This window comes from Oceanicaulis sp. MMSF_3324 (assembly GCF_030733545.1).
Classification (GTDB): domain Bacteria; phylum Pseudomonadota; class Alphaproteobacteria; order Caulobacterales; family Maricaulaceae; genus Oceanicaulis.
Window position 1 is genome coordinate 55,524 of the sequence record NZ_JASHIU010000010.1, and the last position, 54,494, is coordinate 110,017.

60 protein-coding genes (2 of these 60 cut by a window edge) are annotated in these 54,494 nt (G+C 63.5%); 23 read left to right on the top strand and 37 right to left on the bottom strand.

Annotated elements, in window-relative coordinates:
• The 3 genes in view from RBA95_RS10770 to RBA95_RS10780 are tightly spaced (at most 2 nt apart) and all read left to right on the top strand, a layout consistent with a single transcriptional unit that may run on beyond the window.
• Positions 1-897: the 3' portion of a DNA cytosine methyltransferase gene (locus RBA95_RS10770; protein WP_306016859.1), read on the top strand. Its footprint begins 276 nt before the window's first position; 897 of the gene's 1,173 nt are visible here — the last part of the coding sequence; its start codon lies beyond the left edge, outside the window; its stop codon occupies positions 895-897.
• Between the two features lie 2 nt (positions 898-899).
• The gene (locus tag RBA95_RS10775; protein WP_306016860.1) at positions 900-2,081 is read left to right on the top strand and encodes an NAD(P)/FAD-dependent oxidoreductase; all 1,182 of its coding nucleotides are present in this window, start codon (positions 900-902) and stop codon (positions 2,079-2,081) included.
• Positions 2,075-2,497 carry a very short patch repair endonuclease gene (locus tag RBA95_RS10780; RefSeq protein ID WP_306016861.1) on the top strand — a complete coding sequence of 141 codons (423 nt, stop codon included), beginning with the start codon at positions 2,075-2,077 and terminating at the stop codon, positions 2,495-2,497. Before RBA95_RS10775 ends, RBA95_RS10780 begins: the two co-directional genes overlap by 7 nt.
• On the opposite strand, the gene RBA95_RS10785 is transcribed toward RBA95_RS10780, so the two are convergent.
• Positions 2,494-2,979, bottom strand: a complete 486-nt coding sequence (locus RBA95_RS10785; protein WP_306016862.1) for a GNAT family N-acetyltransferase — start codon at positions 2,977-2,979, stop codon at positions 2,494-2,496. The two genes, RBA95_RS10780 and RBA95_RS10785, sit on opposite strands and share 4 nt — an antisense overlap.
• Before the next feature lie 2 nt (positions 2,980-2,981).
• Positions 2,982-3,872, bottom strand: coding sequence for a LysR family transcriptional regulator (locus RBA95_RS10790; protein ID WP_306016863.1), 891 nt, complete (start codon positions 3,870-3,872; stop codon positions 2,982-2,984).
• 100 nt (positions 3,873-3,972) lie between these two features.
• Here RBA95_RS10790 and RBA95_RS10795 point away from each other — a divergent pair, with 100 nt between their 5' ends.
• Positions 3,973-4,749: a class III extradiol ring-cleavage dioxygenase gene (locus RBA95_RS10795; protein ID WP_306016864.1), complete on the top strand. Its 777-nt coding sequence runs from the start codon at positions 3,973-3,975 to the stop codon at positions 4,747-4,749.
• A 504-nt stretch (positions 4,750-5,253) separates the two neighbouring features.
• Here the strand turns inward: RBA95_RS10795 and RBA95_RS10800 are convergent.
• The 3 genes from RBA95_RS10800 to RBA95_RS10810 all read right to left on the bottom strand — a co-directional run bounded on the left by RBA95_RS10800 (position 5,254) and on the right by RBA95_RS10810 (position 6,956).
• A complete protein-coding gene (locus RBA95_RS10800) occupies positions 5,254-5,412 on the bottom strand; it encodes a hypothetical protein (RefSeq protein WP_306016865.1) in 159 nt (52 codons plus the stop codon).
• A gap of 27 nt (positions 5,413-5,439) precedes the next feature.
• On the bottom strand, positions 5,440-5,823 hold the full coding sequence (locus RBA95_RS10805) for a hypothetical protein (RefSeq protein WP_306016866.1): 384 nt from the start codon (positions 5,821-5,823) through the stop codon (positions 5,440-5,442).
• A gap of 68 nt (positions 5,824-5,891) precedes the next feature.
• The gene (locus RBA95_RS10810; protein ID WP_306016867.1) at positions 5,892-6,956 is read right to left on the bottom strand and encodes a DUF5694 domain-containing protein; all 1,065 of its coding nucleotides are present in this window, start codon (positions 6,954-6,956) and stop codon (positions 5,892-5,894) included.
• A 168-nt stretch (positions 6,957-7,124) separates the two neighbouring features.
• On the opposite strand from RBA95_RS10810, the gene RBA95_RS10815 reads away from it, so the two are divergent.
• Positions 7,125-7,697: a DUF6438 domain-containing protein gene (locus RBA95_RS10815; protein WP_306016868.1), complete on the top strand. Its 573-nt coding sequence runs from the start codon at positions 7,125-7,127 to the stop codon at positions 7,695-7,697.
• A 54-nt stretch (positions 7,698-7,751) separates the two neighbouring features.
• Here RBA95_RS10815 and RBA95_RS10820 read toward each other — a convergent pair whose 3' ends face one another.
• From RBA95_RS10820 to RBA95_RS10850, 7 genes are all read right to left on the bottom strand, one after another.
• The gene (locus RBA95_RS10820) at positions 7,752-9,944 is read right to left on the bottom strand and encodes a 3-hydroxyacyl-CoA dehydrogenase NAD-binding domain-containing protein (protein WP_306016869.1); all 2,193 of its coding nucleotides are present in this window, start codon (positions 9,942-9,944) and stop codon (positions 7,752-7,754) included.
• A 15-nt stretch (positions 9,945-9,959) separates the two neighbouring features.
• Positions 9,960-10,259, bottom strand: coding sequence for a hypothetical protein (locus RBA95_RS10825; RefSeq protein ID WP_306016870.1), 300 nt, complete (start codon positions 10,257-10,259; stop codon positions 9,960-9,962).
• Between the two features lie 35 nt (positions 10,260-10,294).
• Complete coding sequence (locus RBA95_RS10830; protein WP_306016871.1) at positions 10,295-11,503, bottom strand: acetyl-CoA C-acetyltransferase; 1,209 nt, start codon at positions 11,501-11,503, stop codon at positions 10,295-10,297.
• Positions 11,504-11,884: a hypothetical protein gene (locus tag RBA95_RS10835; protein ID WP_306016872.1), complete on the bottom strand. Its 381-nt coding sequence runs from the start codon at positions 11,882-11,884 to the stop codon at positions 11,504-11,506. It lies immediately after the preceding gene.
• A 35-nt stretch (positions 11,885-11,919) separates the two neighbouring features.
• Positions 11,920-13,086, bottom strand: coding sequence for an acyl-CoA dehydrogenase family protein (locus RBA95_RS10840; RefSeq protein ID WP_306016873.1), 1,167 nt, complete (start codon positions 13,084-13,086; stop codon positions 11,920-11,922).
• A gap of 72 nt (positions 13,087-13,158) precedes the next feature.
• Complete coding sequence (locus RBA95_RS10845) at positions 13,159-14,940, bottom strand: acyl-CoA dehydrogenase C-terminal domain-containing protein (RefSeq protein WP_306016874.1); 1,782 nt, start codon at positions 14,938-14,940, stop codon at positions 13,159-13,161.
• 94 nt (positions 14,941-15,034) lie between these two features.
• Positions 15,035-15,526, bottom strand: a complete 492-nt coding sequence (locus RBA95_RS10850; RefSeq protein WP_306016875.1) for a MerR family DNA-binding transcriptional regulator — start codon at positions 15,524-15,526, stop codon at positions 15,035-15,037.
• A 165-nt stretch (positions 15,527-15,691) separates the two neighbouring features.
• Here RBA95_RS10850 and RBA95_RS10855 point away from each other — a divergent pair, with 165 nt between their 5' ends.
• The 5 genes from RBA95_RS10855 to RBA95_RS10875 all read left to right on the top strand — a co-directional run bounded on the left by RBA95_RS10855 (position 15,692) and on the right by RBA95_RS10875 (position 22,838).
• The gene (locus tag RBA95_RS10855; protein WP_306016876.1) at positions 15,692-17,146 is read left to right on the top strand and encodes a hypothetical protein; all 1,455 of its coding nucleotides are present in this window, start codon (positions 15,692-15,694) and stop codon (positions 17,144-17,146) included.
• A gap of 198 nt (positions 17,147-17,344) precedes the next feature.
• Complete coding sequence (locus RBA95_RS10860) at positions 17,345-20,551, top strand: peptidoglycan-binding protein (RefSeq protein ID WP_306016877.1); 3,207 nt, start codon at positions 17,345-17,347, stop codon at positions 20,549-20,551.
• A gap of 11 nt (positions 20,552-20,562) precedes the next feature.
• Positions 20,563-21,489, top strand: coding sequence for a sulfite exporter TauE/SafE family protein (locus RBA95_RS10865; protein WP_306016878.1), 927 nt, complete (start codon positions 20,563-20,565; stop codon positions 21,487-21,489).
• Positions 21,489-22,313: a TIGR02186 family protein gene (locus RBA95_RS10870; protein ID WP_306016879.1), complete on the top strand. Its 825-nt coding sequence runs from the start codon at positions 21,489-21,491 to the stop codon at positions 22,311-22,313. Before RBA95_RS10865 ends, RBA95_RS10870 begins: the two co-directional genes overlap by 1 nt.
• A 30-nt stretch (positions 22,314-22,343) precedes the next feature.
• Positions 22,344-22,838 carry a DUF3429 domain-containing protein gene (locus tag RBA95_RS10875; RefSeq protein WP_306016880.1) on the top strand — a complete coding sequence of 165 codons (495 nt, stop codon included), beginning with the start codon at positions 22,344-22,346 and terminating at the stop codon, positions 22,836-22,838.
• Here RBA95_RS10875 and pdeM read toward each other — a convergent pair.
• The 5 genes from pdeM to RBA95_RS10900 form a co-directional block, all read right to left on the bottom strand.
• A complete protein-coding gene (gene pdeM / locus RBA95_RS10880; protein WP_306016881.1) occupies positions 22,835-23,545 on the bottom strand; it encodes a ligase-associated DNA damage response endonuclease PdeM in 711 nt (236 codons plus the stop codon). The genes RBA95_RS10875 and pdeM overlap by 4 nt on opposite strands.
• A gap of 39 nt (positions 23,546-23,584) precedes the next feature.
• Positions 23,585-24,604 (bottom strand): ligase-associated DNA damage response exonuclease, encoded by a 1,020-nt coding sequence (locus tag RBA95_RS10885; RefSeq protein ID WP_306016882.1) that lies wholly within the window; start codon positions 24,602-24,604, stop codon positions 23,585-23,587.
• A gap of 111 nt (positions 24,605-24,715) precedes the next feature.
• A complete protein-coding gene (locus RBA95_RS10890; RefSeq protein WP_306016883.1) occupies positions 24,716-25,477 on the bottom strand; it encodes a carbonic anhydrase in 762 nt (253 codons plus the stop codon).
• 120 nt (positions 25,478-25,597) lie between these two features.
• Complete coding sequence (locus RBA95_RS10895) at positions 25,598-26,563, bottom strand: hypothetical protein (RefSeq protein WP_306016884.1); 966 nt, start codon at positions 26,561-26,563, stop codon at positions 25,598-25,600.
• Positions 26,564-26,669: 106 nt separating this feature from the next.
• The gene (locus RBA95_RS10900; RefSeq protein WP_306016885.1) at positions 26,670-28,877 is read right to left on the bottom strand and encodes a prolyl oligopeptidase family protein; all 2,208 of its coding nucleotides are present in this window, start codon (positions 28,875-28,877) and stop codon (positions 26,670-26,672) included.
• A 103-nt stretch (positions 28,878-28,980) separates the two neighbouring features.
• Here RBA95_RS10900 and RBA95_RS10905 point away from each other — a divergent pair, with 103 nt between their 5' ends.
• A complete protein-coding gene (locus RBA95_RS10905; RefSeq protein WP_306016886.1) occupies positions 28,981-31,545 on the top strand; it encodes a ligase-associated DNA damage response DEXH box helicase in 2,565 nt (854 codons plus the stop codon).
• Here RBA95_RS10905 and RBA95_RS10910 read toward each other — a convergent pair.
• On the bottom strand, positions 31,542-32,165 hold the full coding sequence (locus tag RBA95_RS10910; RefSeq protein WP_306016887.1) for a glutathione S-transferase family protein: 624 nt from the start codon (positions 32,163-32,165) through the stop codon (positions 31,542-31,544). The two genes, RBA95_RS10905 and RBA95_RS10910, sit on opposite strands and share 4 nt — an antisense overlap.
• A gap of 55 nt (positions 32,166-32,220) precedes the next feature.
• Positions 32,221-33,870 (bottom strand): AbgT family transporter, encoded by a 1,650-nt coding sequence (locus tag RBA95_RS10915; RefSeq protein ID WP_306016888.1) that lies wholly within the window; start codon positions 33,868-33,870, stop codon positions 32,221-32,223.
• 169 nt (positions 33,871-34,039) lie between these two features.
• Between RBA95_RS10915 and RBA95_RS10920 the strand changes: the two genes are divergently transcribed.
• The 6 genes from RBA95_RS10920 to RBA95_RS10945 all read left to right on the top strand — a co-directional run bounded on the left by RBA95_RS10920 (position 34,040) and on the right by RBA95_RS10945 (position 38,749).
• On the top strand, positions 34,040-35,656 hold the full coding sequence (locus RBA95_RS10920) for a cisplatin damage response ATP-dependent DNA ligase (RefSeq protein ID WP_306016889.1): 1,617 nt from the start codon (positions 34,040-34,042) through the stop codon (positions 35,654-35,656).
• A 49-nt stretch (positions 35,657-35,705) separates the two neighbouring features.
• Complete coding sequence (locus RBA95_RS10925; protein WP_306016890.1) at positions 35,706-36,542, top strand: mechanosensitive ion channel family protein; 837 nt, start codon at positions 35,706-35,708, stop codon at positions 36,540-36,542.
• A 41-nt stretch (positions 36,543-36,583) separates the two neighbouring features.
• Complete coding sequence (locus tag RBA95_RS10930; RefSeq protein ID WP_306016891.1) at positions 36,584-36,895, top strand: DUF6460 domain-containing protein; 312 nt, start codon at positions 36,584-36,586, stop codon at positions 36,893-36,895.
• 77 nt (positions 36,896-36,972) lie between these two features.
• Entirely contained in the window at positions 36,973-37,785 is an 813-nt protein-coding gene (locus RBA95_RS10935; RefSeq protein WP_306016892.1) for a response regulator, read from the top strand.
• Between the two features lie 41 nt (positions 37,786-37,826).
• Complete coding sequence (locus RBA95_RS10940; RefSeq protein ID WP_306016893.1) at positions 37,827-38,339, top strand: PaaI family thioesterase; 513 nt, start codon at positions 37,827-37,829, stop codon at positions 38,337-38,339.
• Positions 38,336-38,749, top strand: a complete 414-nt coding sequence (locus RBA95_RS10945; RefSeq protein WP_306016894.1) for a PaaI family thioesterase — start codon at positions 38,336-38,338, stop codon at positions 38,747-38,749. The genes RBA95_RS10940 and RBA95_RS10945 overlap by 4 nt, the downstream gene beginning before the upstream one ends.
• Before the next feature lie 90 nt (positions 38,750-38,839).
• Here the strand turns inward: RBA95_RS10945 and RBA95_RS10950 are convergent, their stop codons facing one another.
• From RBA95_RS10950 to RBA95_RS10965, 4 genes are all read right to left on the bottom strand, one after another.
• Positions 38,840-39,148, bottom strand: coding sequence for a UrcA family protein (locus RBA95_RS10950; protein WP_306016895.1), 309 nt, complete (start codon positions 39,146-39,148; stop codon positions 38,840-38,842).
• 284 nt (positions 39,149-39,432) lie between these two features.
• Positions 39,433-39,783, bottom strand: coding sequence for a UrcA family protein (locus tag RBA95_RS10955; protein WP_306016896.1), 351 nt, complete (start codon positions 39,781-39,783; stop codon positions 39,433-39,435).
• 138 nt (positions 39,784-39,921) lie between these two features.
• Positions 39,922-40,080 (bottom strand): DUF2256 domain-containing protein, encoded by a 159-nt coding sequence (locus tag RBA95_RS10960; protein ID WP_306016898.1) that lies wholly within the window; start codon positions 40,078-40,080, stop codon positions 39,922-39,924.
• Positions 40,077-40,499 (bottom strand): thiol-disulfide oxidoreductase DCC family protein, encoded by a 423-nt coding sequence (locus RBA95_RS10965; RefSeq protein ID WP_306016899.1) that lies wholly within the window; start codon positions 40,497-40,499, stop codon positions 40,077-40,079. The genes RBA95_RS10960 and RBA95_RS10965 overlap by 4 nt, the downstream gene beginning before the upstream one ends.
• Before the next feature lie 40 nt (positions 40,500-40,539).
• Here RBA95_RS10965 and RBA95_RS10970 point away from each other — a divergent pair, with 40 nt between their 5' ends.
• Both RBA95_RS10970 and RBA95_RS10975 read left to right on the top strand, forming a co-directional pair.
• Positions 40,540-41,535: an NAD(P)/FAD-dependent oxidoreductase gene (locus RBA95_RS10970; protein WP_306016900.1), complete on the top strand. Its 996-nt coding sequence runs from the start codon at positions 40,540-40,542 to the stop codon at positions 41,533-41,535.
• 43 nt (positions 41,536-41,578) lie between these two features.
• Entirely contained in the window at positions 41,579-42,892 is a 1,314-nt protein-coding gene (locus RBA95_RS10975) for an MATE family efflux transporter (protein WP_306016901.1), read from the top strand.
• Here RBA95_RS10975 and RBA95_RS10980 read toward each other — a convergent pair.
• Positions 42,889-43,932: a quinone-dependent dihydroorotate dehydrogenase gene (locus RBA95_RS10980; protein ID WP_306016902.1), complete on the bottom strand. Its 1,044-nt coding sequence runs from the start codon at positions 43,930-43,932 to the stop codon at positions 42,889-42,891. The genes RBA95_RS10975 and RBA95_RS10980 overlap by 4 nt on opposite strands.
• Positions 43,929-44,345 (bottom strand): DUF952 domain-containing protein, encoded by a 417-nt coding sequence (locus RBA95_RS10985; protein WP_306016904.1) that lies wholly within the window; start codon positions 44,343-44,345, stop codon positions 43,929-43,931. Before RBA95_RS10985 ends, RBA95_RS10980 begins: the two co-directional genes overlap by 4 nt.
• Positions 44,346-44,411: 66 nt before the next feature.
• Between RBA95_RS10985 and RBA95_RS10990 the strand changes: the two genes are divergently transcribed.
• Positions 44,412-45,044, top strand: a complete 633-nt coding sequence (locus tag RBA95_RS10990) for a helix-turn-helix transcriptional regulator (RefSeq protein WP_306016905.1) — start codon at positions 44,412-44,414, stop codon at positions 45,042-45,044.
• Positions 45,045-45,093: 49 nt separating this feature from the next.
• On the opposite strand, the gene RBA95_RS10995 is transcribed toward RBA95_RS10990, so the two are convergent.
• The 3 genes from RBA95_RS10995 to RBA95_RS11005 are packed head-to-tail and all read right to left on the bottom strand — an operon-like array spanning position 45,094 to position 46,186.
• Positions 45,094-45,321, bottom strand: a complete 228-nt coding sequence (locus RBA95_RS10995; RefSeq protein WP_306016906.1) for a helix-turn-helix transcriptional regulator — start codon at positions 45,319-45,321, stop codon at positions 45,094-45,096.
• Positions 45,322-45,756, bottom strand: coding sequence for a hypothetical protein (locus RBA95_RS11000; RefSeq protein ID WP_306016907.1), 435 nt, complete (start codon positions 45,754-45,756; stop codon positions 45,322-45,324).
• A gap of 10 nt (positions 45,757-45,766) precedes the next feature.
• Positions 45,767-46,186: a hypothetical protein gene (locus RBA95_RS11005; protein WP_306016908.1), complete on the bottom strand. Its 420-nt coding sequence runs from the start codon at positions 46,184-46,186 to the stop codon at positions 45,767-45,769.
• 159 nt (positions 46,187-46,345) lie between these two features.
• Here RBA95_RS11005 and RBA95_RS11010 point away from each other — a divergent pair, with 159 nt between their 5' ends.
• Positions 46,346-47,254: a hypothetical protein gene (locus RBA95_RS11010; protein ID WP_306016909.1), complete on the top strand. Its 909-nt coding sequence runs from the start codon at positions 46,346-46,348 to the stop codon at positions 47,252-47,254.
• 2 nt (positions 47,255-47,256) lie between these two features.
• Positions 47,257-47,742 (top strand): hypothetical protein, encoded by a 486-nt coding sequence (locus RBA95_RS11015; protein ID WP_306016910.1) that lies wholly within the window; start codon positions 47,257-47,259, stop codon positions 47,740-47,742.
• A 75-nt stretch (positions 47,743-47,817) separates the two neighbouring features.
• On the opposite strand, the gene RBA95_RS11020 is transcribed toward RBA95_RS11015, so the two are convergent.
• Together RBA95_RS11020 and RBA95_RS14530 are read right to left on the bottom strand one after the other, a co-directional pair.
• Complete coding sequence (locus RBA95_RS11020) at positions 47,818-48,285, bottom strand: IS1595 family transposase (RefSeq protein ID WP_306016946.1); 468 nt, start codon at positions 48,283-48,285, stop codon at positions 47,818-47,820.
• Positions 48,286-48,406: 121 nt separating this feature from the next.
• On the bottom strand, positions 48,407-48,625 hold the full coding sequence (locus RBA95_RS14530) for a hypothetical protein (RefSeq protein ID WP_371933606.1): 219 nt from the start codon (positions 48,623-48,625) through the stop codon (positions 48,407-48,409).
• Here RBA95_RS14530 and RBA95_RS11025 point away from each other — a divergent pair.
• On the top strand, positions 48,524-48,811 hold the full coding sequence (locus RBA95_RS11025; RefSeq protein ID WP_306016911.1) for a hypothetical protein: 288 nt from the start codon (positions 48,524-48,526) through the stop codon (positions 48,809-48,811). The two genes, RBA95_RS14530 and RBA95_RS11025, sit on opposite strands and share 102 nt — an antisense overlap.
• 2 nt (positions 48,812-48,813) lie before the next feature.
• Here the strand turns inward: RBA95_RS11025 and RBA95_RS11030 are convergent, their stop codons facing one another.
• From RBA95_RS11030 to RBA95_RS11060, 7 genes are all read right to left on the bottom strand, one after another.
• Entirely contained in the window at positions 48,814-49,599 is a 786-nt protein-coding gene (locus RBA95_RS11030; protein ID WP_306016912.1) for a hypothetical protein, read from the bottom strand.
• 34 nt (positions 49,600-49,633) lie between these two features.
• Entirely contained in the window at positions 49,634-50,512 is an 879-nt protein-coding gene (locus tag RBA95_RS11035) for an S-methyl-5'-thioadenosine phosphorylase (protein ID WP_306016913.1), read from the bottom strand.
• Positions 50,509-51,117 carry a GrpB family protein gene (locus RBA95_RS11040; protein ID WP_306016914.1) on the bottom strand — a complete coding sequence of 203 codons (609 nt, stop codon included), beginning with the start codon at positions 51,115-51,117 and terminating at the stop codon, positions 50,509-50,511. Before RBA95_RS11040 ends, RBA95_RS11035 begins: the two co-directional genes overlap by 4 nt.
• A 90-nt stretch (positions 51,118-51,207) precedes the next feature.
• The gene (locus RBA95_RS11045) at positions 51,208-52,014 is read right to left on the bottom strand and encodes a cytochrome c1 (protein WP_306016915.1); all 807 of its coding nucleotides are present in this window, start codon (positions 52,012-52,014) and stop codon (positions 51,208-51,210) included.
• A 12-nt stretch (positions 52,015-52,026) separates the two neighbouring features.
• The gene (locus RBA95_RS11050) at positions 52,027-53,316 is read right to left on the bottom strand and encodes a cytochrome b N-terminal domain-containing protein (protein ID WP_306016916.1); all 1,290 of its coding nucleotides are present in this window, start codon (positions 53,314-53,316) and stop codon (positions 52,027-52,029) included.
• Positions 53,317-53,328: 12 nt separating this feature from the next.
• Positions 53,329-53,946, bottom strand: coding sequence for a ubiquinol-cytochrome c reductase iron-sulfur subunit (gene petA, locus RBA95_RS11055; RefSeq protein ID WP_306016917.1), 618 nt, complete (start codon positions 53,944-53,946; stop codon positions 53,329-53,331).
• Positions 53,947-54,228: 282 nt separating this feature from the next.
• On the bottom strand, positions 54,229-54,494 hold the 3' portion of the coding sequence (locus RBA95_RS11060; protein ID WP_306016918.1) for a PaaI family thioesterase. Its footprint extends 178 nt past the window's final position; only the last 266 of its 444 coding nucleotides appear in the window; its start codon lies off the right edge, out of view; the stop codon is at positions 54,229-54,231.

A 54,494-nucleotide genomic window follows, 5' to 3' on the forward strand; every position in this document is an offset into this window, starting at 1 on the left:
GAACGTTCAGGCGTGTTCTACGGCTTCTGGCGTCTCATCGAGGGGCTCAGGGCCGAGGGGCGCGCCCCCAAGCTCATCGCTCTTGAGAACGTCACCGGACTACTGACCTGCTCGAACGGCGCCGATTTCGCCGCCCTGTGCCAGACCCTGGACGAAGGCGGTTACCGGGTGGGCGCGCTGGAGATCGATGCGCGCTGGTTCGTGCCGCAATCGCGCCCGCGCCTGTTCGTCGTGGCGCTGCGCAAGGACATCCCCATTCCCGACGAGCTGGTTCTGGATGAAGCGCCGGACGGCATTTCACCCTTCCATACCCGCGCCGTGCGCCGGGCGGCGGAGCGTCTGCCCGAGGCCCTGAAAGCGAACTGGCTGTGGTGGGCCCTGCCCGTGCCGCCCATTCCGAACCAGATGCTGGGCGATCTGATCGAGCCGCCGCGCCGCACGCCCTGGCACAGCCCCGAAGAAACCAAGCGCCTGCTGGCGATGATGAGCCCGGGCAACAAGGCCAAGCTCAAGGCGGCGCGCCAGTCCGACACGCCCATGATCGGCGCGCTCTATCGCCGGACCCGGATCGAACAGGGCGAACGCGTGCAGCGCGCCGAAGTGCGCTTTGACGGTCTGGCCGGGTGCCTGCGCACGCCGGGCGGCGGCTCGTCGCGTCAGTTCATTGTCTCGGTGCGATCCGGACGCGTGCGCACTCGCCCGATGACAGCGCGGGAATATGCGCGCCTGATGGGCCTGCCCGATGAGTACAGGCTGCCCAAGCGCGAAAGCGCCGGCCTGCACCTGGCGGGCGACGGCGTCGCCGCGCCCGTGGTCGCCTTCCTGCGTGAAGGCCTGTTCGAGCCGATCCTGGAACACGCTGAAACCGTCATGCCTACAAGCGAGCCCGCGGAATAGTCATGAAGATCGCCATCATCGGCAGCGGGATTTCCGGGCTGGCCAGCGCCGCCCTTCTCGCCCGGGATGGCCATGCCGTCAGCGTATTTGAACGGTTTGACACGCCGCGCCCGTTAGGGGCAGGCCTGCTCTTGCAGCCGTCCGGCCTTGAAGCGCTCGACGCCATGGACCTGAGGCAGGAAGCCGAAGCCCGCGGCGCGCACATATCCCGGTTGATCGGTCGCACACCCAAAGGGCGCACCGTGCTGGATTTGCGCTATGCGGATGGACGCCCCGGCGACAAGGGCGTCGGCATTCATCGCGCCAGCCTGTTCAATCTGCTTCACGCGGCCGCATTGAAGACCGACATAGCTTGGCGGACCGGACTAGGCGTGCGCGCCCTGCACGATCTGGACGATCGGCCAAGGCTGGAGCTGGAAACCGGCGAGATGAGCGAGCCCTATGATCTGGTGATCGCGGCGGACGGCACTCATTCCAGTCTGCGACGCCAGATCTGCCCCCAAGCCCGCGATCCGGTTTATCCCTGGGGTGCGATGTGGGCGATCCTGCCCGACCCGGACGAACGGCGTGACGGCATGCTCGATCAGGTCTATCGCGGCTGCTCCGTGATGATTGGTCTGTTGCCTGTCGGGGACAATCCTGCAGATCCTGAAGGCCGTCCGGGCGTCAGCTTTTTCTGGTCCTTGCGCGGGGACGCCTTCCCCGCCTGGCGCTCAGACGGACTGGAGGCGTTCAAGGCGCGATTGCGTGCCTTATGGCCGCGCGCCGCCGATGTCATCGACCCCATCAGCGATGCAGATACATTTTCAGAGGCGCGCTACCGCGATTGTGTCTGCCCCAGCTGGCGGCGGGGCAAGGCCGTATTGATCGGTGACGCCGCACACGGCATGAGCCCGCAACTGGGCCAGGGCGCCAATCTGGCGCTGTGTGATGCGCTCAGTCTCGCCCGTCAGCTCAAGGATGACGCGCCCGTGGTCCATGCGCTCGGACGCTTTGAGGCGGAGCGCAAACCCGCGGCACGCTATTACAGTCTGATGAGCCGGGCGCTGACCCCGGTCTTTCAATCAGGTTCCCGGATCATTGGCGTCCTGAGAGACGCGCTCATGGGGCTGGGCTGTCGCCTGCCCGGCATACGCAACTGGATGGGCTGGACGCTGGTGGGGCGTGGTCGTCTGCCATGGTGAACCCGAAGGGCAGCGATGTGTTCACCCCGCAAGACCGCGCCCGGGTGATGCGCGCGGTCAAGGGCAAGGACACCAAACCGGAAATGATCGTTCGCCGGCTCGCCCACGCTATGGGCTACCGGTTTCGCCTGCATCGCAAGGACCTGCCCGGCAAGCCCGATCTGGTCTTTCCCGGCCGCAAGGCGGTGATCTTCGTGCATGGCTGTTTCTGGCATGGCCATGACTGCGCGCGCGGCTCACGCCAGCCCAAGCAGAACGCCGAATACTGGCGCACCAAGATCGGGCGCAATGTAGAGCGCGATACCGACAATCTTGAAACGCTGGCGTCGCAGGGCTGGCGTACGCAAGTCATCTGGGAATGCGAGATGAAGGACCGCGACGCGCTAGCAGAGCGGATCAGGGCCTTTCTGGACTAGAGAGTCCTGAACATCACCAGGGCGTCCACATACCCCAGCTTCGGGTGATCAAACGCGCCCGGCAAGGCGCCAACCACCTCGAACCCGTAAGATCGCCAGAGCCCGATCGCGCGTTCATTCGTCGCCACCACGAAATTGTACTGCATGGCGCGATAGCCCAGCGCCCGCGCCGTCTCAAAGGAATGCTCGGCCATGGCGCGCGCCACGCCGCGCCCCTGGGCGTTCGGAGCGGTGACATAGCCGCAATTGCACACATGCGCGCCGCCGCCCATCTGGTTCGTGCGCAGATAATAGACGCCCAGGACCGCGCTCTCATCCTCGGCCACGAACGCATGCTTGTCCGCCCCCAGCCAGTAGGCGAGCGCGTCCTTGCGGCTCCAGTCGCGCGGCATGGCGTAGGTCTCGCCCGCGCGCAGCATGGGTTCCAGAATCGCCCAGACCGGATCTGCGTCCTGAACAGGGTCAGCCCGCCTGACGATCATGCCTACAGCCCGTCCTTGAACCAGTCCTTGAGGTGATCGACCAGCAGGCGGACCCGGTGCGCCAGATAGCGATTGGACGGGAAGACGGCCCACAGATCGCGATGATCCGGCGCCCAGTCGGGCAGGATCTCCACCACGCTGCCATCTTCCAGGGAGGCATGCGCCGCCCAGCCCGGCAGGGACGCGATCCCGGCTCCATTGGCCGCGGCGCAAACCGCCGCGCGGGCGCCATGCAGGGTCAGGCGGCCGGACACCTTCACTTCAACGCTTTCCTCCTCACGCTGGAAGCGCCAGAGATTGGGAGCGGGCTTGTTGCGATCGATGATGCAGTCATGCCCGGACAGGTCATAAGGATGCTCGGGTGCGCCCGCCGCGTTCAGATAGGCCGGGCTCGCCACGACTTTGATCGGCGCCGGGGCCAGACGCCGCGCGATCAGGCTGGAATCGGTCAGCTGACCGATGCGAACGCCCAGATCGAAGCCTTCATCGACCAGATCGACCATGCGGTCGGAAAATTCCAGACGCACTTCCACGCCCGGCCATTGCGCCATGAAGGCGGTGATCGGTTGGATCAGGCGCGAGGAGCCGAAATCCACCGGCGCCGACACGCGCAACACGCCCGCCGCCGCCGCCTGCTCGGCCACAAGGCCGTTCTCGATGGCGTCATATTCCGCCAGCCAGGGCCCGACACGATCCAGCAGGGCGCGCCCGGCATCGGTCAGACGCACAGACCGCGTCGTCCGCTCCAGAAGGCGCGCCTGCATGCGCTCCTCAAGGGCCGAAATCTGCTTGGAGGCCGCGCCCGCCGTCATGCCCAGCCGTTCGGCCGCACGGGTGAAGCTTTCCAGTTCCGCCACGGCGGCGAACAGGCGAAGGGCGTCGATCCGGTCCATGTGTTTCCTTTAGGGAAAGAGTAAATCCCGAAATGTGGGTATTATATTTCGCGAGCAGGTTTGTCATCTCACATCTCTCACACTGACCGGATGGAATGACATGGCCCGAACCGCTCTCTTCCTCTCTCATGGCGCGCCCAGCCTGCTCACAGGCCAGTCGGCCGCGCGGGACTTCCTGATCAGGCTGGGCGAGACCCGACCTTCTCCCGCCGCCTATGTCGTCGTATCCGCACACTGGGAGAGCGCGCCGGTTGCTGTTACGTCCGCGCGTCGCCCCGCCACCGTTCATGACTTCCGCGGCTTCAGCGAAGCACTGCACAGCTATGACTGGCCGGCTCCTGGCGCGCCCGAACAAGCCGAGGCCCTTGTCACTCAGCTCAACGCCACAGGCATTGACGCCGTGCCGGACGCCCATCGCGGGTTTGATCATGGGGTCTGGGTTCCGCTGGCGCTGATGAAGCCCGACGCCTCAATCCCGGTCCTCCAGGTCTCCCTGCCCGGTCGCCACAGCACGGATGCAGACAGCTGGCGCCTGGGGCGTGCGCTCGCCCCGCTCTCAGAAGACAATATCCAGCTCGTCTTCTCCGGATCGCTGACCCATTCGCTGCGGGATGCGCTATCGGCGCCGGAAGACGCACCGCCCGCCCCCTTCGCCCAAGAGTTCGCGGATTGGGCGCGGCAAGCGATGGCCGCCGGGCACTGGTCCGAACTGATGAACTGGACCACGGCGCCCCAAGCCCGACGCAATCATCCCAGCCCCGAGCACTTCAGGCCGCTCCTCGCAGCGGCTGGCGCTGCAAGCGGCGCCGGTGAACAATTGCATGAGAGTTACACGCACGCGGCCCTCGCCATGGATGTCTGGTCCATTCCGGTCTGAAGACGCAAAGATGCATCCTCTCGCAGCCGCCAATATGGCCAGCGGCGCGGGCTGCATTCAGGGATCAGGCATGCTTGCAGCATAGACCCACCGCCCGGCCCCGCTGGATGGGACGGGGCGGCGGGCGGTGGTTGCACTCGGGGTCTTGCAGCGCTGACGCCTGCAAGACCCCAGGGGCTGCCGACCTCCAGGGGCGAGGCCGGTAGGCAGGGCGGCAATTGAGGGGAGCCGCCCGTCAGGACCGAGGGGGAGCCTGACATGCCGGAAGCCGGGCCGGGAACGGAAACGAGACCGTCTCAAGGGCACTTTGGACTTCCAACACATTAACTCTAAGCAACACTTGACCCTTCACTCAAGCACATTGGTTAACGAATCTGTTAATAATTGGAATATCGATATTCTTTCAAGAAGAAACGAGCGCTGTTCAGATCAGTAAATGATGTTCACTCAAACACACAAAAGCCGGGCGCGTGGCCCGGCTTTCGTTTTTTGAGTCGCATGAGGTCAATCGTTCTTGTCCTCTGAGTCCTTGTGCTCGGAAGGACCGGGTTCGGGGACCCTGTCCGCCTCGGCGCCGTCGGCGCCGGCTTCACGTCGTCTCTGGGCTTCACGATCAAGGGATTCCATCTCGTCCTGCTCCTGTTTACGGACTGTATCGTTCATGACCAACCTCCGAACGCGACTGCGTGTCTAGGTTTCACCCGGACGCACCGGCGGTGGATCGGACGCCGGGAAGGTGTCATCCAGCGCGTCATCGAGCTTGTCGTCCTCATCGTCCGGATCCGGGCTGTCTTCAGGTTTTTTCTTGGTTTTTTCCTGATCATCGGCCGACAGGCGTTCAACGCCTTCGTCGGTCGCGCCGAGGCGCCCCGCAGATGACTGATCGACTTTTTCGCCAAAGCGTTCGCCTTGGCCGCCGTCCAGCGCCTGGTCGACCGGCACTACCTGGTCGCCGAGCTTGGCATCGTCAGGACGCAGCTCGCCCCGGCGCCCCATCGCCTTTGTTTCATCAAAGGGTTGGGCGAAAGCCTGATTATCGGCTGGCGCGGCGTCAGTTGAATAATGGGAAGCCATTTGAGCCTCCTTCTTGCTGTTGTCCTTGCCGGAACAACGCGTCAGGGGCCCTGCCGTTCCGGGAAAGATCAGTCCTGCAGCACAGCGTCGACGCTGATCAATTCCCAATCATGCATCTGGTCGAGATAGGCGTCGAAATAGGCCTTGTGCGAGGCCCCCACGATCACCAGCACCCGGGCGCCCGGTTCATTGCCAGCAGCTTCAACAATGTTGGCCACCATGCGCAGGTTCCGGGTCTGATACCAGCTCACATACTGGCGCGCGACGGCGTCATGATCCGGCGTCGCGGCGGCCAGACCGAAATCGCCATCAATCGTGGCGCGCTGATAGCGCGGTGAATTGAGGAACCGATAGCCGGCCAACACACGCTCGGGCGAGCCCAGATAGCTGCGCGCTTCTGCAAACACGCCATCGACCGCAGGATCAGACTGCGCCCAGACCGACTGAATGGTCTCGCCCAGCGTGCCAGGCGCGAAGGCGTAGATGGAATCCGCCGTGTGATCATCCATGGTCACCAGATGATCGAGCCCCAGACGCGCGCCCAGCGCCACGGCCAGAACCCCGTTCTCATTCCGACTTGCGACCATGCGATCCAGCATGCCAGCCAGCTCTTCGGTCAGTCCGTCAGCGGCGATCCGGTCGCCATCGTCCAGTTGCGCCCATTGCAGGGCAGCCGACCAGAGTTCACCCGCCCCCATGAGCAAGAGCGCCAGAGACCGACGCTCAGAAACCGACGCCGACCGGGGAAACTCGTGCAGGCGAGTCCGCGCCGCCATATACGCTTCGGGCTGGTTCATGCCCAGCACCTCAAGCGCGGGTTGCGGGTCGCGGCAATAGGTATCCGCAACCCCCTCATAGAGCTGGGCATAGCGGCGCAACTCGTCACAACCGCGCCCTCCTATGGATTCAACGGCGATGATGTCCGGATCAAACGCTTCAAGCCGCTCCAGCACCAGATCAAGATCGCCGGGATTGAGCGCGCCCTCGGGCAATTGATTGAGATGCGCCGTGCCCAGCACCAGAACCTGTGTCGGCTCACCGCCCAGAGGGTCCTGAACCCCGGAAAAGTTGATGCCCGGCTCGGCGGCTTGCGCGAGTGTCAGTGCAGCGAAAGCGGAGAGTGTGGTGAGCATGGCGTTCTGTCCCCCTTGCGATCTCTGATCCGAAGATGCCGCATTCCGATCCAACGTATGCGGTTTGAGCCTGACAGTTCACGCGCGAACCGGCGAGTTACAAATGCCAGTCGCCTGTCGCGCGAATTCATGCATACTGCGTTTTTGCGCCCGCAAAGAGAGATTTTCGTGTTTGAGCTAGCCTATTTGGATCAAGCCGCCTCATACGATCAGATCGAGGAAATCAGGGTCGAGCAAACTGGATGTTTCGGATATTGCCCCAGCTATATTGTCTCCATTGAGCCCAATGATGCTTACCGGTTTTGCGGGTTGCACTTCACAGGTAGCGAGGGCCCGCACTTGGGCGTCCTACCCGAACACAGCTTTAAAGCACTTGTCCGAACCCTTCAGGACAATGAGTTTCTGGCACGCAACTCGGTTGATTACGGCGGTGATAATTGCACTGTCTACGCAACAGACCACCCCAGTGCTTACATTTCCGTCTCGTTCTCCAACGAAAATTCCAAACAACTCCACTGGTATTCTGGCTGCAGAATTCAGGATCACGAGTCTCCCCAAACCCGCCCGAGACCAACGCGCCTGAGTGAAGATGCATTCGCCTTAAGCGCCATTGTGGATCACGCCCGAGAGTTGTTGTCTGCCGAAAACCTGCTTGAGGACCCTGACAACTTCTCTGAGGTTCCTCGTGAAAGGAATTGGGGTCATGGCTTCCCCTACGACAACTGCGGCTTTGATGAATAAAAAAGCCCCCGACGCGACTGGCGCCGGGGGCTCTTTTCTGGTCAGGCTTGAGCCTTACGCAGCTTTCGCCGGAGCGAAGCGGCCGTAGAAGGTCTCGCCTTTGCTGGCCATGTCACGCAGCAGGGCGGGGACTTCGAACGGCTTGCCGTATTTGGCTTTCAGCGCATCGGCGCGGTCCACGAAGGCCTTGGCGCCGATGGTGTCGATAAAGCTCAGCACGCCGCCGGTATAGGGCGCAAAGCCCCAGGCGAGGATTGAGCCCACATCGGCTTCGCGCGGATCGGCGACGATCTCTTCTTCCATCGTCCGGGCCGCTTCCAGCGCCTGGGCGTAGAGGATGCGATCCTTCAGCTCGTCCACGGTCGGCTGATCGTCGAGCAGCTTGCCGTTCGGCGCGAACTGATCGAGCTCGTCCCAGAGCGACTTGCCTTCGTCGGTATAGACGTAGAAGCCCTTCTGGTTCTTGCGGCCATAACGACCCAGCTCGTACATCTTCTCGATGACTTCCGCGTTCGGAGTGTCCTCGAACGCATCGCCGAGGTCCTTCTTGGTCTGCTGAAGCACCTTGTAGCCCAGATCAATGGCCACTTCGTCCTGCAGCGAGAGCGGGCCGACCGGCATGCCGGCCATCTTGGCGGCGTTCTCGATCAGGGCCGGCTTCACGCCTTCGGTCAGCATGTACATGCCCTGCTCGATGTAACGCATCACGCAGCGGTTGGCGTAGAAGCCGCGGGTGTCGGCGACGACGATCGGGGTCTTCTTGATCTTGGCCACGAAGTCCAGGCACAGCGAGATGGCGCGCGGGCCGGTTTTTTCGCCCACGATCAGCTCGACCAGCATCATCTTCTCGACCGGCGAGAAGAAGTGCACGCCGATGAAGTTCTCCGGACGCGAAGAGGCTTCGGCCAGGGACGTGATCGGAATGGTCGAGGTGTTCGACCCGAAGATCGCGTCCTTGGGCAGGTGCTCTTCCGCCGCCTTGGTGATGGAGTGCTTGAGCTCGGAGTTCTCGAACACCGCCTCGATCACCAGATCGACGTCTTTCAGGAGCGAATAATCGGTGGTCGCGGTGACCAGATTGGTCTTCTCGTCCGCCTTCTCCTGGGTGAGCTTGCCGCGCTTGACGCCCTTGGCGAAGTGCGCCGCCACATGGGCCTTGCCCTTGTCCGCGCCTTCCTGGTTGACGTCGATCAGCACCACTTCGATGCCCGCCTGAGCGGACACGGTGGCGATGCCGGCGCCCATGAAGCCTGCGCCGATGACGGCGATCTTCTTGATCTCGCCCTTTTCTTCACCAGCCGGACGGCGAGCGCCTTTTTCAAGCGCCTGCTTGGACAGGAAGAGCGAGCGGATCATGTTCCGGCTCTCGGGGCGCATCAGCAGCTTGGTGAAATAGCGGCTTTCAATGCGCAGGGCGGCGTCCATCGGGACCTGCAGGCCTTCATAGACGCAGGACAGGATGTAACGCTGGGCCGGATAATTGCCGTAGGTTTCCTTGAGCAGCATCGGGGATGCGCCCATGAAGACCTGCAGGCCGGCGGGATGGTAGGGGCCGCCGCCGGGGATCTTGAACTTGTCCTGATCCCAGGGCTGCTTGCCGCCGAGAGAGTCCGCTTTGACGAGCTCTTTCGCCTTGGCGACGATCTCGGACGCCGGGGCGATCTCATGCACAACGCCTTGCTGTTTGGCGGTGTCGGCGTCGAGCTGCTTGCCTTGCAGCATGACGGGAGCCGCGTTCATCACGCCGATCAGGCGCGGCAGACGCTGGGTGCCGCCGCCGCCCGGCAGAACGCCGACCAGGGCTTCAGGCAGGCCCAGCTTGGCGCCCGTATCGGTCGCCATGACGCGGTAATGGCAAGCCAGGGTGACTTCAAAGCCACCGCCCAACGCCAGACCGTTGATTGCGGCTGCGATGGGCTTGCCGCAGGTTTCCAGCGCGCGCAGGGACTGGTTCAGGCGATAGGCCGTATCAAACAGCTTGGATTTCGCCTCTTCCTCGGACATGCCCTTGAGGTCGGCCATGCCGCCGCCCAGCTCGGACAGGTCGGCGCCGGCGCAGAAGGCTTTCTTGCCCGACGTGATGACCGCGCCCTTGATGGCGTCGTCAGAGCCGATCTTTTCGACGATCTGCCCCATTTCCTGCATCACGGCGTTGGACAGAACGTTCATCGAGACGTTCGGAGAGTCAAAGGTGATGAGCGCGATGCCGTCGCCGTCCACCTCGAATTTGAAATGCGTATAGGTCATGGATAGTAATCCTATTTAGAAGCCGTCTGTCGATGCGCGCATCTCAACAGGGTGCCCACCCTCAAGCACGAGGTAGATGGAACTGCTGCAGCGCACCAGAAGGCGCTCCGTATTTTCAAGATGTGTGCGATAGCTTAGTCGCGGACAAACTTGGGCGCCGTCTTCTGTGCCGACACTTGCTGCTACGACTTCTTCAATAAGCTTGCGCACGTCTTGATCGATTTCAGTTTTCACGTCGCTGTACTGGCTCAGGTCATAAGTGCCTGCCAACGAGTCCTTGCTCCAATCCTGCTCAGCGCAGGACGCAAGGAACATCGTCGCTAGAACGCATATGACACCAAGCCGAGACACTACACGCGCTCGATGATGGTTGCGGTGCCCATGCCGCCGCCGACGCACAGCGTGGCGAGGCCGGTGCCCTTGCCGGAGCGCTCCAGCTCGTCGAGGACCGTACCCAAGATCATCGCGCCGGTCGCGCCCAGCGGGTGACCCATGGCGATCGCGCCGCCATTGACGTTGGTCTTGGAGTGCTCGACGCCGAGATCTTCCATGAAGCGCAGAACGACGGACGCGAACGCCTCGTTCATTTCAAACAGGTCGATGTCGGACGGGTTCATGCCGGCCTTCTTCAGCGCCTTGCGGGCGGACGGGGCCGGGCCGGTCAGCATGATGGTCGGTTCAGACCCGATGGACGCCATGGCGCGGATGCGGGCGCGCGGCTTGAGGCCGAGCTTCTCGCCCATTTCCTTGGTGCCGATCAGAACGGCTGCGGAGCCATCCACGATGCCCGAGGAGTTGCCCGCATGGTGGACGAAGTTGATCTTCTCGATGTCGGGATATTTCTGCATCGCCACCTTGTCGAGGCCGACAAAGGCGGAGAGATCCTTGAAGGACGGCTTCAGGCTGGCCAGCGACTGCATGTCGGTGCCCGGACGCATGTGCTCGTCATGGTCGAGCTGGGTCAGGCCAAGCTGGTTCTTCACCGGCACGATCGACTTGTCGAAACGGCGTTCCTTCCAGGCCTTCTCGGCGCGGTTCTGGGACTCGATGGCGTAGGCGTCCACATCGTCACGGGAATAGCCGTACTTGGTGGCGATCAGGTCCGCGGACACGCCCTGGGGCACGAAGTAATGGTCGAACGCCATTTCCGGGTCGACCGCCATGGCGCCGCCGTCAGAGCCCATGGGCACGCGGGACATGGCTTCCACGCCGCCGCCAATGGCCATGTCGGCTTCACCGGACATGACTTTCGCAGCCGCCAGGTTCACCGCTTCCAGGCCGGAAGCGCAGAAGCGGTTGACCTGGAAGCCCGAGGCGGTCTCGGCGTAGTTGGCGTTGATTGCGGCGGCGCGGGCGATGTTCGCGCCCTGCTCGCCGACCGGGGAGACGCAGCCCAGGATCACGTCGTCCACATAGGACGTGTCCAGATCATTGCGCTCGCGGATGGCTTCAAGCTGCTGGGTGGCCAGCTGCAGGGCGGTCACTTCGTGAAGCGTGCCGCTCTTCTTGCCTTTGCCGCGCGGGGTCCGCGTGGCGTCGAAAATGTAAGCGTCAGTCATTTAATGGGCTCCCTGTGTTTGGGCTCCCGTCGCGCCGCAGGCGTGGCGGGTCCATTCGTAATGCCCGTCCGAGACGGTGATCTCACCATCAGAGACGAGACTGAGGATGTGCGTGTTTTCGGCCATGGGCTGGCCTTCATCTGCGCATTGCGTGCGCGCTGCGATGCGGTCTCCGTCCCGGGTCAGGGCGAGCACGTCGCAGCTGCGTTCGTAAAGCTCGAGCCGGTCGGGGCTGAGCGTGAACAGGCCCTCTTCCGCACACGAGGCGTCCATGCCCCAGCGTCCGGAGAAGGTCTGTTCGAAATAGGCGCGCGGCGAGGCTGTCTGGAAGACAGCCTCCTCCGCTTGCGGCGCGTCGGGCGCGCAGGCGGCGAGCAGCATGCCCGCCCCCAGGCTTATGACGAGCCGCATCGTCACTAGAGCGTCCGGGCGATCAGGAGCTTCATGATCTCGTTGGTGCCGCCATAGATGCGCTGCACCCGCGAGTCCCGCCACATGCGCGCGATCGGGTACTCGTTCATGAAGCCGTAGCCGCCATGCAGCTGGACGCATTCGTCAATCAGCTCGCACTGGATGTCGGTGGTCCAGTATTTCGCCATCGAGGCGGTGGCCGCATCAAGCTGGCCCTTGATCAGAAGATCCGAGCAATGCTGGACGAAGACCTCGGCGATGGTCGCCTTGGATTTGAGCTCCGCCAGCTTGAACTGGGTGTTCTGAAAGCCCAGCACCGGCTTGCCGAACGCCTGGCGTTCCTTGACGTAGGCGATGGTTTCGGCAAGCGCGCGCTTCATCATGCCCACGGCCTGAACGCCGATCTGCAGGCGTTCTTGCGGCAGCTGTTCCATCAGCTGGAAGAAGCCCTGGCCTTCGCTTTCGCCCAGAAGGGCCTCGGCGGGCACCTTCATGTCCTCGAAGAACAATTCGGCCGTGTCCTGGGACTTCATGCCGACCTTGTCGAGATTGCGACCGCGGCGGAAGCCATCCAGCCCGTCGGTCTCGATCAGGAAGAGCGAGGTGCCCTTCGCCCCGCCCTGGGGGTCGGTCTTGGCCACGACCACGATGAAGTTCGCGGTGCCGCCATTGGTGATGAAGGTCTTGGAGCCGTTGATCTTGTAGCCATTGCCATCCTTGACGGCCGTGGTCTTGATGCCCTGCAGGTCAGAGCCGGCGCCCGGCTCGGTCATGGCGATCGCGCCGACATATTCGCCGGAGATCAGCTTGGGCAGGATGCGCTTTTTCTGCTCTTCAGTGCCGTAGTGCCAGACATAGGGCGCCACGATGGAGTTGTGCAGGCTCGCGCCCCAGCCATCCACGCCCAGTTCGGACACAGCCATGTGGAAGGCGTAGTCATGGCGCCAGTCACCGCCCGCTCCGCCGTATTCCTCCGGCGCAGCCGGGCACAGAAGGCCGTTCTCGCCCGCCTTGTTCCAGACCTCGCGGTCCACCATGCCTTCCTTTTCCCAGCGATCCCCGTGGGGCAGGCATTCCTTCTCGATGAAGCTGCGAACCGCTCCGTCGAAGATATTCACGTCTTCCTGATCCAGCCATTCCGGCTTGGGCACATTGAGGACTTGCGCCGTCATTTCCATCTCCTCCCAAAGATATCTTGGCGAAAAGCCCCCCGCCTTTGGGGCGGAGGGCTTTCGCAGTCAGTCTCAGAACGCCTCGGCTTCGAGGGCCATCATGGTCTCGGCGCCGGATTCGATGCGGGCCAGATGGGCGTCCGCCTGCGGCAACCAGCGTTCGACGAAGTATTTCGCCGTCACCAGCTTGGTCGCGTAGATCGGATCGCTATCGTCCTTCTTGGCCGCAGCCACCTTGGCCATTTTCGCCCACATGTAGGCAAAGCAGGTCAGACCGAAGAGGTGCATGTAATCGGTCGAGGCCGCGCCGGCATTGTCGAAGTTCTCAAGCCCCTTCTCGACCAGCCAGTTGGTGGCCTTCTGCAGCTTGGCCTTCACGTCAGCGAGGCCGTCCACGTAGAGCTTGAGATCGGCATTGCCCTGGTTCTCGGCGATGAAGTCATCAAGCTCGCCGAAGAAGGAGTTGATCGGACGCATGCCGGCCATGGCCAGCTTGCGGCCCACCAGGTCCAGCGCCTGAACGCCGTTGGTGCCTTCATAGATCAGGGTGATGCGCGCATCGCGCAGCAGCTGTTCGATGCCCCATTCGCGGGTGAAACCCGAACCGCCATGGACCTGCAGGCCCGTGGAGACGCTCTCATAGCCCTTGTCGGTCAGATAACCCTTCACGATCGGGGTCAGCAGCGCCATGAAGTCGCCGGCCTTCTCGCGCACGGCCTCGTCTTCGGCCTTGTGCTCGAGATCGCCCTGCAGCGCGGTCCAATAGGTGAAGGCGCGCGCGCCTTCCACGAACACTTTCTGGTCCATCAGCATGCGGCGCACATCAGGGTGCACGATGATCGGATCGGCCGGGCCGTCCGGGTTCTTCGGACCGGTCAGGGAGCGGCCCTGGATGCGGTCTTTCGCGAACGCCAGCGAGTACTGGTAGGCGGTTTCCGCCAGACCCAGACCCTGCAGGCCCACGCCCAGACGCGCCTCGTTCATCATGACGAACATGATCTTGAGGCCCTTGTTCTCTTCACCCACGAGCCAGCCGGTCGCCTCGTCATAGTTCATGACGCAGGTGGCGTTGCCGTGGATGCCCATCTTCTCTTCCAGGCCGCCGCATTTGAGCGAGTTGCGCTCACCCGGATTGCCGTCGGCGTCGGGGATGTATTTCGGCACCACGAACAGCGAAATGCCTTTGACGCCCTGCGGCGCGCCTTCCACGCGCGCCAGCACGAGGTGAACGATATTGCCGCTCATCTCGTGCTCGCCGGCGGAGATCCAGATTTTCTGGCCGGAGATCTTGTACGAACCATCACCGTTCGGAACGGCCTTGGTGCGCAGCATGCCCAGATCGGTGCCGCAATGGGGCTCGGTCAGGTTCATGGTGCCCGACCATTCGCCGGAGAACATCTTCGGCAGGTAGAGCTCTTTCTGCTCCTGAGAGCCGCCCACCAGCAGGGCTTGCGCTGCGCCGTTGGTCAGGCCCGGATACATGCCGAACGCCATGTTGCAGCTGGTGACCATCTCGTTGAAGGCGAGATTGAGATAATGCGGCAGGCCCTGGCCGTCGAACTCGGTCGGAGCGGACAGCGCGGTCCAGCCGCCTTCGGTCATCTGGTCATAGGCGTCTTTAAAGCCGGTCGGGGTTGTGACCACGCCGTCATCCAGCTTGCAGCCTTCATGATCGCCGACCTTGTTGAGCGGGTGCAGAACGCCTTCGCAGAACTTGCCGCCCTCTTCCAGGATGGCGTTGACGATATCCTCGGACGCGTCCGCGAAGCCGGGAATATCGCTGTATTGCTGAACGTTCAGCAGCTCGTTCAGCACAAATTTCTGGTCTCGATTTGGGGCCTTGTAGTCGGGCATGGGGACCGTCTCCGTAGGGGTCGAGGTGGTTATAGGTATGGGGCCATGTCGGCCTGAGCGCGTCGAGTCCTGTCAGGTCCTCTTCGCGAAAGCGTCATATCGGGTCGTCCGGCGCATGGCCGGACCATTGCGTCAGTCGCGCCGAGGCCAGCGCTTCGAAGGCGGCCGCGCGGCGCTTGATGTCTTCGGACGGCTCGCGGTCGGCCAGGCGCTCTTCGAGCCAGGCGCAACCGGCGTTCAGCTCGGCGAGCGCGTCTTCGATATCGTTGCGTTGCTGCTCCAGCGCCGCAATCCGCTCGCGAAACCGCTTGAGATTGCGCGACAGGGTTTCATGAGAGCGGGCGGCGAGCGCTTCCAGATCGAGCATCTCACCGATTTCCTCGAGCGAGAAGCCCACACGGCGACCGCGCAGAATCAGCGACAGGCGGGCCACGTCTGCGGCCGCATACCAGCGCGATCCGCCCCGGCGCTTGGGATTGAGCAGGCCTTTCTGCTCGTAAAAGCGCAGGGTGCGCGGCGTTACGTCGAACTTTTCCGCGATTTCGCGGATCGACAGTTCAACATCAGAAGGCGCGGTCTGTGTCATGTCGGGGAGTGTATGCGCCTTGACGTGAACGTCAACGTCAATCTGGTGACATCCATGTTACGCTCGCAACCTTGTCTTATCGGCGCCTTGACCGCGCCGCATTCGTCGATTGATTTGGCGGTTAACCGAAGCAGACTCGCCGGTTTCCCGGCCAAGGATTTGCAAATGCGCCTGATCGCGTTCGCCGCCTGCCTCTTCCTGTCGCCCGCCGCCTGGGCGCAAAGCGTGACCATGCCGGCTGCGGCGGACGAAGTGCTTGCGGTCTGGCAGGTCGACATTTCCTCGGTCAGCTCGAATACACAGCGCAGCAGCCAGACCCGCAGCGTGCGCTATGGCCCGGACTGGGCCAGCTGGGTCACCGAGCAAGGCGCCCAGATGTGGCTCGATATCAATGAGCGCGCGCTGTATGCGCAGGCGCGCGGCCAGAACGATATCGTGCGCACCAGTCTTTTCGCCGAAGCACGTCGCCATCTCGATATCTATGTTGCGCTCAGCGAAGGCGGACGCCGCGACGTCATCAGCTTTGGCAATGCCGGCACGTTCGACCGCGTCTGGCTGGAGGCCGCCACGGGGGTGGCCAGTCAGGGCGGCGCCCTGTCCCTGACCGAAACCGAGGCCGGCTTCATCGCGCTTTATGATGACCAGCTGGTGTTCCGCGCCGATTATGGCGAGGCCGATACGCAATGTGATGCGCCCTCCATTGGGCCCCAGCAAGCCGCCAGCGCCATGGCCTGGCTGCCTTATGTCGCGCCCATCCACCCGGAGATTCTGGCGCGCCTGTCCGAGGAAGACCGCTTCCCCTGCGCGTTCAGCTTCGTCGTGTACAGCCCTGACAGCCCGGCGGGCCGCCTGGAGCGCTGGACCCGCGTCGAGGCCGATGACGCGGCCATGCCGGAACTGCCGCCCCTGCCTGATGACGCCGCCGTCATCCCGGCCGGCGCTGACCGTCTCAGCCAGGTGATGGACGCCGCGCAAAGCGCGCTCGCCAACGCCCAGGACGCCGCGCCGGATTTGCAGGACTTCTTTGATGAAAGCCAGAGCCTGCAGGAAGACGGCGACTATGCAGGCGCGCTTCTGGTTCAGATCCACGAAACCCATCATTTTGGCCCCTGCCCGGAAGCCTCGATCGGCAGCGACAGGCTGACCTGCGCCTATGCCAGCGCCCTGGCGCTGCAGGGACGCGAACACGAAGCCTTCCGCGCCTTGTCGCGGGGCCTGGACGCACTGGCGCAGGACAATCCGGCTGAAGCGGTCGACCTGATTGCGCCCTTCATCGAGCGCGACGGCCATCCCGGCGCCGCCGCTCGTCTTCTGACCGCCAAGGCTCTGATCGCCTGGGGCCGGGTCGGCCTGCAGGCCCGCCCCGACCTTGATCCGGCGCAATTGCTGGCCGAAGCCCTGATCATGGACCCTTATGCGCCGGATGCGTATTGGGGCCTGGGGCAGCGCTATCTGGCGGCAGGCGCGCCGGGGCCGGCCTGGTCATTATTTGATCTGGGCCGCCAACTGCCCCGCCCGATCGACCAGACCCCGCTCGCCCAGGCCGACCTCCTGGAAGCGCGCATGAGCGAGCTGGCGCCCTTCTGGCTCCCCGCCGACCCGACCACACCTGTTCAGTGATCAGATTCTCTCCGATTTAAGAGAGATTTACGAGGCGTTAACCGCATCACCTGCTCTTGAATCAGAGTTGGGTCCGTGCGTTCGCCCGCCGGAGCGGTGATTCTCTGTGGAAATACCAGATATGGCGCCTGCCACACTGGTTTACACATTATTAACCGCGTCTATAGGGTCGAAACTGGACAATGGAGATGAGTCGGCATGCCGCCTGTGGCGCCCTGGAGTGTGAAGGGGATTGATCCCCGCGCCCGCGCCCTCGCCAAATCTGCGGCGAGGCGTGAAGGCATGACTCTGGGCGAATGGCTCAATCGGGTCATCATGGATGACGGCGTCTCCGACACGGCCAAGGACTGGGATGACCAGCTTTCCCGCTTTCCCGGATTCGGCGGCGGCGATGATGGCGGCCCCGGTCATGACGACCAGCTGAGCGAGTTGGTTCAACGTCTGTCCGACCGGCTTGAAGCCTCCGAACGGCGCTCGACCCAGGCGCTCTCGCATATCGACCAGTCCGTCACCGCGATCTCGCGCCGTCTCGACATGATCGAAGACAGTGTGGATGAGGATGGCGAAAGCGCACAGGACGCGCTCAAGCGCACCCGCGCTCAGCAGGATGAACTGCTCGACCGGGTGCGCCGCCTTGAACGCACCGGTCCGGCTGGCGGCGCGGATCCCGCCGCGCTGAAATCGGTCGAGACCACGGTGGGCAAGCTGGCGGGACGGCTCTACGAGACCGAGCGCGATGTCCGCACCGAGCTCGATAATCTGGCGCACAAGGAAGAGCGTCGTCGCGACAGCGCCGAACGCGGCCTGGAAAAGCTCGGCCAGCGCCTTGAAGACACCGAAAAGACTCTAACCGACGAGACCCGCGCTTTGCGCGATCTGGTCGAGACCCGCGATGAGCGCACTCAGTCCTTGCTGAGTGATCTGCAAGACACTTCACGATCCTTGCAGAGCCGCATCATTTCCGCGGAGAGCGCGACGCAACGCGCCGCTGAAGCCCTGGCGGGTTCGCAAGAGAGGCTGGACGCCCGTTTGCGCCAGCTCGAAAGCGTCCAGTCCAACGCGCTCAAAGATGAAGACGTCCAGCGCCGCATTGATGCGCTGGCGCGCGAAGTCGCCGATGTGATCCGTGATACGCGCAGCGAATGCGCGCGCCAGATCGCCGAAGTCTCTAAGAACAGCGACAGCCCGCGCCTCGAGCGCGCCCTGGCGGATGCCGAGGCGCGCCTTCAGACCGCCGAGCAACGCCAGTCGGACGCCCTTCAGCGCATCGGCGCGGAAGTCGCCCGGCTGGCCCGCGCCGTTGATCAAAGACTGGATAAGTCCGAGCAGCGCCTTCAGCAGCGCCTGGACGAAGCCGAAGCCAAGCGACAGTCCAAGGAAGATCGCGCCGACATCGAGGCGCGCCTGGACAAGGTGCGCCAGGATAACAACGTCGCCGTGCGGCGGATCGGGGAACAGGTGGCCAAGCTTGGTGAAAACTTGGCGGACCGCGTGCAACAGGCCGAGCATCGCTCGGCGCAAGCGGTCGAAGCAGCGGGCGAGCGCATGGCCCAGGTTGTCGAACGTCTAGAACACTCCCGCTCCAATACGAGCGAGCAGGATCTTGAAACGCGCATCCGCGCTTCTGAAGAACGCACGGCCGAACGCATCGAGAAGGCCATGACCGGTCTTCACGAGCGTCTGGACCAGGCCCGGCAGGACACCAGCGAAGCGCTGTCGCCGGTTCAAAAGGCGATGAACGCGCTGGCGATCCGGCTTGAAGCGATCGAGGGACGCAAGGGCAAATCCAAGGACAAGGACGCCGATGAGTCCAAGGCCGTGGTCCAGGAAGCGGATGACGCCATCAACGACTTCAACAAGCCTTTGCCCGAAGCGCCCGATCGCTGGGTCAACAACGACGAGGCGGATGACGATTTCGCGCTTCCGGGTCATGATGATTTTGACATCAAGGCCGAGCCGGCGCGTCCGTCCTCTTTCAACCGCCCCGAGCCGGGCCCGGTCGTCGCCGCCAAGCCCCAAACCGCATCGCAACACAAGGCGCCCCAGCCAGAGCCAGCGCCCGAAGCGAAAGCAGAACCGCGCAAATCCGCCGCCCTGGGCGCGACTGCAGACGCCGATTTCCTGGCCAAGGCCCGCAAGCAGGTGCGCGCCAATCGCGGCGGAGAGGCAGGGTGGACCCCACCCGTCGAACGCGAGAAACGCGGCGGCAACCGGACCTTGCTGCTGGGTGCGAGCGCGCTCGGTTTTCTGGCTGTGGCTGCAGCCGCGGGCATGCTGATCCTGGAAGCGATCAACGGACCGGAAGAAGCCGCCTTGAACGCCGATCCGTCCGCCTCGCTTTCGAGCCTGTTCTCAGAGCCGGCGGATTTGTCAGCCCCCTCCGCAGAGTTGCGGTCCGAGCCCGCGCTTTCAGACGAGACCGTTGCACCGGCAGCGGATCCGCAGACTGCGCCAGCGCCGACGACCGAACCGCAGACCGCTCAAACCCAATCCCAGGCTGAGCCTGCACCGGCTCAGGCTGAGCCTGCACCGGCTCAGGCCGACACTGCACCGGCTCCGGCGCCCGCCCCGCAGACGCGCCCGGCGGCTGGCGATCAATCGCCCAGCCTTGAGAGCGCGGCTGCAAGCGGCGACGCAGTGGCGCGCTATCAGCTGGCGCTGCAGCAGCTTGAAGACCAGCGTTACAGCGACGCCGCCGCGCTGATGCGCCGCGCCGCCGAACAGGGCGTGCCCGCTGCCCAGCGCCGGTTCGCCCTGATGCTGGCCAATGGCGAAGGCGTTCCGGCCAATCCGGCGGCCGCGCGTGAATGGATGGCCCGCGCCGCCGAGAACGGCAATGTGCAGGCCATGCATGATGCGGGCGGCATGTTCATCAATGCCGAAGCCACGCCGGACTTTCAGACAACGGCCGCCCGCTGGTTCGAACAGGGCGCGCTTCACGGGCTTGTGGACAGCCAGGTGAATATCGCCCTGCTGTTCAAGGAAGGGTTCGGCGTCCCGCAAAGCCCCGCTGACGCCTATGCCTGGTTCACCATCGCCGCCAATTCGGGTGACGCCGAGGCGCGCAACTCCGCCGCCGAACTACGCTCGATGCTGACGCCTGAACAACGCGCGGCGGCGGAATCGGTGGCGCAGAACTTCACGCCGCGTCCCTCTGATCCCGAAGCGCAGGGCGATTACCCGCCCCAGCCCTGGCAAGAGGGCGCCGTGGCGAGCCCGGCGCAGGTTGCGCGTACTCAGGCCCTGTTGTCCCAGCTGGGTTATCAGCCGGGCCCGGCCGATGGCATGATGGGATCACGGACACGCAGCGCCATTCGCGACTTCCGTCGCTCCGAGGGCCTGACGGTGTCGGACCGGGTGGACAGCGTCCTGCTCTCACGGCTTGAACAAGCCGCCGCCGGCTAAGGCGCGGCGCGGTGCAGATCTACCTGCCCATAGCCGAGATTTCACTGAACCTCTGGCTATTGCTCGGCCTCGGTCTCGGTGTCGGTTTTCTATCCGGCCTGTTCGGGGTCGGTGGCGGCTTCCTGATGACGCCCATCCTGATCTTCCTCGGCATTCCGCCGGCTGTGGCCGTGTCCACCCAGGCCAACCAGATCGTCGCCAGCTCGGTTTCGGGCGCCATCGCCCATTTCCGGCGCAAGACGCTCGATATCAAAATGGGGCTCATCCTGCTCATAGGCGGGGTGGCCGGGTCCATTTCCGGCGTCCAGCTGTTTGGTCTTCTGCAGCGCCTGGGTCAGATCGATCTGGTTATTTCACTGTGCTATGTCGGCTTTCTGGGCATCATTGGCGGGCTGATGCTGGTGGAAAGCGTCAACGCCATCCGACGACGGCGCGGCGCGGGCGGTTCGGTCCGTCCCAAACGGCGCAAGCGCGGGCTGATCGACGTCCTGCCCTTTAAGACCCGCTTCGCCGTATCCGGCCTCTACATGAGCGTGATCCCGCCCATCGCCATCGGCTTTCTGGTGGGGGGGCTGGCGGCCCTGATGGGCGTTGGCGGCGGCTTCGTCATGGTTCCGGCCATGATCTATCTGTTGCGCATGCCCACCAATGTCGTGATCGGCACCTCGCTGTTTCAGATCCTGTTCGTGGCGGCGCTGACCAGCTTTCTGCAAGCGGTGCAGAACCAGACCGTGGATATGGTGCTGGCGGGCATCCTGATCCTGGGCAGCGTCGTGGGCGCCCAGATCGGCGCGCGTTTCACCAGCAAGATCCCCGCCGAGGAATTGCGCGCCCTGCTGGCGCTGATCGTGGTGAGCGTGTGCCTGAAACTGGCCTGGGATCTGACCAGCACGCCAGCGGACCTGTTCGTGCTGATTGATGCGCAGGGGGGGCAGTGATGATCAGACGAACCACCCTGATGCTGATCGTGATGATTGGCGCTCTAGTCGGTCTGCGCGCGCACGCAGCCCCGCCCGAAGGCGTTCAGCCGCCCGCCCAGATCGCCGCCGCACTGACCGAGGATGTGGTGGAAATCCGCTCCACCTTCGCCGGCGCGGAACTGACGCTTTATGGCGCCGCCACCGGCCTGCAGGAGGGCGATGACATCGTCGTCGCCGTGCGGGGCCCCGCTGGTGATTTGCGGGTGATGCAGAAACGCCGGGTGCTGGGCATCTGGGTCAACGCCGCGCCGGTGCGCTTTGAGGATGTGGCGGGGTATTATGCCGTCGCCTCGACGCGCCCCCTGTCCGAGTTCGCCAGCTTCTCCGCGCTTCGGCGCAACCAGATCGGCATGGATCATGTGCGCCTGTACGCGCCCGAAAGCATTCGCCGTGAAACCCTGTTCGGGGTGCGCAATGTGATGGTGACCGATCTGGGCGGCGAGATCGTGGATTATCGCGCGGCCCTGGTGCGCAACAAGGCGCGGCGCGGCCTGTACGGTGAAGCGCCTGGCGGCGTCGAGCTGCTTGAGGGCGGCTTGTTCCGCGCCCGGGTGATCCTGCCGCCGACCACCCCGACCGGGACATATGACGCAGATGTGTACCTGTTCCGGGATGGCCAGCCCATCGCCACACGGCGTACGGATCTGAGCGTGGTGAAGGCGGGCGTCGAACGCACCATCTATGATCTGGCCCAGAACCGTCCGGTCGTGTACGCCTTGATCTCGGTCCTGCTGGCCCTTCTGGCTGGCTGGACGGCGGCCGCGGTCACCCAGCGGCGCTGATGGTTCACAGTCTGATACGAGGCGCCCGCCATGCAACGTCTTAGCGAAGCTCCCCCCCTGGTCCTGATCCTCGGTTTTGGCGGCTTGCTGCCCTTTCTGGCCGGCGCGATCGGCGTGATGGCGGGCGGACAGGCCGCCCTTCAGGCCGCGACCGCCCTGCCGGTCTATTCCGCCGTGATCCTGTCCTTCCTGGCGGGCGGACGCTGGGCCGGCGAGCTGGTCATTCGCAGCGACAAGCCGCGCTCGGGCGTCATGATGCTGTCGATCCTGCTCAGCCTGGCGGGCTGGATTGCGGTCGTGATCCAGGTCTGGAACCGGCCCGGCCTGCCGCTCGATCTGGAGCTGACCGGCTGGGGCATTCTGATCGCGGGCTTCGTCGTGCAGTTCCTGTGGGACCGCACCGCCATTCGTGGCGCCACCTTCCCCGGCTGGTACATGCCGCTGCGCTTCATCCTGACCGCTGTCGTGGTGCTGTGCCTGGGGCTGACCGCCTTTGTCCGCAGCTCGCCGACCTTCAGCCTCTAATCGCCCAGAAGCCGGGCGCTGCTGACCGCGTAAACCCGATCACGGCCCAGCATGTAGGCGTGCGGGCGCTGCCTGAAGAGCGGCGCATAGGCGTCGTCACAAACATTGAGCCCGCCTGTGAAGGCGCCGAAAGCGGGCAGGATCAGGCGCGCGCCATCGGTAGCGAAACAGCGTCGACGCACCCGACGCCCCTGCCCTGAAATCTTGGCGCAGGGATGCAGATGGCCCGCCACCTCGCCGGGCCGGTCCCCGGCTTGAGGTTCATGGCGCAGATGCAAGGGTCCGAGGTCAAGCTCGAACCCGGCGCGCCCGCCAAAGCGGGCGGGCGGTTTGGGGTCGTGATTGCCCTCGATCCAGACCCAGTCCTCCACCGACGCCACCAGCTCGCAAAGCCGGTCTGCATCGCCGGGGTCCATGCGGTCATCCGCCCCCAGGTCATGAAAGCTGTCGCCCAGCGCCACAACACGACGCGGCTGATAGATGGAGATGGCGCCAGCAAGCCGGGTCAGCGTGGCGCGCGTGTCATAGGGCGGCAGGAACTGGCCCCGCACCGCATAGGCGCTGCCCTTTTCAAAGTGCAGATCGCTGACCAGCATGACGCCCTCATCCACCCACATCGCCACGCCGGACGGATCGGCGATCAGGCGTGCGCCGTTGACCGTCATGAGAACGGGATCTGTCTGAAGCGAGGCAAGCGGTCGGGTCATCGTTTCAATTAGGCGCGGCCGGTCGGGCGAGGCAAGACGCTAGTCATCCTCGTCTTCATATCCGACCAGGGACAGGGGCCTGGCCTTGTAGCCTTCCAATTCGGCCCAGCGCGCCAGGGCGTCATCCCGCCCATGGGTGATCCAGACTTCTTCGGGATCAATATCGCGAATGGTCTGGGTCAGCTCATCCCAGTCAGCATGGTCTGACAGGATCAGGGGCAATTCCACCCCGCGCTGGCGCGCGCGGGCCCGCACCTGCATCCAGCCCGACGCAAAGCTGATGACCGGATCGGAGAACCGCCGCGCCCAGGCCGTCTGGAACGAGGACGGCGGACCGATCACGATCTTGCCGGCGAAATCCTGCCTGGTCCCTTCGCCATCCTTCAAGGTCGCCTTGGCCAGCGGGCCCAGATCCACGCCATGGTCTTCATAAAGCGCGCACAGCTGTTCCATCGCGCCATGAATATGGATGGGCGCGTCATAGCCGCCTTCGCGCAACAGGCAGATCAGGCGTTGCGCCTTGCCCAGAGCATAGGCGCCCACGAGATGCGTGCGATCGGGGTTCTGTTGCAGGCTCGTCAGCAGCTTGGCGATCTCGTCGCCATCATCGGGATGGCGAAACACCGGCAGGGCGAAGGTCGCTTCGGTCACATAGACATGGGCGGGAAAGACCTCGAACGGCGCACAGGTCGGATCACGGCGGCGCTTGTAATCGCCGGAGACGCCGATCACGAGCCCTTTCCATTCCAGCCGGATCTGGGCGCTGCCCAGCACATGTCCCGCCGGGTGAAAGCTCACATCCACCTCACCGATCTTCAGGCGTTCGCCATAGGCGACCGGGACCGGGTCGGGGGTGAAGGCTTCGCCATACCGCGCCGCCATGATGGCGAGGGTTTCGGGCGTGGCCAGCACACGCGCATGACCGGCCCGGGCATGGTCAGCATGACCATGGGTTACGAGCGCCCGCTCGGCAGGCCGCATCGGATCGATGAAAAAGCCCCCCGGCTCGCACCACAGGCCGCGTTCGGTTTCGCGCAACAGCTGGTCAGGTCGAATCATGATGAAGACATAGGGCGTCTTCAAAGACCGGGAAAGCGAGTGGCTGTGGAGTAAGGAGGCGGCGCCGCCTGAGGGGGGAGAGAAAGCGGCGCCGCCCGTTACGGGCTATGCTCAGTGCAGTTCGCCCGCAGTCAGGCGCCGCTCATGAAGCGGCTGAACCGGACGGTAGTTGTGCGCATAGAGCGCAGTGAAAGCCGATAGCTGTTCGGCCGAAGCCGTGACGGGGGTCTGCATGACCGTCCAGGCGACACCTTCCGAACAGGGCGGGGTCGTCAGCGAGCCCGCATACCGCCACGCGCTGTGATCATCGGGCAGAAACGCGGCCGGGTTCACATCATCAACCTCGTGATGATCGCCCTCATGCGGTATCGCCGCCCACAGCGCGTCGAGCGCCGGGTGGGCCTCGCCTTCCTCGAAAAACACGCCAACGACGGCCAGATGGCCATCCTCGGAGGCGTGCACGAAATGCACTTCCAGCGGATACTGATGGCCGTCCACGGTATGCTCGCTGGCGGCATGGAAATGGAACTGGACCAGTTCATAAGACCGATCGCCCAGATGCAGGCTCCCCGCATCCTCAAGACCCACCTTGATGGTATGCCCGTTATCAGTCACCGAGCCTTCCGCGTCTTCCCAGTGAAGCGCAGGCGCCAAATCCGCAGCGTCACTCACGGCATGAAGATCGATCGGGGATTGTTCGTGACCGCTGTCACAAGTCGCGTAGTCCGCGGACAGCATGCCCCAGTGCTCCGGAGCGCCATCGCCGTCATAGCTCCAGGAAGAATGACCGTGATGATCAAGCGCGATCGCTGTCCCGCCCAGCACGATCAAGGCGGACGCTGCGACCGCTGACCCCAACAGATTCTTACGCATATTCTGGCTCCAGACTGTCCCGGCATTCAAAAGCGCACGGTTTCGGCGCGTGGGAAAAGTCTTGGGCCCGGCGGGTTAATGACACGTCACAGAGTTGCGTGACGCATGGCTAACTCAACCTTAAGCACCGCCGCCGTTCGAGCTGGAGCTGGCCGTAGTGGCGACCGTGCTGGCCGCAATCACCGACACCATCATGGCGGTTTGCGCCGCAATGACGGCATCCATGGCGCTCAATGCGCCGTCGTGAAGTCCCGAATGCTCGGCTGTATGCACCAGGTGCGCCACCGCTGTACGGGCGCTGCCCGAAGCGCTCACCGAACGCGGCAAGGCCTTGCGCAAGGCGTCGATCGCCAGAGCATCATCCACGGTCTGGCCTTGGACGGCCCATTGCATGAAACTCTGACGAATGCTGTACCGCCGCAAGGGTTTGTGGGTCTCACGGGCCGCATCCAGCGCCTCAAAGCGCGCCAGGGCCTCCTGCGGGTCCGTCTTGAGGAGCGCGCACAGCTTCGCGCCATCACGCTTGTGCCCCCGCGCCCGGCGATGCGCGCCAAACACGGCTTCAGCCGACCCTCGCAGGGCCAGAACCTCGGCCGGATCATCACCGCGCGCGGCATGAATGGCGGCATAAGTGTCGGTGATGGCGGCGTTGGCGCGCCACCAAGGCGGCCGCAAAGCCTCTCGCATCTCAAGGAACCGCTCAATCGGCGTATCTTCGCTGGAGCCCACGCACAGCATCAGCGCCGCCCGCGCGCCACCGGCCTGAAGCCCGGATCGCTTGAACCAGGACATCTGCTCGCGGAAGGCGTTCCGCGCAGCCAGGAAGCGCTCCACCGGAATATCGTTCTGGGTCAGCATGGCGGCGTACAACCAGCGCAGCGCGCCAGAGGGCGCGCCCCAACCCACACCGGATTCGATCTGGGCATGTCCCTGACGCACCTGCTCGGCGATCGCTTCGGGATCGCCCTCGCGCGTCAGCAGACAGGCGGAAGACAGCCAGCTCGCCATTTTGTCCGGCCGCGGGCGCTCCTCCCGCAGAGCCTCGAACAGAGCTTCCAGACGGTCCAGATGGTCAGCGTCGCTCATGAGACTCTCCTGTCAAAGGCTTGATTATTCAACCTACCGCGAGGCCCCGGCGAACGCAAAAACCCCGGAGCCAGGCTCCGGGGTTTCAGGGGTCTGTCGGCCTCGACTAGTCCTCGATCTCGAGATCGGTGTGGTAGGCGATAAAAGCCCAGCGATCCGCCGCTTCCTCGATCAGTTTGGACACCGGCGTGCCGGCCCCGTGCCCGGCGCGGGTCTCGATCCGGATCAGGGTCGGGGCATCGCCGGTCTGGGCCGCCTGAAGCGCCGCCGCATATTTGAACGAATGACCCGGCACGACGCGGTCATCCGTGTCCGCCGTGGTGATCAGCGTCGCGGGATACTCACCGGTTTCGGGAATGTTGTGATAGGGCGAGTAGCCATAGAGCACATCGAACATTTCCGGGTCCTGCGGGCTGCCATAATCATCCACCCAGAACCGGCCGGCGGTGAACTGGTTGAAGCGCAGCATGTCCATCACGCCCACCGCCGGCAGGGCCGCGGCGAACAGCTCCGGCGCCTGATTGGCGACCGCGCCCACCAGAAGACCGCCATTGGAGCGGCCATGGATGGCGAGATGGTCCGAGCTGGTCCAGCCCATATCGATCAGCGCGTGACCGGCATTGATGAAGTCGTCAAACACGTTCTGCTTGTTGGCCAGTCGGCCCGCGTCGTGCCAGTCGCGGCCATAGGCCGAGCCGCCGCGTAGATTGGCGATGGCGTAAACCCCGCCCATCTCCATCCATTGCAGGCGTCGCACGTCAAAGTCCGGACGGCGGGTGATCGCGAAACCGCCATAGCCATAGACCAGGGTCGGACGCGCGCCATTGGGATCCACGTCGCGATGGTGCGCGACGAACAGCGGGATCTGCGCACCCCCCGTGCTCTCATAGAACGTCTGGCTGACGACATAGTCATCCGGGTTGAAGGTCAGATCCGGCGCCCGGAAGACCTCACTCTCCCCGGTCTCCACATCATAGCGATAGAGCGTCGCGGGCTGGTTCAGGCTTTCATACGAATAGAAGGTCTCGGTGCGTTCAGGATCCCCGCCAAAGCCGGACGCCACGCCCAGTCCCGGAAGCGCCACTTCGCGCACGAAATCTCCCGTGGGCGTATAGACGCTGACCGCGCTCGCCACATCGCGCATGGTCTCGATGATCAGATGACCGCCCACATGGCTGGCGCCGGTAATCGGGCCCTCGCCCTCAGCGACCACATCGGTCAAGGCGGCGGGATCAGACAGCGACACCGAGACGATTCGGCCATTGGGGGCGTCGAGATCGGTCTGGAACCAGAAGGTCTCGCCGTCATTGCCCACATAGGAATGGTTGTTGCCGAAGCCTTCGAAAATCTCGACCGGCTCGGCGGCCTCGGTCTCCAGGTCGAGAATGTGCACGCCATTCCCGTCCGTACCGGTGGAGGAGTTGATGATCAGGTACCGGCCATCATCGCTGACGAAGCCGCGCCAACCCACTTCGGGATTGTCGGGATCGGCCATGACCTGGACGTCCTCGCTCTGGTCGGTCCCCAGCTCATGGAAATAGATCGCCTGATTGAGGTTGAGCGCGGTAAAGGCCTCGCCTTCCTCCGGCGCGGGGTAGCGCGAATAGTAAAAGCCCGAGCCATCCTTGGCCCAGCTCAAGGGCGAGAACTTCACCCACTCGATCTCGTCAGACAGGGTTTCGCCCGTCTCCACGTCCATGACGCGGATCGAGCGCCAGTCCGAGCCGCCATCGGCGATCAGATAGGCGAGCTGCGTCCCGTCCGGGCTGGGCACCGTGCCCGCCAGCGCGGTGGTGCCGTCCGCCGCCCATTCATTGGGATCGATCAGCGGGCGCGCTGCGCCCTCAAGGCCATCCTGAACCATGAAGACCGACTGGTCCTGAAGCCCGTCATTGCGCGAGAAGAAATAGCGCAGGCCGTCTTCGGTCTCGCGCGTGGTCGGCAGGCCGTAACGCTCATAATTCCACAGCTCCGCCAGGCGCTCGGCGATCTGGTCGCGGCCCGGCAACTGGTCGAGATAGGCGCTGGTCACCGCGGTCTGGGCCTCGACCCAGTCCGCCACATCCTCGGACACGCGCACATCCTGTTCCAGCCAGCGATACGGGTCCGACACCGCCACTTCGCCCTCGGCGGCGGACTCATAGACATCCACCTGCTCGACCGTGCTCGTCTCGGGGTAGGCCGGATGCGAAACCTGCACGACCTCCGCAGCCTGCTCCGCATCGGCGGCGGGCGCCGCGTCAGAGCCCGCTTCAGGCTGGCTGCAGGCGGTCAGGGCCAGAACGGATGCGAAAGCGAACAGGGCGGTGCGCATCAGGCGTCTCCTTCATGGTTACTGTGTTGCGCCGCAGACTAGGGCCTGAGCCCAACAGAGGAAAGCCTGTGCCCGGCCCGCGCGCATGCTATCTGTTTCGGTGATGAAGCACGCCCGCCTCCCCGCCCTGCCTGATCGGTTCGAAGCCTGGTTTGAAAGCCGGGGCTGGGCGCCGCGCGCGCACCAGCGCGAAATGGTCGCCGCCGCGCAAGCGGGTACGGACGCCCTGCTGATCGCGCCCACCGGCGGTGGCAAGACGCTGGGCGGTTTCCTGCCGAGCCTGATTGATCTCGCCGATATTGCAGAGCGCGAGGGCAAGGACCGCCCCCATCGCCTGCACACGCTGTATATCAGTCCGCTCAAGGCGCTCAGCCAGGATGTGGCGCGCAATCTGATGACGCCGATCGAGGAGATGGGCCTGGATCTGCGTGTCGAGACCCGCACCGGCGACACCCCCGCGAGCAAGCGCACGCGCCAGCGCGCCAAGCCGCCGGACATCCTGCTGACGACGCCTGAACAGATCGCCCTGTTCTGCGCCCAGGAGAACGCCGGCGCCTTCTTTGAAGACCTCCAATGCGTGATCATCGACGAGGTGCACGCCATCGCACCGTCCAAGCGCGGCGATCTGCTCGCGCTCGGGTTGGCGACAATCCAGCGCTACGCCCCCAACATGCGCCGAGTGGGTCTGTCCGCCACGGTGAAGGACGAGATGGGCCATGCGCGCTGGCTGTCTGCGCAGGCACGCGCGGAAAATGCACGTTTCGCGCAATTGGTCCGGGGCAGCGCGGGCGCGGCGCCTGAGGTCCAGATCATGACGCCCGAAGAACGCATTCCCTGGGCGGGCCATTCGGGCCGACACGCCATGAAGACGGTGTATGAGCAGATCAAGGGCGCAGGCACGGCGCTGATCTTCGTGAACACCCGCTCTCAGGCCGAGATGACCTTTCAGGAGCTGTGGGCCATCAATGACGACAATCTGCCCATCGCGCTGCATCACGGCTCCCTGTCGGTCGAGCAGCGCCGCAAGGTGGAAGCGGCCATGGGCGCGGGCGTCCTGAAAGCCGTGGTGTGCACCTCCACCCTCGATCTGGGGATCGACTGGGGGGATGTGGACCTGGTGATCCAGATGGGGGCGCCGAAAGGCACTTCCCGGCTTCTGCAAAGGCTGGGGCGGGCCAATCACCGGCTGGACGCCGCAAGCCGGGCGCTGCTGGTTCCCACCAACCGGTTCGAGCATCTCGAATGCGCCTGCGCCACCGAAGCCGTGCTAGCGGGCGCGCTCGATGGCGATCCCTTGAAGTCGGGCGCGCTCGATGTGCTGGCCCAGCACGTCATGGGGCGCGCCTGTGGCGATCCGTTCGAGACCGACGCGCTTTACGAGGAAGTCATCGCGGCGGCGCCTTATGCCGAGCTGCCGCGGGAGACATTTGACCGGGTGCATGCCTTTGTCGCCGATGGCGGCTATGCGCTGGGCAGCTATGACCGGTTCAAGCGCCTCGTTAAGAGCCGTGACGGTCTGTGGCGCGCCCGCAATCGCGATGTGGCCCAGCGCCACCGGATGAATGTGGGCACCATCATCGAAGCGCCCATGCTCAATGTGCGGCTGGCGAAACGCACGGGCGCGTCAGGCCCCAAGCGCGGCCGCGGCAATCGCGGCCTGGTCCGCCCGGACGAAGTCTCGGGCGGCGCACAGGGCGCAACGCTGATGGGCGGCAAGATGCTGGGCCAGATCGAGGAATGGTTCACCGATCAATTGAGTCCCGGCGACACCTTCATGTTCGCGGGCCAGATATTGAGCTTTGAGGGCGTGAGCGGCGGCGATTGCCTGGTCAGCCGGTCCAGCGCCGAAGACCCCAAGATCCCCAGCTTTGAAGGCGGCAAATTCCCCTATTCCACCTATCTCGCCGCGCGGGTGCGCGAGCTGGTGCACAATCCTGATCGCTGGAACCTGTTGCCTGAACAAGTGCGCGATTGGCTGGAAATCCAGAAGCGCAAATCAAGACTGCCCGCGCCCGACAGCCTCCTGGTGGAGACCTTCCCGCGGGCGGGCAAGTCCTGGCTCGTCTGCTATCCGTTTGAAGGCCGCCTCGCCCACCAGACGCTGGGCATGCTGGTGACGCGGCGGCTCGAGCGCCTGGGCAAGCAGCCGCTGGGCTTCGTGGCGAACGAATATGCGCTGGCGGTCTGGGGCCGCAAGGACCTCTCGGACGTGGATATGAGCGCGCTCTTTTCCGAAGACATGATGGGCGATGATCTCGACGCCTGGCTGGCCGAGAGCGATCTGATGAAGCGCACGTTTCGAAACTGCGCGCTGATCGCCGGGCTGATCGAGCGCCGCTTTCCGGGTCAGGAGAAGACGGGGCGGCAGGTCACCTTCTCCGCCGACCTCATCTACAATGTGCTGCGCGATCACGAACCCGATCACATCCTCATGCAAGCCGCTTGGGCGGACGCCGCGGCGGGGTTGCTGGATGTGCGCCGTCTGTCAGACGCGCTGGTGCGCGTGGCGGGTCATGTGGAGGCGGTGCATCTCGATCAGATCAGCCCGCTGGCCGTGCCCGTCATGCTGGAAGTGGGCCGCGAACCCATCCGGCATGGCGAGGCGATGGACGCCATCATGGCCGAAGCCAGCGAGGAAGACCTGATCAATGAGGCGATGGGGCTTTAATCCGCGTCCGTCACCTTGCGCATCGCCTTGTAGGCGTCGCGGTCATGCACCCGGTCGAGCCAGGCCTTGATCGCCGAGCCATCCTGCACGCCGCCGCGCTGGGCCATGGCGTCGAGCTGGAAGCCCATCAGGCAGTCCGCGGCGCTAAACGTTTCGCCTGCGAAATAATCATTGTCCTTCAGGTGCGCCTCGATATGGGCGAAGGCCTTGGCCCGCTCGCCTTCCATGAACTGGTCGAGCAGGGAGTCCTTGAGCCCCGTGGCCTCGCAATAGGTGTTCATCAGGAAGGGCAGGAAGGCCGCGCCTTCGGACGCATGCATCCATTCAAGATATTTCAGACGCCCCAGCGCGTCGGGTGCGGGATGCAGGGCATGGTCGGGATCGAACCGATCGAGAAGATATTGCGCGATTGCAGCGGTTTCCGCGATCACCGCGCCGTCTTCGAGCTCCAGCAGGGGCGCCTTGCCCAGCTTGTGCTTTTCGGCCAGCTCGGGCGGGGCCAGCCGGATCTGCGGATCGCGCTTGTAGCGCTTGATCTCGTAGGGCGCGTTCAGCTCCTCAAGGAGCCAGATGATCCGCTCGGAGCGGGACAGTTCGAGATGGTGAAGGATGACAGGCATGCGCGCCTCCGGTCTGGAATGAAAACGCCGGGAGCGGGGCTCCCGGCGTTTGTCGTTAGTTGGCGTTCGGCAGGACGTAGCCCACTTCCGCGCCCGGCCCCAGGGGCAGTCCGAGGAAGACCCAGGCCATCGTCATGATGATGCCGGTGATCAAAAGCCAGATCGAATAGGGCAGCATGCTCGCGGTCAGGGACCCGATGCCGAACCCGTCCACCCAGCGTCGGCAGAACACCAGCACCAGCGGGAAATAGACCATCAGCGGCGTGATGATGTTGGTTGAGCCGTCGCCCACGCGATAGGCCGCAGTGGCCATTTCCGGGCTGACGCCCAGCAGCATCAGCATCGGCACCAGAACCGGCGCCATCAGCGCCCATTTGGCGCTGGCCGAGCCCACGAAGAGGTTCAGCACCGCCGAGAACAGCACGATCAGGCCCAGCACGACCGGCAGGGGCAGGCCCGACTGCTCGATGGCGTTCGCGCCGTTCACGGCCGTGATGATGCCCAGACGCGACTGGTTGAACATTTCCACGAAATAGGCCGCAAAGAAGGCGAGCACGAGATAATAGCCCATATCCTTCATGGCTTCGGCCATCATCGAGACCACGTCGCGATGGGTTTTCACCGTGCCGGCCGCCTGGCCATAGGCCACGCCCGCCAGCAGGAAGAGGATCATGAAGCCCGCCACCAGAGACTGGAAGAAGGGCACCAGCGCGATCGCCGCGCCCTGCCCGGCCTCGAGAGCCGCCTCGTCGAGCAGCGGCACGTCGCCGCCATACATGGACACTGCGCCGCCCGTCACGAGCGCGGGCAGATCCACGGTCATGGCGAGCCAGAGGACGCAGACGAACAGGACCGCCCAGAGCGCGCGCCACAGGCCTTTCTTCTCGCCCTCGGTCAGCGGGGCTTCGGGATCACTGTCGTCATCCTTCGCATTGGTGGAGGCGCCGCCCGTCCAGGGGCCCAGACGCGGCTCGACAATACGGTCGGTGACGACCCAGATCACCGGCATGAAGACAAAGGTCATCGCGGCGATGAAGTACCAGTTGCCGACAATGTTCATCGTCCATTCGGGCACCAGAGCGACGACCGAGGCCTCGGTGACGCCGAACAGGAGGGCATCGAGCTGGCCCGGCAGGAGGTTGGCGGAAAAGCCGCCCGACACGCCGGCGAAAGCGGCCGTAATGCCCGCCACCGGGTGACGGCCCGCAGCGGCGAAGATCACGCCGGCCAGCGGGATCAGCACCACATAGGCGGCGTCCGCAGCCAGATTGCCCATCATGGCGACCAGCGCCACGGCCGGGGTCAGCAGCATTTTCGGCACATCGCGCACCGCAGCGCGCATGGCGGTGCCGAACAGGCCGGCCCGTTCAGCAACGCCCGCGCCCAGCATCACCACCAGCACATAACCCAGCGGGTGGAAGCCGGTGAAAATATCAGGCATCTCGACCAGAAGGTGTTGCAGGCTGGCGGCGCTCAGAACGCTGCGCGCCTCGACCAGCACGGCGGAGCCGTCAGGATTGGTCTGGGTCGGGTGCAGGGCCGACAGGCCCATGATCGCGGTCACGGTCGATATGACGACCATGGCGATGATCAGATAGAGGAAAATGAAGGCCGGGTCCGGAAGTCGGTTGCCGGCCCGCTCAATCAGACCGAGAAATCCGGTCTGGTGTTCGGTCTGCGCAGTATCGCGCCCTTGCTCGCTCATGATGCTCCCCATCACCACAGCGGCTCTTATCGGTGAGCGCGCCGTAAACTTTACATGGCAACAGGGATACAGGCATGAGGGGCAAACGAAAACCCAAAGCGACTGGGGTTATCAGCGCGCCTGCGCCCTTGGGCGGCAATCTGGTGCGCGTATCCTATATGCTCAGACCATGGAAAGCTTCGCCGCCCTTCTGGACCGCTTATCGTACACGCCCCAGCGCAATGGAAAGCTGCGCCTGCTGGTCGAGCATTTTCGCGCCACGCCCGATCCGGACCGCGGCTATGCCCTGGCGGCGTTGACCGGCGCGTTCGATTTCAAGACCGCCAAGGCCGCCGCCATCCGGCAGCTCGTCAGCGAGCGGGTCGATCCGGTCTTGTTTGAACTGTCCTATGACTATGTGGGCGATCTGGCGGAGACCGCAGCGCTGATCTGGCCGCAACGCCATGGCGCCAATCGCTCCCCTGATCTTGTCGAAGTGATTGATGGCCTGATGAGCGTCTCTCGCGCTGGCGCGCCCGCTTTGATCGAGAGCTGGCTGGATGCGCTGGACGCCCAGGGGCGTTGGGCGCTGTTGAAACTGGTCACCGGCGGCCTGCGGGTCGGGGTGTCCGCCCGGCTCGCCAAGACCGCGCTCGCCCGCTTCGGTGATGTCGATGTCACTGAAATCGAAGAGCTCTGGCACGGCCTGGAGCCCCCCTATGAACCCCTCTTCGCCTGGCTGGAGGGCAAGGCCGACAAACCGGTCAACGCCGCCAAGGCGCCCTTCCGCCCGGTCATGCTGGCCCATCCGGTGGAAGAGGGCGGGCTGGAGGCGCTGGACCCATCCGATTTCATCGCCGAATACAAATGGGATGGAATCCGCATTCAGGCGGTGAGCGAAGAGGGCGTGCGCCGGCTTTACACCCGGACCGGGGACGACATTTCCCATACCTTCCCCGATGTCCTGGCGGCGCTTGAGTTTGAAGGCGCCATCGATGGGGAATTGCTGATCCGCACGCCCGACGGCGAGGTCGCTCCGTTTTCTGATCTTCAGCAAAGGCTCAATCGCAAGACGGTCTCCAAGGCGATGATGACCCGGCTGCCGGCCTTCATCCGGGCCTATGACATTCTGGTCGACGGAGGCGAAGACCTGCGTCGCGAGCCCTTGATGGACCGCCGGGCGCGACTGACAGCGCTGGTCGCGCGCACGCCCTCCGACCGGATCGACCTGTCAGACACTATCGATTTCAAGCAATGGAGCGCGCTCGATGCTTTGCGCGCCGATCCGCCTCACGCCCATGCCGAGGGCGTAATGATCAAGCACCGCGACAGCACCTATCAGGCCGGACGCCCCAAAGGCCCGTGGTGGAAATACAAACGCGATCCCTTCCTGGTGGACGCCGTGCTGATGTACGCCCAGCGCGGGCACGGCAAGCGCTCGAGCTTCTATTCCGACTTCACCTTCGGCGTCTGGCGCGAGGAAGACGGCGAGCAGGTGCTCGCGCCGGTCGGCAAGGCCTATTTCGGCTTCACCGATGACGAGCTTAAACAGCTCGACAAGTTTGTGCGCGACAACACGGTTGATCGCTTCGGTCCGGTGCGCGCGGTGAAGGCGCGTCCCGATTTCGGACTGGTGCTGGAGATCGCCTTTGAAGGGCTCAACCGTTCGCCCCGGCACAAGTCCGGCATCGCCATGCGCTTTCCGCGCATTCACCGGATCCGCTGGGATAAGCCGGCCGGCGAGGCGGACTGGCTCACAAGCCTTCACACGCTCTTGGCGGAACGGTTCGACCGTCCCGTGAATTAATGCTATCGGATTTGCATAGTAGATTTGACCTTCAGGGGACTTGCCGGACATGAGCACGACGACCGCCGCGATCGATTTCGAGCGCGCTCAGGAATACATCACCACCATCGGCCTGCAGATGGTCATGAATGTGGGCATGGCTGCGATCATCCTGATCGTCGGCTTCATGATCGCCGGCGCAGTCGGTCGGACCATCCGCACCATTCCCGACCGCAATCCCAAGATGGACCCCACGATTGCGAGTTTCTTCGCATCGATCGCCAAATATGGCGTACTCGCTGTCGTCCTGATCGCGGTCCTGACCCGCTTCGGCGTCGAGACGACCTCGCTGGTGGCCGCTCTGGGCGCCATGACCCTGGCCATCGGTCTCGCCCTTCAGGGCACGCTGTCGAACGTGGCGGCGGGCGTCATGATCATCTTCTTCCGCCCCTACAAGATCGGCGACTATGTCGAGATCGCGAACACCTCAGGGTCGGTCAAGGACATCACCCTGTTCTATACCGAGCTCAACACTCCCGATAACAAGCAGATCATCGTGCCCAACGGTCAGTCCTGGGGCGATGTGATCACCAATTATTCCGCCTATCCAACCCGCCGGTGCGACTTTGTCTTCTCCGCCAGCTATGACGATGACATCGACAAGGTCATCGGCGTGCTGCGCTCTACCTTCGAGGCCGATGAGCGCGTGATGAAGGAGCCAGCCCTGTTCGTGGAAGTGAAGGCGCATGGCGCCTCTAGCGTGGACTATGTGGTGCGCGCCTGGTGCCAGGCCTCGGACTATTGGGCGCTGCATTTCGACATGAACAAGAAGGTCAAGATCGCCTTCGACAGCAACGACATCGAGATCCCGTATCCGCATCAGGTGGAAATCCACAAGGACAACTGATCGCCGCGATACGGCCTTAATTGCATGAGAGACAGACGATCATGAGTGATCAGACCCCGCAATCAACCGGACGCAAGTCCGTGCTCCAGCGCGTGTTGAGCGTGCGGTTCGCCGATCTCATGATCGTCTTTCTCCTGTGTGTTCTCGTAGGGCTGGTCCTGGCGGTGTTCCAGGTCGATCCGGCTGATCTGTGGGTCGATTTCTTCCAGACCGTGGGAGACGCCTGGGCGTCGTTCTTTGACTCCATCGGCGCCTCCTTGCGCTGGGCCCTGCGCTATTTCTTCCTGGGCGCGGTGATCGTCCTGCCGATCTGGTTGGCCGTGCACCTGATCCGCGCATTTACCAAGCGCTAACAGCTTTCGCAGCCGGGCTAAGACAATCTCCACCTCTTGCCGCTACACAGGTCTGACCAACCTGTGAGGGATATTCCGTGGCGGCTGAGCTCGACATCGATTTTGGCGACGAAACACCAGCGGGCGACAGCCTGGACTGGAAACAGCGTGCGGTCATTGTCTGTGACCCCACGCCCTTTTCCCGCCGTCTGACCGTCGACATTCTCCGCTATGCGGGCGCCGAACGCATCCAGACCTGTTCGACGCCGGAATCCGCCATATGGTTCGCCGAAAACGCTGATCAGTCCGTCATGGTGGTGGATTGGCGCGATGATCGCCTGGACGCCGCCCAGACCGTGCGCAAGCTGCGCCGAGCCAAGGCCGAGGTGAACCGCACCCCAACCCTGATCCTGTCCACCAAGAACACCTTGCTGGATATCGAAGCCGCCCGTGATGCCGGCGCAGACACGCTGGCCCTGCGCCCCGTCTCCCCGCGCGGGGTGACCGAACGGTTGACCGAAATCACCCAGCGGCCTCGCTCCTTCATCAAGACCGCCAATTACAGCGGCCCGGACCGCCGGGTGCGCAGTGCGGACGGCACGGGCACGTATAAACGCGACCGGGATGTGGCCGAAGGCAAGACGACGCCGTTGCAGGCGGCGCGCGCCCAGGCCCAGTCGATCATCTTTTCCATGCTGCGTCGGGGCGATGAACTGTCCGCCCGGATCGGTCGGTCGCTGGAACGTTTCCTGGGCAGCGTCGAAACCCTGGGTGATCGCGAACGCGAGATCATCCAGCTGCACCGCGCCTCGCTGGGGCGGCTCGCCGATCTGCAAGGCGAATCCCGCGAAGAGCGCATGGAAGTGGTGACAGGGCTCGAAACCCTGGTGCGCCGCAGACTGCGTGACTGACCGGCTGGAAAGCGCGTCCGCTTACCACTACAAACGCTCCCATGAGCGATACCCTGCAAGACAAACTCGACACCCTGGCCGGCCTTCTGGTCGATGGCAGTCCGCATGCGCTGGCGCTGGGCATGAAGCTGGTGCGGGTCAGCCCGGGCGAAGCGGTCATCCGCGCGCCCTATCAGGCTGAATCGATCGGCGACCCCGAGACCGGCGTGATGCATGGCGGCGTGGTGACCGCCCTGCTCGACCATGCCTGCGGCACAGCCGCCTTCGCGGGGCTCGGCGGGGACCAGGCGGTCGCCACCCTCGATCTGCGCCTCGACTATATGCGACCCGCCAAGCCGGGCTGCGATGTGGTCGCCGAGGCCAAGACCATCAAGGTGTCCGGCCTGATCGCCTTTGTCAGCGCCATCGCCCATGACGGCGATGAAAACGATCCCGTGGCCACAGCCCACGCCGCCTTCATGGTGACCCGAGCCAGCCAGGCCGCGGCGGAACGCGCGCGCGCCGAGGTGGAGCAGCATATGGCGAACGACAAAGCCGGAGGCGCATCGTCATGAATGAGCGTCTGCAAAAGCTCCAGTCGAGCCCTTATGTCTCCCGCATGGGCGTCAGGTTTGACGACCATGGCGACGAGCTGACGGCCATCCTGCCCTATGATGAGTGGTTGATCGGCAATCCGCTGATCCCGGCGCTCCATGGCGGCGCCATTGGCGCGTTCATGGAAATCACCGCATCCGCCGGCCTTCTCGCCTTCACCGATCTCGCCACCCTGCCCAAACCGATCGATGTGGCCGTGGACTATCTGCGTCCGGGCAAACCCCAGGATGTCTATGCCCGCGCCTCCATCACGCGACAGGGGTCACGCGTCGCCAATGTGCGCGTGGACGCCTGGCAAGAGCGTCGCGCCGCCCCCATCGCCAATCTGCACGGCCATTTCCTGATCAAACCCATCAAGTCGAACGGCTAGCCGCTTTCACGCTTCAGCCCCATGACGCACAAAAAACGCCCCGCCGGGAGACCGGCGGGGCGTTTCATGTTCCGGAAATGGAGCGTGCGACTAGCGCACTTCAGCCGCCATCTCGATCACACCGTTGGCGCGCGCCACAGCAATGTTGAGCTGGGATTCGCCAGCGCGACGCGCTTCAGCAACGCATTCACGCGCCACACGTTGTTCGGCCAGCGAACGAGCGGAATGAACATCGCAAACATCACGCGCCGCCAGGCGGATACGCTCACGCAGGGCGTCCAGACGCTCGACATTGGTCAGATCGGACGGACGGAATTCAATTTCAACGGTCTCGACAGATTGAGCGGAGGCGGCGCCGGTCAGGGCGGCGGCGATCAGGGCGACAGCAACAAAACGCATCGGGGAAATCCTTGCTTCATATGCGAACCACTATCTTGGCGGCTCGTCGTTCCAACCAGGCCGGTTGATCCCGGCGAGGTAGGTTTTGACAGGATCATGCGACAGCCATGTGACGACTGCGCTCATGCTGGTGCAGGTCTGACCTGCAAGAATGCATACCAAAGCAACGCTTCTCCAATGTCTCCAGCAACAAGAAATCCCCCGCTCATCAGAATGAGCGGGGGCCAGGGGGACAGCCTCGTGAGCAAGAAGGCTGTTGTTGCTTTGATTCGGATTTGGCGGATTTATTGAGCGGCTTCCGCTGAGTTCACAACCGCCTGCGCATAGCTGCGGGACACCTGACGCGCCTCGGCGACCCGAACTTCTAGTTGTTCAATGGCTTCGCCATAGGCGTTCTCAATGCAACGCCGCGTATCCTGGCTGAAGCGCGCCGTCAAATGACCATTTGTGAGACAGACGGAACGCGCCGCGCTCGCGATCTGACCCCGGACCTGCTGAACGCCTTCATCGGTCAAAAGTAGTTCGTTAGCGTAATTGACGGATTCGGTTTCTTCGACACGAGGCTCACTCGCGTCAGAAACCGTGCTGAGCGAGAGACCTGCGGCGCTGACGAGCATAACGGTGAGGATGGACATGAGATATTCTCCTAATTCGACCATAAGAGACGGAGCCGCTCTCTGCTGGAGCCGGTATCAGCCTCTGATCCGAACGCTAGGACAGCTCACCTAACCGCACGCTGTCGGTCAGGTGAGACTTTTGTCATGCTGGAGACATCAAGCCTTGTGACGTTGAGAGGCGCAGCGCCGGGAACAGTATTTGACGCTCTCCCAGTTGCGTTCCCATTTTTTGCGCCAAGCAAACGGGCGCTGACAAACCGGGCAGGTTTTCTGAGGCAAATCCGCCTTGCGTCGACGGGGCCCAGGACCGCTCATGACGCGCTCTGCGGCATCAGCCAGCGCACAAGGCGCTGCAGATAGGGCCTTATAGGCAGGAAGAACCGATACAGAACCTCACCGATCCAGACAAAGGGCGGCAGCCCACCGATCACGCCCAGCCACCGCCATCCCGGCGTGGCGCGCCACAGCGCTGCGAACGCGGCGGCGCCAGAGCGCAGCCGCCCGGTCTCGTCGCGCACATGAAAGCGCTTGAGCGCCGCTTCACAGGACACGCCCTCGGGAGAGGCTGCATCCTGGGTTAGATCCGTGAACAGAGCATCAGAGCCGCGCTTGCGGTAATATCCGATCTCGGCGCGGCACATCGGGCAGTCGCCATCGTAATACACCTCGACAGATGCAGTTGGGACTGCATCATCAGGGGTGGATTCACCGGCTTTTGAACTTTCTGGCTCCATATCCTAACAACAAATAGACCACAGACATGGGGATGACAGGGTGGCGAAGCGACGCGCAGCAGTAATTGGAGCCGGTCTGGCCGGCGCCGCGACAGCCCGCGCTCTGGCCGCACGCGGCGTGGATACGGTTCTCTTCGACAAGGGACGAGGCTTGGGCGGGCGCATGTCCACGCGCCGCGCCGAAACACCGCTTGGCCCTGTTCGTTTTGATCACGGCGCCCAGTTCATCACCGCCAAGGGCGAGAGCTTTTCCACCCTTCTGCAAGAGGCGCAGACCGCCGGGGCCGCCGATCTGTGGACCGGGCGCACCGTCTCGATCGACCGGGGCGGCAATGCCGAAGCCCTGCGCGACAAGACCCGTTGGGTCGGCACGCCGGGCATGAGCGCCATCGTCAAGCATGCGCTGGACGGGTTTGAGGTTCACACCAGCGCTCGCGCCCGTCATGTCAGTGGCGAACCGGGCGCATGGACCCTGCATTTCGAGGATGGCCAGTCCGACGGCCCATTCGACCGGCTGGCCCTGACCTTGCCGCCTGAGCAATTGATCGAGTTTCTCGCACGCAGTGATGGCGACTTTTCAGACCTGATCGCAGAGGCGCTGGAGGCCCGACTCTCGCCCTGCTGGGCGGTGATGACCGTCCCGCCCCATCCGGTTGATCTGGGGTTTGACGGCGCCAAATTGCTGGGCGGGTCGGTGCGCTGGATGGCCCGGATGAACTCGCGTCCCGGCCAGGACGGACCGGATGCCTGGGTGCTTCATGCGTCGCCCGATTGGTCCGAAGCCTTTCTCGAAAGCGACCCGGAGACCGTCACACGCGCGCTGACCGAAGAGGTCTTCATTCGCTTTGGCCTGCCCATGCCCGAATGGAGCCAGGCGCATCGTTGGCGCTATGCCCTGGTGACCGACGCGCCGGGCATGCCATACCGGCTGGACCCGTCGGGCACGCTGGGATGCGCCGGCGACTGGCGGCTTGGCCCCCGCGCCGAACTGGCCTGGGATTCCGGCGATGCGCTGGGCGATGCGCTCGCGGACTGATTTCAAACTCGCCAGCCAGAGCGCTTGAGGCTATCCAGCCCCGATGACCGCCCTCTCCCTGACCCGCAAGCAGGTCTTCCTGCGCGCTTTGCCCATTATGGGCGCGAACATCGCGTCACCGCTGGTGGGGCTGGTGGATCTCGCCGTGATTGGTCGAACGGCGGAAACCAACTCCATCGCCGCTGTCGCACTGGGGGGTCTGGTCTTCAACGTCTTTTTCTGGTCCGTGGCCTTTCTGCGCATGGGGGCCACCGCCCTGACCGCCCAGGCGGACGGGCGCAGCGATGAAGGCGAGGTCCGCGCCGTGCTCTGGCGCGCCGGCGCCGTGGGCGCGACGATCGGCCTGGCGCTATTGGTACTGCAAACGCCCCTGAAAGCCGCGGTGTTCGCCCTCTTCGACAGCCCGGCCGATGTGGAGATGCTAGGCCGCGATTACGTCAATGCGCGGCTCTGGGGCGCGCCGGCGGCGTTCACCGGTTTCGCCATCTATGGCTGGCTGATCGGGTTGGGGCTGACCGGGCGCGCGCTGATCCTGCAAAGCGTGCTGAATGTGCTCAATGCGGGCCTGTCCGTGCTGTTCGTGCTGGGTTTCGACATGGGCGTTGAAGGCGTGGGCGCCGCCAGCGCCGTGGCGCAATGGCTGCACCTTCTGGCGGCGGGCGTCATCATCGCCCTGATCCTGAAGCGTCGCGGAACCGCCCGGCAAAGCGCCTTCTGGGACCGCGAGGCGATCCGCCGATTGTTTTCGGTCAATCGCGACATCTTCCTGCGCACCCTGGCGCTGCTGGCGGGCTTCACTTGGTTCAACATCGCCAGCCTGCGCGAGGGCGCCGATGTGCTCGCGGGCAACGCCATTCTGATGCAGTACATCTCGATCTGCGCCTTCTTCCTGGACGCGTTCGCCCACGTCACCGAAGCCGAGACCGGACGGGCGGCGGGCGCAAAGAACTGGTCGCGGCTGATGCGCGCTTTCCGTCTGACCAGCGAGCTGGCGCTGGTGTTCTCGCTGATCCTCAGCCTGGGCTTTCTGATGCTGGGCGATGTGTTCATCACCATGATGACCACGGATGAGGCGACCCGCGCCTCGGCGCGCACCTTTCTGATCTGGTGCGCCCTGGTGCCGCTTCTGGGCATGCCGAGCTGGCAGCTCGACGGGCTGATGATCGGCGCCACCCAGGGCCCGCTCATGCGCAATGCCATGATCGCATCGCTCGTGATCTATCTGGCCTTGGACGCCGTTATGCGCCCACTCTGGGGCGCCCACGGGCTGTGGTTCGCCTTCTTGCTCTATTATCTGGTGCGTGCAGGCACGCTGATGGTCGGCTGGTCCGGGCTGAAGCGCAGCTTCACCGCCTAGACGTCAACGCCGACCGCATCAGACAGGCGTTCAAACCCGTCCGCTTTCAGACGCTCCGCCAGTCCATCGCGGATTTTGAGCGCCAGGCCGGGGCCCTGATACACGAGCGCGGTATAGAGCTGGATCGCATCAGCGCCGGCGCGGATCTTGGCATAGGCCGCATCCGGACCGTCCACCCCGCCCACGCCGATTATCGGCAGATCCGGCCCCGTCAGGCGACGGAACTGGCGCAGAATCTCGGTAGAGCGCGTCTTGAGCGGCAGACCGGACAGTCCGCCCGCTTCGTCCTTGTGACGACTCTGCAGGCTCTCGGGGCGCGCCAGGGTGGTGTTGGATACGATCAGCCCGGACAGGGCATGGGTCTCGACCGCTTTGACGATCGCCTCGATATCCGCCGTCTCCAGATCGGGCGCGACCTTGAGAAAGACCGGTTCAGCCCAGCGCGCATCGTTGACCTTCTTGAGAAGCTCATCGAGCGCATCCCCGCTTTGAAGCGTGCGCAAGCCGGGCGTGTTGGGCGAAGAGATGTTGACCGTGAAGAAATCCGCCAGCCCGGACAGCGCCTTGAGCAGGATGGCGTAGTCATTGGCCCGGTCCTCGGAATCCTTGTTGGCGCCCAGATTGACGCCCACAGGGCCTTCCGCTTTCGACGGATTGTCCTGGCGCGCTTCAAGTCGCGCCTTCACCGCATCCAGACCCTCATTGTTAAAGCCCATGCGGTTGATGACCGCCTTGTCCTGGCGCAGGCGGAACAGGCGCGGTTGCGGATTGCCCGCCTGGGGGAGCGGCGTCACCGCGCCCACTTCCACAAAGCCGAAACCGGCGTTCAGAAGCGCATCCGGCGCTTCGGCGTTCTTGTCGAACCCGGCGGCGAGCCCGACCGGGTGCGCCAGTTCAAGACCGGCCAGGGCCGTTTTCAGAACCGGGTCGGCTGGCGTGTTCGCTCTGGGGCCGAACCCTGACTTCAGCCCCATCAAGGCTGTGCGATGCGCGGTTTCCGCCGGCAAGAGGGTCAGCATTTTGGCGAGGGCGTCGCTCATAGGCTCAACTCCGGCGGCAGGCGCCAGGCGCCCTCATCATCACGTTTGATCAGATGCACGCCGGTCACCGCGTCAAAGGGCAAGGGCCCGTAAATATGCGGGAAGAGCGCGCCGCCCCGGGACTTTTCCCATTTCAGGGTGTCGCCCAGAGCGCTTACATCGATCTCGGCCACGGCCACACGGTCCACCGCGGCGTAGTGCAGCTCCAGCGTATCGGCGAGCTGGTCCAGCGATGAGGCGTGGATGAAGCCGTCCGCCTTGTCATGGGCTTCGCCTTCATAGGCGCCTGACAGCGACGCGGCCGCGAGCGCGGCGGGATCGGCAATGCGATAGATAAGCTCGGTCATGACCAAGGCCGATACGACGCCGGACGGCACGGTGCAAGCGTCCCGGCCCGCCAGACGGCTTTGCACGGCGCCTTTCCATTCCAAAAGGATTTTTTTCCTGCTATAGGAGTAAAAAGAGTCGCGTTAGACGGGATGCCGATGCTGACCCACGCCCAGATCTGGACCGGAATTGACCGCCTGGCGCATCGCGCCGGGCTAACCCCGTCGGGCCTGGCGCGCCGGGCCGGGCTGGACCCCACCACATTCAATCCTTCCAAACGCACCAGCGCAGACGGCGTCAAACCTCGCTGGCCGTCCACGGAAAGCCTCGCGAAAGCACTCGAGGCCACGCGTGTGAGCTTTGATGACTTCGCCGCGCTCGCCCTGGGCCGCAACCAGGGCCGCTCCGTACCGCTTTTGGGGTTCGCGCAGGCGGGCGATCATGGCTATTTCGATGATGCCGGCTTTCCCATCGGGTCGGGCTGGGAAGACATCCGCTTCCCCGGCGATGAAGGCGATGGCGCCTATGCGCTCGAAATCTCCGGGGACTCCATGGCGCCGGTCTATCGCCATGGCGACCGCATTGTCATCAGCCCCGATGCCTCGCCCCGGCGCGGCGACCGGGTCGTCGCCAAGACCCGCGCGGGTGAGGTGATGGCCAAGGAGCTGGGTCGGGTCACCGCCGAGAACGTTGAACTGATCTCGCTCAACCCCGCCTATGACAATCGCACCATCGCGACCCGGGACCTGGTCTGGATGGCGCGCATCGTCTGGGCCAGCCAGTAAACAGTCGCCCCCGCACGCCGGGCATGCAGGGGCGACAAACGCCTGAGGCTCAGGGGGCGCCCTCAGGCGCATATTCAAAGACATCGGTGAGCGGCGCGCCGAACACCTCGGCGATCTGGAACGCCACTTCCAGGGAAGGCGAGTATTTGCCTTGCTCAATCGCTAGGACGGTCTGGCGGGTGACGCCGATCCGCCGGGCCAGCTCGGCCTGGGTCATCTCATCAGCGTGAAATCGCAATTCGCGGATCCGATTTTTGATGCGGGTCGCTTTCGCCATCTAGACCCCCAGCCGGTAGAGGATGGCTCGGCGCACCCCCTTGTAGACTTCGGACGCCACCAATGCGGCCAGCAAGGCGTGGGCGATCCAGTACCCCGAGACATTGAAGACCAGCATGAACAAGGCGGCGAACACGCCCGCGCCCAGCACATAGCCCGCCCCGGCATCGGCCCGGGTTTCGATCTGGCGGTCGCGCTCGTCCGCTCCCGCTTCAGCCTCCTTGGAAAACAGCACGCCCAGAATGATGTGAACCAGCGTCATCCAGATCGCCAGGCCGATGGACAGGCCGATGAAGACCGGCCCGAACGCCGCGCCGGGCACGTCGGCGGGCAAGCCGCCTGAAACCGCCTGGCTGGCGAGGCTGATGAAATACCCGCCAAAGATCACGCTGACGATCACGAGCGTGGCGAGATTGGATTTCTCTTCAAACGACATGATCGCCTCCTCAAACACCCATGCGGTAATCGATGGCGCGCAGCACGCCCTTCACAAGCTCGGACGCCACCAGACCGCCAAGGATCATGTGCACGACCCAGAACAGATGCTGCTCGGTCAGGCCAAGCCCCAGGGCGAGCAAAGCCGCCGCGCCCAGCACATAGCTGGAGCGGGCGTCCGCGCGCATCTCGATCAGCTTGTCTCGCTCATCGGCTTCGTCGGACTCCTTGGGGGCCGCCATGGCGACCAGGATGTGCGCGACCACCCCGCCAATGACGAGGAAGACGACCGCGCCGAACAGATAGGGCCCGACCTGTTCCATGGATGGCCCTTCACTCAAGGCCGGCGGCATGACCGCCGCAAAATAGGCCCCGTAGACCAGGGCGATGATGACCGTCATGACCAGATTGCTTTTTTCTTGGAACGACATGTCAAACTCCTTTGATCTCATGTCGAATTTTTTTGACATGATGAGATGTAAGAAATCACAGACTCGATGTCAAATATTTTAGTCATTATCTCCTGAGCATGCGGAATTGACCACTAACGCTTAGCGTGCAAGCCTCCCCAAAAAAGCCGGGGGTGCTATATGAAAAAGACAGCTCACTATCGCTACGCGGCGTGGTTCAATGAAGGTCATGCGCTTGAGCCAATTCTACGCGAGTGCCTTGAGGCCGTGGCGGATGAGATTGCGCCAGATTTTGATGTTTGGGGTGATCAGCGTTGCACGATAGCGCGGCGTCCGGCAGGCGACGGTGAGCTTTTTTTGCACATGGTTACTTATGAGCAGGGTGCCCCAGCTGCGGTGATTGAGGCCGCTTTAGCTGGGCGCGAGCGACAGACCGACACTGAGAGCCCACCTGACGGCAAAGAGTACATTCAGTCGCAGGTTTTCCTGCTTATCCGGGGCAACGACGTGGTGTGGACCACGCATAACAGCACCCTTCGTGAAGGACGAATAACCGCGCTGTTGCATCGGTTTATCGATAGTCACTCTGAAGATGAGGAGTATCGGCAATTCGCACTTCAGGCGCGCGTTGATCGCGAGGTTTTTCGGCGAGCGTTTGCTACCGGTATCGAAGAGATTGATCTGGATATAGGCGGCTTCCGTGAGACACTGGACCACTTGGTGAGGAACGGCCAGATACCGGGAATGAACCCACTGATGGCATTGGTTGGCAGGCGCCTTACGCCTGAAGAAATTGAAGCTGCCGAGCATTTGATTGGCCGCTTGAGTCTTAAGCCTGGGCGTGACTGGAAAATGCCGCAGGTCAAGGCGCTTACGGCAGATATGGCTACGAGCCTATTGGACAGCGACGAGGACGGCCAGTTTGCAATTGTGCTGAAGAACGGATTCCGCCTTACTCGCGACAGGATGTCAGTAAAGCGCTCCTACAGCGCGGAAGGCAATAAGCACGTGCTCAGCCCAGTGGACGTTCAAGCCAAGCTAACGTCGGCGATGGATGAACTATTCGAGTCAGGGGTCTTGGAGGGCTAATCATGCCAAAGCTAGCCTATGGCCGTTTAATCTTGCTCATTGCGGCCGTGGCTGTCGGGGTGGTTGTTGGCTATTTTTGGGGCGACGAGGTCCGTCTTTCAGAACGCCCATCGGAATACATTGGGCTTACATTCTCAATATTAGCTGCTTCCCTTTTTGCCGTGGTCTCGATACTGGGTGACCCAAGCATGGTTATGCCGGGGAGCTGGCGGGCAGCATGGCTTAACGCCAAAGAAATACAAGGCGACCTGCAGAGATTGAACTATTTGTTCGTGCTCTACATTGCTGTATTAGGCCTTCTCGTTGTCACAGAAGTTATTGAGCATGCGGAATGGAATAATTTCTATTTCATTCACAATATCTTCGCGGGCATTTCTGCTTTTGCATTCGTTTTTTCTCTTGCACTTCCGTTTGAGCTTGCTGCTATTCAGCGCGCGCGGCTTCAGTCAGAGATAAATCAGAGAAAATCCAAAGATGGTAACGCTTAGGGGCGCGCAAAAGAGGGGCGTATCGAAGAGTTTGAGGCGGAGCACAAAGACGATGCGCCCTCTAGAAGGCAACGTTTAATGCTGCTCTAAATCGAATATGTCAGGGAAAACGCTCAGTAGCTCCGGAAGCATCCTCTCAGGACTATCGCGACAGTTGAAGCGGAATTCAAACTCTTTGGCATACTTGTTGAGGTGCTTTGCACTGACGTGGATATAAGTTCCGTTGATACCTGCCTTTAGATGGCGCCAGAAGCCTTCGATATTATTCACGTGAACGCCCATGCGGGCGTAGCTCTCTCTGTCCTTGTCAATCACCTTGTGGACATAGCCGTGTCTCTCAAGACCGTGATAGCTCCAATTGCCGTCCGTGCAGATGGTAGAGCCGGGCTTTAATTTGGTGAGAATGGGGGCCTGTAGCGTCTCGCACTTGCCGTCCGGTACGACCAAAGAGATCACGTCGTCGTCACGCTCGACCATGCCAAACACGATGGGCTTTTTTTGGGGCCGCGCCCTGTTTGCCGGTCTTGGATTTGTCGCCGATATAGCTCTCGTGAATTTCGACCTCCCACTGCAGACGGTTGTCGCCGTCTAGTTCCGCCATGTGCTTACAGATCTCATGATCCCATGCGCGAAGCCGTCTTGTAAGTCACGCCCAACTGGCGCTCTAGCTCCTTGTCTGAAACGCCATTGCGGGACTTAGTGAACAGAAAGATCGCGTAAAACCAAAGCCGTAGGGACGTGACGACTTCTCAAAGGGCGTTCCGACTGTCGGATGAATATGATGACCGCACCACTGACAGGAAAAGGCCCGCTCGGCTTCGCTCCGATACCATTTGGCCGATCGTTCGCACTTGGGGCAGGTATGGCCTTGGCCGAAACGCACATTGAACAGCTGCGCGAGGCACGCCTCGTCATCGGAGAACTGGCGGAAGAAATCTTGGGCCGCCTTCTTCATGCTCATAATGCGCCATATCACTTACCGTATGGCAAGAAGATAATGGTCACTATTTTTGACGCGACATCGGGGTTTTCTGACTTGGAGCTGACAACCTTTAGCGTAACGCACTGATTTTATTCTTCGAGCAGACGCACCGCTTCGGCCTGTGCCGCGTCAGGATCAGTCTCCAGCAGCGCCAGGAGCCCGGTCGCGAGCTCAGACACGGCCCGCCCCACAGCGTCGGAGTCGGCAGTTTGAAGCGCGCGGTTCAGCAGGGCTTGCGCCTCATCGGCATGCGCGACCGGATCGGCCGCCACAAGCGCGACCGCAAACCGATAGGGAATGGCGGCGGGGGCGCCGTCCATCTCCACCGCCTGACGCATCAGCGACAGGCCTTCGGCTTCATTGGCGTCGAACATGCCCTCACCCGCCCGACGGACCACCTCCAGATGCCAGGCGCCCAGCATGGCGGGCGCCCAGGGCTCTGACGGGTCCAGACGCATCGCCTCGACCATGTGATCGCGCCCGCGCTGGGGCAGCCCCATCATCACCGCGCGGAGCTTGTTCACATAACGCGACTGATACCCTAGCCCGGCGGCGAGGCGCAGATGGGCGTTGGCGTTCTGAGGCTCAAGCTCCAGCGCCGCCTCGGCATACTCCTGCGCCCGCAACGCGGCCTGGCGCCGCTCCCGACGCGACATCCCGTCGGCCTGATCGAGCGTAATCGGCATCAGCGCCGCCTCGGACGCCAGAAGCAAGGCGTCCACATCCGTCGCGACACTGGCGGCTGCGGTTTCCGCCGCGCCCCATTGGCCGGTCTCGAACGCGTCCATGGCCGGCGCGGGCGCTTGGGCCTGAAGCGGGGAGACGAGTGCAGCAGACAGGGCGAGCGCGCTGGCGCCGAGCAGGATACGGATCATCTTGGGCAGTCCTTCAAAGCCTAGGCCCCAAAGCCTACGCCTTCAGAACGCGCCCCGCCACCGCATCGAGCTTGCTGACCAGATCCGGGTCGCGCTTCTCTGGCGCCGTGATGATGGCGTATTCGAGCGCCTTCTCGATGCCTTGCGGGCTGTCGGTTCGCGGGTTTGCGGCCATGGTCTTCACCAGATGGCGCACCAGCTGGTGCGCATGCGCCGTATTGGCCTTCATGGTGTTGAGGATGTCGGAGATGTCGACATCAGCGTCTTCGGTGCGCCAGCAATCATAGTCGGTGACCATGCAGACGCTGGCATAGGGCAGCTCGGCTTCGCGGGCGAGCTTGGCCTCGGGCATGTTGGTCATGCCGATCACGCTGCATCCCCACTGGCGATAGAGCTGGCTTTCCGCGCGGGTGGAGAATTGCGGGCCTTCCATCACCAGATAGGTTCCGCCGCGCTGGACGGTCTCGACGCCTGCGGCCTCGGCCGCATCCGCCGCCAGCGCGGACAGGCGCGAACACACCGGGTCCGCCATCGCCACATGGGCGACGCAGCCTTCGGAGAAGAAGCTCTTGGTGCGCGCAAAACTGCGGTCGATGAACTGGTCCACGACCACAAAAGCGCCCGGCGCCAGCTCTTCCTTGAGCGAGCCGACAGCCGACAGGGACAGCACATCGGTCACGCCGGCGCGCTTGAGCGCGTCAATATTGGCGCGGTAGTTCAGATCGCTGGGCGGAATGCGGTGGCCTTCATCATGGCGGGCCAGAAACACCAGATCCACGCCTTCCAGACGGGCGTGCACAAGCTGGCTCGACGGCTTGCCCCACGGGGTCTCGACCGTCTCCTTGCGCACATCCTCAAGCCCTTCAAGACCATAAAGCCCCGATCCGCCGATGATCCCGAGTTTCCAGCTCATTCTTCGGTTCTCCAGTATGAATCGGGCACGCCCGGCGCCCAGCGTTGAATTTCCGCCCAGCTCTCCGCGGACCGCAAGACCGTGGAGATGAAGGGCCGCTTGATCGCCTGATATGCCGAACGGTCGCTGCGTGTCTTCTCCGCTAACGCCATTTTGAAGTCGCCATAATCGCGGCGCGCGCTCTCATCCTCGCGCAGGAAATCACGCATCAACAGGGTGTTGCGCGCCCCGGCGGCGCCATTGCGGCGCACATGGATATGAATCCGGCGCTCGCCCGCAGCTTCGCGGAAATACAGCTTGCGCCAGTCATCCGGGCCCAGCACGGGCGCGGTGTCAGGATGAGGGTCATCGCCCGTATTGTCCGCGCGATGGACAAAGCCTGCAGCCTTCATGGCTGCGACCAGACCCGGATCATCCAGATCGACAACCAGCGCCTGGATATCGATCACATCCTTGGCCGCCAGTCCCGGCACGGCGGTCGAACCCACATGGTCCACCCGCAGGGCGCGCGAGCCCAGCGCCCGGCAGACGGCGTCGGCCCAGGCGAGGCCTTCATCCGCCCAGGCGGGATCCGGCGTTGAGACATGAATGGGGTCGCGGCTCATGCTCGGTCCTTTACCACCGGTGGGCTTCATAAGAAACGGGCCGCCCGGCATCCGGACGGCCCGTCATCATTCAAGGCTGAAGAGCGAAGCCTAGTGCTTCACATTCGACCAGACCTGACGGTAGGCGGCGTAGAGAAGCCCGGCCAGAACCAGCAGGTAGATCATGACCATCAGGCCCATCTTCTTGCGCACTTCCATGTGCGGCTCAGCGGCCCAAGCCAGAAAGGCGGCGATGTCGGTCGCCATCTGTTCCTTGGTGGCCTCGGTGCCGTCAGCGTATTCGACCAGACCGTCCTGCAGCTGCGGCGGCATGGCGATCACGCCACCGGACATGTACGGGTTGTAGTACTGGCCCGGGCCGATGCGCACATCTTCAGGCACTTCGTAGTCATAGCCCAGCATGAGCGAGCGGATGTATTCCGCACCGCCGTGACGCGCTTTCACGATCACCGAGAAATCCGGCGGCATGGCGCCGCCATTGGCGGCTGCAGCCATCTGAGGATTGGCGTACGGGTTCGGGAAGCGGTCAGCCGGACGGCCGGGACGCTCGAACATGTCGCCATACTCGTCCGGACCATCCTCGACGATGTAGTCCGCCGCGATGGCGCGCACGACCGGGTTGTCGTTCGGGTTCGGATATTCCTCCGAATAGAACGGACCGCCCTCTTCGCCCAGATTGCGAATGTGCAGCTGGTTCATGGAGTGACAGGCCGAGCAGACCTGCTGATACACCAGGAAGCCGCGTTGCAACTGGGCGCGATCAAACGTGCCGAACGGACCTTCAAAGCTGAAGTCGTAGTCAGCCGGGTGATGGCCAGCCTCGGCCGCAAGCGCGGCCGGGGTTGCGAGCGCCAGAGCGCCCGCAGCGGCAGCCAGGAGGCGTTGGATCATTTTCATCTATCGCTCTCCTTATTCGGCCGGCGCGGCGGAAGCCGACGCGTCGGATTTGCCTTTGCCAAGCACCGATTCCTCGATGGAGGCCGGACGCTGGGTGGGTTTCTCGATAAAGCCCAGAAGCGGCAGGATCACCAGGAAATAGGCGAAGTAGTACAGGGTCAGGATACGACCGAGCCACAGGAAGTTCAGGCCGATCGCGCCCAGCACCGGAACCTTGTTGTCCGGCAGTTCAGCGCCGCACCAGCCCAGGCCCAGGCACGCGATCACGAAGAACACGAAGAACCAGCGGCCCAGCGGGCGGTAACGCATGGAGCGCACCTTGGAAGTATCCAGCCAGGGCAGGATGAACAGCACGCCGATGGCGCCGAACATCAAGATCACGCCGCCCAGCTTGTCGGGCACGGCCCGCAGGATGGCGTAGAACGGCAGCAGGTACCATTCGGGCACGATGTGCGCCGGGGTCACAAGGGCGTTCGCTTCGATGTAGTTGTCGGCGTGGCCCAGAGCGTCCGGCCAGTAGAACACGAAGAAGGCGAAGATGATCATAAAGACGATGATCGCGAAGCCGTCCTTCACCGTGTAGTACGGGTGGAAGGGCAGCGTGTCCGCCTTGGTCTTGATGCTCAGGCCCGTCGGGTTGTTGTTGCCCGGAACGTGCAGCGCCCACACGTGCAGACCCACAATGCCCGCAATCAGGAACGGGATCAGGTAGTGCAGTGAGAAGAAGCGGTTCAGCGTGGCGTTGCCCACCGAGAAGCCGCCCCACAGCCATTCCGTGATCGGCGTGCCGATCAGGGGCAGAGCGCCAAACAGGTTGGTGATCACCATCGCGCCCCAATAGGACATCTGGCCCCATGGCAGCACATAGCCCAGGAAGGCAGCGGCCATCATGAGAAGGTAGATGACGACGCCGAGGATCCACAGAAGCTCGCGCGGCGCCTTGTAGGAGCCGTAATAGAGCCCGCGCAGCATGTGCAGGTAGACGGCCAGGAAGAACATGGACGCGCCGTTGGCGTGAATGTTCCGCAAGAGCCAGCCGAAGTTCACGTCACGGTCGATCCGCTCCACCGAAGCGAAGGCGTAATCGATGTGCGGCACATAGTGCATGGCCAGCACGATGCCGGTGACGATCTGGATCATCAGACAGACGGTCAGGATGCCGCCGAAGGTGTACCAGTAGTTCAGGTTGCGCGGGGTCGGGAAGTCCACGAAGGAGTCCCAGCCCAGGCGCACGATCGGCAGGCGCTGGTCAAGCCAACGCTCCACGCCGGTTTTCGGTTCGTAAGTGCTCGGTCCGCTCATTACTCGCTCTCCCTAGCCCAGACGCAATGTCGTTGCCGAGATGAAGGTCATCGGCGGAATCGGCAGGTTTTCCGGGGCCGGGCCACGACGGATACGGCCTGCGGTGTCGTAGTGCGAACCATGGCACGGGCAGAACCAGGCGTCGTAATCGCCGGCGCCTTCGGTCGGCACGCAGCCCAGGTGCGTACAGTTCGCACTGGTCACGAGCATGGCGCTGCGCAGGGCCTCGTCCACCTCAACGCCTTCGTCGACGCCTGCGGACAGGGTCGAACGGTTGGCGTCGGTCGCCGGGGCGCTGTCTTCGAGGTTGGCGTTGCGGGCCAGCTGGTCCGGCAGACGCGACACTTCCACCTCAGCCGCCTCGGAGATTTCCTGGGCGGTGCGGCGACGCACGAAGTGCGGACGCTCGCGGAACATCACCGTGATCTCCGCGCCCTCTTCGAGCGCACTGAGATTTACCTCGGTGGTGGACAACGCCAGCGTATCGGCCGCCGGGTTCATCTGATCAATGAACGGCCAAAGGGTGAGTGCGCCACCGACGCCTACCGCTCCGACCGATGCGATGTAGAGAAAGTCCCGGCGCGACGGCTCTTCGCCACCGGTCTCGGGATTGCTGTTCACGTCCGTCACGTGCCGACCTCTTGAATTCGAACTGCCCGCCCCGCAGGGCCTGGCAGACCCTACGCACGCTAGCGCGCGATCTCAGACTTAGCCTAACGCTGCGGCTTGTCGGTGCGGCGTGCTGACGCAGCCCCTGCAAACATACAACGCAGATAGAGGGGCGGATTAATGCGACCCCCCTTATTTTTCAACCAGATTATCCCGTACAATGGCCGCGATCTGGCCATAAACGCAGATTTTCCCCAAGAAAAATGACAAACCGCAGAGCGAATTAAGTGGCAAACCTGCTCTCTAGCGCTCGCCGGCGGGTAAAATTGTCGCCTGGGCGATAGCGATGAGTTTTTCGTCAGCCTCTTGCTCGGCGATGATATCCACCCGAACGACCACCTGGCGCTGGCCCGCCTTGACCACTTGAGCATGCGCCCTGAAAGCATCGCCCACACCCGGCGAGAGAAAGTTCAGGGTGAATTGGGATGTGACCACATCCCCCACCCGTGTGGCCGCTGCATAAGCAGCTGCGTTATCGGCCAGAAACCCGACCAGCCCGCCATGCAGGA

Excerpts from the sequence above, each read along its gene's own strand:
- RBA95_RS10775 (WP_306016860.1), top strand. The coding sequence starts at position 900 with ATGAAGATCGCCATCATCGGCAGCGGGATTTCCGGGCTGGCCAGCGCC.
- RBA95_RS10780 (WP_306016861.1), top strand. The coding sequence starts at position 2,075 with ATGGTGAACCCGAAGGGCAGCGATGTGTTCACCCCGCAAGACCGCGCC.
- RBA95_RS10785 (WP_306016862.1), bottom strand. The coding sequence starts at position 2,979 with ATGATCGTCAGGCGGGCTGACCCTGTTCAGGACGCAGATCCGGTCTGG.
- RBA95_RS10790 (WP_306016863.1), bottom strand. The coding sequence starts at position 3,872 with ATGGACCGGATCGACGCCCTTCGCCTGTTCGCCGCCGTGGCGGAACTG.
- RBA95_RS10795 (WP_306016864.1), top strand. The coding sequence starts at position 3,973 with ATGGCCCGAACCGCTCTCTTCCTCTCTCATGGCGCGCCCAGCCTGCTC.
- RBA95_RS10800 (WP_306016865.1), bottom strand. The coding sequence starts at position 5,412 with ATGAACGATACAGTCCGTAAACAGGAGCAGGACGAGATGGAATCCCTT.
- RBA95_RS10805 (WP_306016866.1), bottom strand. The coding sequence starts at position 5,823 with ATGGCTTCCCATTATTCAACTGACGCCGCGCCAGCCGATAATCAGGCT.
- RBA95_RS10810 (WP_306016867.1), bottom strand. The coding sequence starts at position 6,956 with ATGCTCACCACACTCTCCGCTTTCGCTGCACTGACACTCGCGCAAGCC.
- RBA95_RS10820 (WP_306016869.1), bottom strand. The coding sequence starts at position 9,944 with ATGACCTATACGCATTTCAAATTCGAGGTGGACGGCGACGGCATCGCG.
- RBA95_RS10825 (WP_306016870.1), bottom strand. The coding sequence starts at position 10,259 with ATGTTCCTTGCGTCCTGCGCTGAGCAGGATTGGAGCAAGGACTCGTTG.
- RBA95_RS10830 (WP_306016871.1), bottom strand. The coding sequence starts at position 11,503 with ATGACTGACGCTTACATTTTCGACGCCACGCGGACCCCGCGCGGCAAA.
- RBA95_RS10835 (WP_306016872.1), bottom strand. The coding sequence starts at position 11,884 with ATGCTGCTCGCCGCCTGCGCGCCCGACGCGCCGCAAGCGGAGGAGGCT.
- RBA95_RS10840 (WP_306016873.1), bottom strand. The coding sequence starts at position 13,086 with ATGACGGCGCAAGTCCTCAATGTGCCCAAGCCGGAATGGCTGGATCAG.
- RBA95_RS10845 (WP_306016874.1), bottom strand. The coding sequence starts at position 14,940 with ATGCCCGACTACAAGGCCCCAAATCGAGACCAGAAATTTGTGCTGAAC.
- RBA95_RS10850 (WP_306016875.1), bottom strand. The coding sequence starts at position 15,526 with ATGACACAGACCGCGCCTTCTGATGTTGAACTGTCGATCCGCGAAATC.
- RBA95_RS10855 (WP_306016876.1), top strand. The coding sequence starts at position 15,692 with ATGCGCCTGATCGCGTTCGCCGCCTGCCTCTTCCTGTCGCCCGCCGCC.
- RBA95_RS10860 (WP_306016877.1), top strand. The coding sequence starts at position 17,345 with ATGCCGCCTGTGGCGCCCTGGAGTGTGAAGGGGATTGATCCCCGCGCC.
- RBA95_RS10870 (WP_306016879.1), top strand. The coding sequence starts at position 21,489 with ATGATCAGACGAACCACCCTGATGCTGATCGTGATGATTGGCGCTCTA.
- RBA95_RS10875 (WP_306016880.1), top strand. The coding sequence starts at position 22,344 with ATGCAACGTCTTAGCGAAGCTCCCCCCCTGGTCCTGATCCTCGGTTTT.
- pdeM (WP_306016881.1), bottom strand. The coding sequence starts at position 23,545 with ATGACCCGACCGCTTGCCTCGCTTCAGACAGATCCCGTTCTCATGACG.
- RBA95_RS10885 (WP_306016882.1), bottom strand. The coding sequence starts at position 24,604 with ATGATTCGACCTGACCAGCTGTTGCGCGAAACCGAACGCGGCCTGTGG.
- RBA95_RS10890 (WP_306016883.1), bottom strand. The coding sequence starts at position 25,477 with ATGCGTAAGAATCTGTTGGGGTCAGCGGTCGCAGCGTCCGCCTTGATC.
- RBA95_RS10895 (WP_306016884.1), bottom strand. The coding sequence starts at position 26,563 with ATGAGCGACGCTGACCATCTGGACCGTCTGGAAGCTCTGTTCGAGGCT.
- RBA95_RS10900 (WP_306016885.1), bottom strand. The coding sequence starts at position 28,877 with ATGCGCACCGCCCTGTTCGCTTTCGCATCCGTTCTGGCCCTGACCGCC.
- RBA95_RS10905 (WP_306016886.1), top strand. The coding sequence starts at position 28,981 with ATGAAGCACGCCCGCCTCCCCGCCCTGCCTGATCGGTTCGAAGCCTGG.
- RBA95_RS10910 (WP_306016887.1), bottom strand. The coding sequence starts at position 32,165 with ATGCCTGTCATCCTTCACCATCTCGAACTGTCCCGCTCCGAGCGGATC.
- RBA95_RS10915 (WP_306016888.1), bottom strand. The coding sequence starts at position 33,870 with ATGAGCGAGCAAGGGCGCGATACTGCGCAGACCGAACACCAGACCGGA.
- RBA95_RS10920 (WP_306016889.1), top strand. The coding sequence starts at position 34,040 with ATGGAAAGCTTCGCCGCCCTTCTGGACCGCTTATCGTACACGCCCCAG.
- RBA95_RS10925 (WP_306016890.1), top strand. The coding sequence starts at position 35,706 with ATGAGCACGACGACCGCCGCGATCGATTTCGAGCGCGCTCAGGAATAC.
- RBA95_RS10930 (WP_306016891.1), top strand. The coding sequence starts at position 36,584 with ATGAGTGATCAGACCCCGCAATCAACCGGACGCAAGTCCGTGCTCCAG.
- RBA95_RS10940 (WP_306016893.1), top strand. The coding sequence starts at position 37,827 with ATGAGCGATACCCTGCAAGACAAACTCGACACCCTGGCCGGCCTTCTG.
- RBA95_RS10945 (WP_306016894.1), top strand. The coding sequence starts at position 38,336 with ATGAATGAGCGTCTGCAAAAGCTCCAGTCGAGCCCTTATGTCTCCCGC.
- RBA95_RS10950 (WP_306016895.1), bottom strand. The coding sequence starts at position 39,148 with ATGCGTTTTGTTGCTGTCGCCCTGATCGCCGCCGCCCTGACCGGCGCC.
- RBA95_RS10955 (WP_306016896.1), bottom strand. The coding sequence starts at position 39,783 with ATGTCCATCCTCACCGTTATGCTCGTCAGCGCCGCAGGTCTCTCGCTC.
- RBA95_RS10960 (WP_306016898.1), bottom strand. The coding sequence starts at position 40,080 with ATGAGCGGTCCTGGGCCCCGTCGACGCAAGGCGGATTTGCCTCAGAAA.
- RBA95_RS10965 (WP_306016899.1), bottom strand. The coding sequence starts at position 40,499 with ATGGAGCCAGAAAGTTCAAAAGCCGGTGAATCCACCCCTGATGATGCA.
- RBA95_RS10975 (WP_306016901.1), top strand. The coding sequence starts at position 41,579 with ATGACCGCCCTCTCCCTGACCCGCAAGCAGGTCTTCCTGCGCGCTTTG.
- RBA95_RS10980 (WP_306016902.1), bottom strand. The coding sequence starts at position 43,932 with ATGAGCGACGCCCTCGCCAAAATGCTGACCCTCTTGCCGGCGGAAACC.
- RBA95_RS10990 (WP_306016905.1), top strand. The coding sequence starts at position 44,412 with ATGCCGATGCTGACCCACGCCCAGATCTGGACCGGAATTGACCGCCTG.
- RBA95_RS10995 (WP_306016906.1), bottom strand. The coding sequence starts at position 45,321 with ATGGCGAAAGCGACCCGCATCAAAAATCGGATCCGCGAATTGCGATTT.
- RBA95_RS11000 (WP_306016907.1), bottom strand. The coding sequence starts at position 45,756 with ATGTCGTTTGAAGAGAAATCCAATCTCGCCACGCTCGTGATCGTCAGC.
- RBA95_RS11005 (WP_306016908.1), bottom strand. The coding sequence starts at position 46,186 with ATGTCGTTCCAAGAAAAAAGCAATCTGGTCATGACGGTCATCATCGCC.
- RBA95_RS11010 (WP_306016909.1), top strand. The coding sequence starts at position 46,346 with ATGAAAAAGACAGCTCACTATCGCTACGCGGCGTGGTTCAATGAAGGT.
- RBA95_RS11015 (WP_306016910.1), top strand. The coding sequence starts at position 47,257 with ATGCCAAAGCTAGCCTATGGCCGTTTAATCTTGCTCATTGCGGCCGTG.
- RBA95_RS11025 (WP_306016911.1), top strand. The coding sequence starts at position 48,524 with ATGACCGCACCACTGACAGGAAAAGGCCCGCTCGGCTTCGCTCCGATA.
- RBA95_RS11030 (WP_306016912.1), bottom strand. The coding sequence starts at position 49,599 with ATGATCCGTATCCTGCTCGGCGCCAGCGCGCTCGCCCTGTCTGCTGCA.
- RBA95_RS11035 (WP_306016913.1), bottom strand. The coding sequence starts at position 50,512 with ATGAGCTGGAAACTCGGGATCATCGGCGGATCGGGGCTTTATGGTCTT.
- RBA95_RS11040 (WP_306016914.1), bottom strand. The coding sequence starts at position 51,117 with ATGAGCCGCGACCCCATTCATGTCTCAACGCCGGATCCCGCCTGGGCG.
- RBA95_RS11045 (WP_306016915.1), bottom strand. The coding sequence starts at position 52,014 with ATGAAAATGATCCAACGCCTCCTGGCTGCCGCTGCGGGCGCTCTGGCG.
- RBA95_RS11050 (WP_306016916.1), bottom strand. The coding sequence starts at position 53,316 with ATGAGCGGACCGAGCACTTACGAACCGAAAACCGGCGTGGAGCGTTGG.